The sequence below is a fragment of the Streptomyces sp. NPDC048424 genome (assembly GCF_040651555.1).
In the GTDB taxonomy this organism is placed as follows: domain Bacteria; phylum Actinomycetota; class Actinomycetes; order Streptomycetales; family Streptomycetaceae; genus Streptomyces.
Map to the genome: position 1 here is coordinate 115344 of NZ_JBEZKE010000005.1, position 55600 is coordinate 170943.

At 70.4% G+C, this 55600-nt stretch carries 56 protein-coding genes and 5 pseudogenes (1 of these 61 running past the window's edge); 30 read left to right on the top strand and 31 right to left on the bottom strand.

Annotated elements, in window-relative coordinates; all coding sequences use genetic code 11:
* Nucleotides 1–202: the 3' end of a cation:proton antiporter gene (locus AB0D29_RS09205; RefSeq protein ID WP_362852907.1), read on the top strand. It extends 1565 nt beyond the left edge of the window; the window shows 202 of its 1767 coding nt (coding positions 1566–1767); the start codon falls outside the window, past its left edge; its stop codon occupies nt 200–202.
* Here AB0D29_RS09205 and AB0D29_RS09210 read toward each other — a convergent pair.
* Nucleotides 199–2046: a glycoside hydrolase family 15 protein gene (locus AB0D29_RS09210; RefSeq protein WP_362852908.1), complete on the bottom strand. Its 1848-nt coding sequence runs from the start codon at nt 2044–2046 to the stop codon at nt 199–201. The genes AB0D29_RS09205 and AB0D29_RS09210 overlap by 4 nt on opposite strands.
* A gap of 177 nt (nt 2047–2223) precedes the next feature.
* Between AB0D29_RS09210 and AB0D29_RS09215 the strand changes: the two genes are divergently transcribed.
* On the top strand, nt 2224–3528 hold the full coding sequence (locus AB0D29_RS09215; RefSeq protein ID WP_362852909.1) for a DUF2254 domain-containing protein: 1305 nt from the start codon (nt 2224–2226) through the stop codon (nt 3526–3528).
* 670 nt (nt 3529–4198) lie between these two features.
* On the opposite strand, the gene AB0D29_RS09220 is transcribed toward AB0D29_RS09215, so the two are convergent.
* From AB0D29_RS09220 to AB0D29_RS09230, 3 genes are all read right to left on the bottom strand, one after another.
* Nucleotides 4199–5077 carry a hypothetical protein gene (locus AB0D29_RS09220; protein ID WP_362852910.1) on the bottom strand — a complete coding sequence of 293 codons (879 nt, stop codon included), beginning with the start codon at nt 5075–5077 and terminating at the stop codon, nt 4199–4201.
* 42 nt (nt 5078–5119) lie between these two features.
* Nucleotides 5120–5467: a hypothetical protein gene (locus AB0D29_RS09225; protein WP_362852911.1), complete on the bottom strand. Its 348-nt coding sequence runs from the start codon at nt 5465–5467 to the stop codon at nt 5120–5122.
* Between the two features lie 84 nt (nt 5468–5551).
* Nucleotides 5552–5887 (bottom strand): SWIM zinc finger family protein, encoded by a 336-nt coding sequence (locus AB0D29_RS09230; protein WP_362852912.1) that lies wholly within the window; start codon nt 5885–5887, stop codon nt 5552–5554.
* A 77-nt stretch (nt 5888–5964) separates the two neighbouring features.
* Here AB0D29_RS09230 and AB0D29_RS09235 point away from each other — a divergent pair.
* Nucleotides 5965–6228 (top strand): annotated as a pseudogene (locus tag AB0D29_RS09235) (aminotransferase class V-fold PLP-dependent enzyme); the annotation flags it as partial.
* 124 nt (nt 6229–6352) lie between these two features.
* Nucleotides 6353–6583 (top strand): aminotransferase class V-fold PLP-dependent enzyme, encoded by a 231-nt coding sequence (locus AB0D29_RS09240; RefSeq protein WP_362852913.1) that lies wholly within the window; start codon nt 6353–6355, stop codon nt 6581–6583.
* 645 nt (nt 6584–7228) lie between these two features.
* On the opposite strand, the gene AB0D29_RS09245 is transcribed toward AB0D29_RS09240, so the two are convergent.
* The gene (locus AB0D29_RS09245; protein WP_362852914.1) at nt 7229–8932 is read right to left on the bottom strand and encodes a SpoIIE family protein phosphatase; all 1704 of its coding nucleotides are present in this window, start codon (nt 8930–8932) and stop codon (nt 7229–7231) included.
* Nucleotides 8933–9210: 278 nt separating this feature from the next.
* Here AB0D29_RS09245 and AB0D29_RS09250 point away from each other — a divergent pair.
* Together AB0D29_RS09250 and AB0D29_RS09255 are read left to right on the top strand one after the other, a co-directional pair.
* A pseudogene (locus AB0D29_RS09250) lies at nt 9211–9414 on the top strand (hypothetical protein); the annotation flags it as partial.
* Nucleotides 9393–9584 carry a DUF5133 domain-containing protein gene (locus tag AB0D29_RS09255; protein WP_362853121.1) on the top strand — a complete coding sequence of 64 codons (192 nt, stop codon included), beginning with the start codon at nt 9393–9395 and terminating at the stop codon, nt 9582–9584. The pseudogene AB0D29_RS09250 and the gene AB0D29_RS09255, both read left to right, overlap by 22 nt.
* Before the next feature lie 686 nt (nt 9585–10270).
* On the opposite strand, the gene AB0D29_RS09260 is transcribed toward AB0D29_RS09255, so the two are convergent.
* Nucleotides 10271–10639 carry a PRC-barrel domain-containing protein gene (locus tag AB0D29_RS09260; protein WP_362852915.1) on the bottom strand — a complete coding sequence of 123 codons (369 nt, stop codon included), beginning with the start codon at nt 10637–10639 and terminating at the stop codon, nt 10271–10273.
* Nucleotides 10640–10884: 245 nt separating this feature from the next.
* Nucleotides 10885–11046 (bottom strand): hypothetical protein, encoded by a 162-nt coding sequence (locus AB0D29_RS09265; RefSeq protein WP_037789996.1) that lies wholly within the window; start codon nt 11044–11046, stop codon nt 10885–10887.
* Nucleotides 11047–11262: 216 nt separating this feature from the next.
* On the opposite strand from AB0D29_RS09265, the gene AB0D29_RS09270 reads away from it, so the two are divergent.
* Entirely contained in the window at nt 11263–11703 is a 441-nt protein-coding gene (locus tag AB0D29_RS09270; RefSeq protein ID WP_362852916.1) for a hypothetical protein, read from the top strand.
* Nucleotides 11704–11796: 93 nt separating this feature from the next.
* On the opposite strand, the gene AB0D29_RS09275 is transcribed toward AB0D29_RS09270, so the two are convergent.
* Together AB0D29_RS09275 and AB0D29_RS09280 are read right to left on the bottom strand one after the other, a co-directional pair.
* A complete protein-coding gene (locus AB0D29_RS09275) occupies nt 11797–12378 on the bottom strand; it encodes a DUF2231 domain-containing protein (RefSeq protein ID WP_362852917.1) in 582 nt (193 codons plus the stop codon).
* 669 nt (nt 12379–13047) lie between these two features.
* Entirely contained in the window at nt 13048–13281 is a 234-nt protein-coding gene (locus AB0D29_RS09280) for a DUF6479 family protein (RefSeq protein WP_362852918.1), read from the bottom strand.
* A gap of 213 nt (nt 13282–13494) precedes the next feature.
* Here AB0D29_RS09280 and AB0D29_RS09285 point away from each other — a divergent pair, with 213 nt between their 5' ends.
* On the top strand, nt 13495–13968 hold the full coding sequence (locus AB0D29_RS09285; protein ID WP_362852919.1) for a hemerythrin domain-containing protein: 474 nt from the start codon (nt 13495–13497) through the stop codon (nt 13966–13968).
* 255 nt (nt 13969–14223) lie between these two features.
* Here the strand turns inward: AB0D29_RS09285 and AB0D29_RS09290 are convergent, their stop codons facing one another.
* From AB0D29_RS09290 to AB0D29_RS09300, 3 genes are all read right to left on the bottom strand, one after another.
* Complete coding sequence (locus tag AB0D29_RS09290; RefSeq protein WP_362852920.1) at nt 14224–15504, bottom strand: alcohol dehydrogenase catalytic domain-containing protein; 1281 nt, start codon at nt 15502–15504, stop codon at nt 14224–14226.
* 198 nt (nt 15505–15702) lie between these two features.
* On the bottom strand, nt 15703–16836 hold the full coding sequence (locus AB0D29_RS09295) for an aromatic acid exporter family protein (RefSeq protein ID WP_362852921.1): 1134 nt from the start codon (nt 16834–16836) through the stop codon (nt 15703–15705).
* 92 nt (nt 16837–16928) lie between these two features.
* Nucleotides 16929–17333 (bottom strand): DUF1622 domain-containing protein, encoded by a 405-nt coding sequence (locus AB0D29_RS09300; RefSeq protein WP_362852922.1) that lies wholly within the window; start codon nt 17331–17333, stop codon nt 16929–16931.
* A 177-nt stretch (nt 17334–17510) separates the two neighbouring features.
* Here AB0D29_RS09300 and AB0D29_RS09305 point away from each other — a divergent pair, with 177 nt between their 5' ends.
* Together AB0D29_RS09305 and AB0D29_RS09310 are read left to right on the top strand one after the other, a co-directional pair.
* Nucleotides 17511–18626, top strand: a complete 1116-nt coding sequence (locus AB0D29_RS09305) for a glutamate--cysteine ligase (protein WP_362852923.1) — start codon at nt 17511–17513, stop codon at nt 18624–18626.
* Nucleotides 18627–18745: 119 nt separating this feature from the next.
* A complete protein-coding gene (locus AB0D29_RS09310; protein ID WP_362852924.1) occupies nt 18746–18961 on the top strand; it encodes a hypothetical protein in 216 nt (71 codons plus the stop codon).
* A gap of 67 nt (nt 18962–19028) precedes the next feature.
* Here the strand turns inward: AB0D29_RS09310 and AB0D29_RS09315 are convergent, their stop codons facing one another.
* The 5 genes and pseudogenes from AB0D29_RS09315 to AB0D29_RS09335 all read right to left on the bottom strand — a co-directional run bounded on the left by AB0D29_RS09315 (nt 19029) and on the right by AB0D29_RS09335 (nt 23480).
* Nucleotides 19029–19421, bottom strand: a complete 393-nt coding sequence (locus tag AB0D29_RS09315; RefSeq protein WP_362852925.1) for a hypothetical protein — start codon at nt 19419–19421, stop codon at nt 19029–19031.
* A gap of 250 nt (nt 19422–19671) precedes the next feature.
* On the bottom strand, nt 19672–20928 hold the full coding sequence (locus AB0D29_RS09320) for a cytochrome P450 (protein ID WP_362852926.1): 1257 nt from the start codon (nt 20926–20928) through the stop codon (nt 19672–19674).
* Nucleotides 20929–21013: 85 nt separating this feature from the next.
* A pseudogene (locus AB0D29_RS09325) lies at nt 21014–22602 on the bottom strand (NAD(P)/FAD-dependent oxidoreductase).
* Nucleotides 22595–23047, bottom strand: coding sequence for an SRPBCC family protein (locus AB0D29_RS09330; RefSeq protein ID WP_362852927.1), 453 nt, complete (start codon nt 23045–23047; stop codon nt 22595–22597). The pseudogene AB0D29_RS09325 and the gene AB0D29_RS09330 overlap by 8 nt, the downstream one beginning before the upstream one ends.
* Before the next feature lie 103 nt (nt 23048–23150).
* Complete coding sequence (locus AB0D29_RS09335) at nt 23151–23480, bottom strand: plasmid stabilization protein (protein WP_362852928.1); 330 nt, start codon at nt 23478–23480, stop codon at nt 23151–23153.
* A 270-nt stretch (nt 23481–23750) separates the two neighbouring features.
* Here AB0D29_RS09335 and AB0D29_RS09340 point away from each other — a divergent pair, with 270 nt between their 5' ends.
* Nucleotides 23751–24230, top strand: coding sequence for an MSMEG_6728 family protein (locus tag AB0D29_RS09340; RefSeq protein WP_362852929.1), 480 nt, complete (start codon nt 23751–23753; stop codon nt 24228–24230).
* Nucleotides 24231–24326: 96 nt separating this feature from the next.
* Here the strand turns inward: AB0D29_RS09340 and AB0D29_RS09345 are convergent, their stop codons facing one another.
* The gene (locus AB0D29_RS09345) at nt 24327–25532 is read right to left on the bottom strand and encodes an amidohydrolase (protein WP_362852930.1); all 1206 of its coding nucleotides are present in this window, start codon (nt 25530–25532) and stop codon (nt 24327–24329) included.
* A 285-nt stretch (nt 25533–25817) separates the two neighbouring features.
* On the opposite strand from AB0D29_RS09345, the gene AB0D29_RS09350 reads away from it, so the two are divergent.
* From AB0D29_RS09350 to AB0D29_RS09365, 4 genes and pseudogenes are all read left to right on the top strand, one after another.
* Entirely contained in the window at nt 25818–26840 is a 1023-nt protein-coding gene (locus tag AB0D29_RS09350; protein ID WP_362852931.1) for a DNA topoisomerase IB, read from the top strand.
* A 296-nt stretch (nt 26841–27136) separates the two neighbouring features.
* Nucleotides 27137–27403, top strand: a complete 267-nt coding sequence (locus AB0D29_RS09355) for a DUF5133 domain-containing protein (protein ID WP_362852932.1) — start codon at nt 27137–27139, stop codon at nt 27401–27403.
* Between the two features lie 354 nt (nt 27404–27757).
* Nucleotides 27758–28950, top strand: a pseudogene (locus tag AB0D29_RS09360) (PP2C family protein-serine/threonine phosphatase).
* Between the two features lie 99 nt (nt 28951–29049).
* The gene (locus tag AB0D29_RS09365) at nt 29050–29445 is read left to right on the top strand and encodes an ATP-binding protein (protein WP_362852933.1); all 396 of its coding nucleotides are present in this window, start codon (nt 29050–29052) and stop codon (nt 29443–29445) included.
* A 54-nt stretch (nt 29446–29499) separates the two neighbouring features.
* On the opposite strand, the gene AB0D29_RS09370 is transcribed toward AB0D29_RS09365, so the two are convergent.
* From AB0D29_RS09370 to AB0D29_RS09380, 3 genes are all read right to left on the bottom strand, one after another.
* Nucleotides 29500–29901 carry a cofilin family protein gene (locus AB0D29_RS09370; protein WP_362852934.1) on the bottom strand — a complete coding sequence of 134 codons (402 nt, stop codon included), beginning with the start codon at nt 29899–29901 and terminating at the stop codon, nt 29500–29502.
* Between the two features lie 118 nt (nt 29902–30019).
* Entirely contained in the window at nt 30020–30295 is a 276-nt protein-coding gene (locus AB0D29_RS09375) for an isoamylase early set domain-containing protein (protein WP_362852935.1), read from the bottom strand.
* Nucleotides 30296–30539: 244 nt separating this feature from the next.
* Nucleotides 30540–30890 carry a PRC-barrel domain-containing protein gene (locus AB0D29_RS09380; RefSeq protein ID WP_362852936.1) on the bottom strand — a complete coding sequence of 117 codons (351 nt, stop codon included), beginning with the start codon at nt 30888–30890 and terminating at the stop codon, nt 30540–30542.
* A 268-nt stretch (nt 30891–31158) separates the two neighbouring features.
* On the opposite strand from AB0D29_RS09380, the gene AB0D29_RS09385 reads away from it, so the two are divergent.
* The 15 genes from AB0D29_RS09385 to AB0D29_RS09455 all read left to right on the top strand — a co-directional run bounded on the left by AB0D29_RS09385 (nt 31159) and on the right by AB0D29_RS09455 (nt 46909).
* Complete coding sequence (locus tag AB0D29_RS09385; protein ID WP_362852937.1) at nt 31159–31569, top strand: hypothetical protein; 411 nt, start codon at nt 31159–31161, stop codon at nt 31567–31569.
* 82 nt (nt 31570–31651) lie between these two features.
* Nucleotides 31652–32356, top strand: coding sequence for a DUF6766 family protein (locus AB0D29_RS09390; protein WP_362852938.1), 705 nt, complete (start codon nt 31652–31654; stop codon nt 32354–32356).
* Between the two features lie 249 nt (nt 32357–32605).
* Nucleotides 32606–34387 (top strand): N-acetylglutaminylglutamine amidotransferase, encoded by a 1782-nt coding sequence (locus tag AB0D29_RS09395; RefSeq protein WP_362852939.1) that lies wholly within the window; start codon nt 32606–32608, stop codon nt 34385–34387.
* Nucleotides 34388–34547: 160 nt separating this feature from the next.
* Complete coding sequence (locus AB0D29_RS09400) at nt 34548–36533, top strand: prolyl oligopeptidase family serine peptidase (RefSeq protein ID WP_362852940.1); 1986 nt, start codon at nt 34548–34550, stop codon at nt 36531–36533.
* A 39-nt stretch (nt 36534–36572) separates the two neighbouring features.
* Nucleotides 36573–38039, top strand: a complete 1467-nt coding sequence (locus AB0D29_RS09405) for an ornithine decarboxylase (RefSeq protein WP_362852941.1) — start codon at nt 36573–36575, stop codon at nt 38037–38039.
* A gap of 166 nt (nt 38040–38205) precedes the next feature.
* Nucleotides 38206–40443 carry a catalase gene (locus AB0D29_RS09410; protein ID WP_362852942.1) on the top strand — a complete coding sequence of 746 codons (2238 nt, stop codon included), beginning with the start codon at nt 38206–38208 and terminating at the stop codon, nt 40441–40443.
* Between the two features lie 269 nt (nt 40444–40712).
* Nucleotides 40713–41399, top strand: coding sequence for a HemK2/MTQ2 family protein methyltransferase (locus AB0D29_RS09415; RefSeq protein WP_362852943.1), 687 nt, complete (start codon nt 40713–40715; stop codon nt 41397–41399).
* Complete coding sequence (locus AB0D29_RS09420) at nt 41383–41637, top strand: CDGSH iron-sulfur domain-containing protein (protein ID WP_362852944.1); 255 nt, start codon at nt 41383–41385, stop codon at nt 41635–41637. The genes AB0D29_RS09415 and AB0D29_RS09420 overlap by 17 nt, the downstream gene beginning before the upstream one ends.
* Nucleotides 41638–41667: 30 nt before the next feature.
* Nucleotides 41668–42675, top strand: coding sequence for an iron-containing redox enzyme family protein (locus AB0D29_RS09425; RefSeq protein WP_362852945.1), 1008 nt, complete (start codon nt 41668–41670; stop codon nt 42673–42675).
* A 112-nt stretch (nt 42676–42787) separates the two neighbouring features.
* Nucleotides 42788–43813, top strand: coding sequence for a magnesium and cobalt transport protein CorA (locus AB0D29_RS09430; RefSeq protein ID WP_362852946.1), 1026 nt, complete (start codon nt 42788–42790; stop codon nt 43811–43813).
* 179 nt (nt 43814–43992) lie between these two features.
* On the top strand, nt 43993–45039 hold the full coding sequence (locus tag AB0D29_RS09435; protein WP_362852947.1) for a YihY/virulence factor BrkB family protein: 1047 nt from the start codon (nt 43993–43995) through the stop codon (nt 45037–45039).
* A 295-nt stretch (nt 45040–45334) separates the two neighbouring features.
* Complete coding sequence (locus AB0D29_RS09440; RefSeq protein ID WP_362852948.1) at nt 45335–45748, top strand: phage holin family protein; 414 nt, start codon at nt 45335–45337, stop codon at nt 45746–45748.
* Nucleotides 45745–46233 carry a DUF3618 domain-containing protein gene (locus AB0D29_RS09445; protein WP_362852949.1) on the top strand — a complete coding sequence of 163 codons (489 nt, stop codon included), beginning with the start codon at nt 45745–45747 and terminating at the stop codon, nt 46231–46233. The genes AB0D29_RS09440 and AB0D29_RS09445 overlap by 4 nt, the downstream gene beginning before the upstream one ends.
* On the top strand, nt 46230–46496 hold the full coding sequence (locus AB0D29_RS09450; RefSeq protein ID WP_362852950.1) for a DUF4235 domain-containing protein: 267 nt from the start codon (nt 46230–46232) through the stop codon (nt 46494–46496). Before AB0D29_RS09445 ends, AB0D29_RS09450 begins: the two co-directional genes overlap by 4 nt.
* Nucleotides 46497–46591: 95 nt before the next feature.
* Nucleotides 46592–46909, top strand: a complete 318-nt coding sequence (locus AB0D29_RS09455) for a hypothetical protein (RefSeq protein ID WP_362852951.1) — start codon at nt 46592–46594, stop codon at nt 46907–46909.
* A 302-nt stretch (nt 46910–47211) separates the two neighbouring features.
* Here the strand turns inward: AB0D29_RS09455 and AB0D29_RS09460 are convergent, their stop codons facing one another.
* The 10 genes and pseudogenes from AB0D29_RS09460 to AB0D29_RS09505 all read right to left on the bottom strand — a co-directional run bounded on the left by AB0D29_RS09460 (nt 47212) and on the right by AB0D29_RS09505 (nt 55240).
* The gene (locus AB0D29_RS09460) at nt 47212–48477 is read right to left on the bottom strand and encodes a cation:proton antiporter (protein ID WP_362852952.1); all 1266 of its coding nucleotides are present in this window, start codon (nt 48475–48477) and stop codon (nt 47212–47214) included.
* 421 nt (nt 48478–48898) lie between these two features.
* Nucleotides 48899–49546, bottom strand: coding sequence for an endonuclease (locus AB0D29_RS09465; protein ID WP_362852953.1), 648 nt, complete (start codon nt 49544–49546; stop codon nt 48899–48901).
* Between the two features lie 100 nt (nt 49547–49646).
* Nucleotides 49647–50063, bottom strand: a pseudogene (locus AB0D29_RS09470) (hypothetical protein); the annotation flags it as partial.
* A gap of 314 nt (nt 50064–50377) precedes the next feature.
* Nucleotides 50378–50884 (bottom strand): hypothetical protein, encoded by a 507-nt coding sequence (locus tag AB0D29_RS09475; RefSeq protein WP_362852954.1) that lies wholly within the window; start codon nt 50882–50884, stop codon nt 50378–50380.
* A 196-nt stretch (nt 50885–51080) separates the two neighbouring features.
* Nucleotides 51081–51641 carry a hemerythrin domain-containing protein gene (locus AB0D29_RS09480; RefSeq protein WP_362852955.1) on the bottom strand — a complete coding sequence of 187 codons (561 nt, stop codon included), beginning with the start codon at nt 51639–51641 and terminating at the stop codon, nt 51081–51083.
* A gap of 162 nt (nt 51642–51803) precedes the next feature.
* Entirely contained in the window at nt 51804–52805 is a 1002-nt protein-coding gene (locus AB0D29_RS09485) for a PHP domain-containing protein (protein WP_362852956.1), read from the bottom strand.
* Nucleotides 52802–53695: an SDR family oxidoreductase gene (locus tag AB0D29_RS09490; protein WP_362852957.1), complete on the bottom strand. Its 894-nt coding sequence runs from the start codon at nt 53693–53695 to the stop codon at nt 52802–52804. The genes AB0D29_RS09485 and AB0D29_RS09490 overlap by 4 nt, the downstream gene beginning before the upstream one ends.
* A gap of 36 nt (nt 53696–53731) precedes the next feature.
* The gene (locus tag AB0D29_RS09495; RefSeq protein ID WP_362852958.1) at nt 53732–54361 is read right to left on the bottom strand and encodes an NAD(P)H-dependent oxidoreductase; all 630 of its coding nucleotides are present in this window, start codon (nt 54359–54361) and stop codon (nt 53732–53734) included.
* Nucleotides 54358–54711, bottom strand: coding sequence for a hypothetical protein (locus tag AB0D29_RS09500; protein ID WP_362852959.1), 354 nt, complete (start codon nt 54709–54711; stop codon nt 54358–54360). Before AB0D29_RS09500 ends, AB0D29_RS09495 begins: the two co-directional genes overlap by 4 nt.
* A gap of 130 nt (nt 54712–54841) precedes the next feature.
* Nucleotides 54842–55240 carry an SDR family NAD(P)-dependent oxidoreductase gene (locus AB0D29_RS09505; RefSeq protein WP_362852960.1) on the bottom strand — a complete coding sequence of 133 codons (399 nt, stop codon included), beginning with the start codon at nt 55238–55240 and terminating at the stop codon, nt 54842–54844.
* Between the last annotated feature and the right edge of the window lie 360 nt (nt 55241–55600).

Here is a 55600-nt window from a genome sequence, read left to right on the forward strand (position 1 = left end):
CGTCCGGCACGTCCTGGCCACACGGTACGAAGAGGGCGCCCGGTTCCTGGTACAGCCCGCCTCCGACCCGGTCCCGCCGGGACACGAAAGGCTGTTCGTGGTCAGCGCCGACGGCCGGCTGGACCCGGTCGACGAGACCCGGGACGTCGCCCCGCACGAGGGCGACGTCCTCGTCCTGCTCGGCCCGGTGCCAACGGTCTAGCCGCCGCCCCGCGCCGCACGGTTCAGGGTCTCGTCCAGGGTGATGGCCGCGTCGATGAGTGCCAGGTGGGTGAACGCCTGGGGGAAGTTGCCCAGCTGGCGGCCCGTCAGGGCGATCTCCTCCGAGTACAGGCCCAGGTGGTTGGCGTACGTCATCATCTTCTCGAGCACGAGCCTGGCCTGATCCGCCCGCCCGGCGCGCGCCAGGGCGTCGACGTACATGAAGGTGCACAGGGAGAAGGTTCCCTCGTTGCCGCGCAGGCCGTCGGGCGATGCCTCGGGGTTGTAGCGGTAGACCAGGCTGTCGGTGACCAGCTCCCGGTCCATCGCCTCCAAAGTGGACTTCCACATCGGGTCGTCGGGCGTGATGAACCCCACGGTCGGCATCCGCAGCAGCGCGGAGTCGAGCACGTCGCTGCCGTAGTGCTGGACGAAGGCCTTGCGGTCGGCGTCCCAGCCCTTCGCCAGGATCTGCTCGTAGATGTTGTCGCGCTCCGCGGCCCAGCGGGCGCTTTCGGCGGGCCGGCCGTGGGCGACCGCCAGCCGCAGCGCGCGGTCGAACGCGACCCACGACATCACCCGGCCGTACGTGAAGTGCTTGCGCCCGCCGCGGGTCTCCCACAGCCCCTCGCCGGCCTGGTCCCAGTGGTCCACGAGCCAGTCCAGCAGGGTGCGCAGCGAGGTCCAGCCGTGGATGTCCAGGTGGATGCCGTGCTGGTGGGCGAAGGAGATGCTGTCGAGCGCCTCGCCGTAGATGTCCAGCTGCAACTGGGTCGCCGCGCCGTTGCCTATGCGCACCGGAGCCGACCGCTGGTACCCCTCCCAGTGGTCCAGGGTCTCCTCGTAGAGATCGGAGGAACCGTCCACCCGGTACATGATGTTCAGCGGGCCCGTCTCGGTGTCGCCGCCGGCCTTCTCCTTCACCCGGTCGCTCAGCCAGGCGATGAACGCCCGCGCCTCCTCCGTGAACCCCAGTCCCAGCAGGGCGTACACCGAGAAGGACGCGTCCCGGATCCAGGTGAACCGGTAGTCCCAGTTGCGCTCGCCGCCCAACTGCTCCGGCAGACCCGCCGTGGGGGCCGCCACCAGGGCCCCACTGGGCGCGTACGTCATCAGCTTCAGAGTGATGGCGGAGCGCTCCACCATCTCGCGCCAGCGGCCCGCGTACCGGGACTGGTGGAGCCACGAGCGCCAGTACTGCCGGGTGTCGGCGAAGAGTTCCTGGAACTCGGCGACGCGGATCTCGTGCGGCGGCCCCGCTGCCGCCGACTCCATGACCAGTCCCCGCTGTTGGCCGGCCTCCAGCGGGAGCGTGACGCGGAGGTCGTGATCGCCGGTGAGGGTGTGCACGACGCGTTCGTCCTCGGGCTCGCGCACCACGCTGAGCGTGAGCTCCAGATCGTCCGAGGCGAACACCGCCCCGTTCTCGGTGACGCGCAGGGTGTGGGGCTTGCGCCCGTAGTCGAACCGCGGGGCGATGTCGATCCGGAACGTCATGCTGCCGCGGACGCACCGGAGCATGCGGACCAGGCGGTGGCGGTCCGTGGCCGTCGTTCCGGTCACCGGCATGAAGTCGACCACCTCGCCGGCACCGGCCTCGGTCATGAACCGCGTCACGAGAATCGCGGTGTCCGGCAGGTACAGCTGCTTCGTGGTGTACGTCTCGTCCGTCGGTCTGACGGTGAAATGGCCGCCCTTCTCCCAGTCGAGAAGAGCCCCGAACACACTGGGCGAATCGAAGCGGGGGCAGCAGAACCAGTCGATGGTTCCTTCGGTGGTCACCAGCGCCGCGGTCTGCAGATCACCGATCAGGCCGTGGTTTTCGATCAGCGGGTAGTCAGCCATGGGAGGACCCTTCCGACGCCACTCCCTCAGCTTAGGCGCGGCGTTCCCGACGGGCCTGCCGAGCGGATCGCCCGTTCCCGGCCCGTCCCTGGCCCGTCCCCGGCCCGTTCCTGCACCCGCCGGGAAACGGCCCTAGCATGAAAAACACGAGCCGGATGTTTCAGGTGGGAGCGGACGATGATGTCCTGGGCGGCACGCTTCCGGTTGCTGCAGTACGTCAAGGCAAGCCTGTGGATCATCCCGCTCTTCGGACTCCTGGTGGGGGTTCTGCTCGCCGAGTGGGCAGCCGGCGTGGACGGCGCGGGCTGGTGGCCGGACAGCTGGCGCTATTCCGCGACGACGGCGAGCAGTGTGCTGAGTTCCGTCGTCGGAGCCATGGTCGCGCTGCTCGGGTTCGTCGTGACGATCGGCGTGCTCGTCGTCCAGCAGGCCACCGGAACGCTGTCCCCGCGCTACATGCGCCTGTGGTACCGCGACCGCCTCCAGAAGGCGGTACTGGCCACGTTCGCGGGGACGTTCGCGTACGCCTTCTCCCTGTTGCGCCGGATCGAGTCGGACACCGTCCCCGACTTGGGCGTGACCCTGTCCGGTGTGGCCGTCTCCGCCAGCCTCGTCCTGCTGCTGATCTACCTCAACCGCTTCACGCACAACCTCCGGCCCGTGGCCATCGCCGACCTGGTGGGGCGCATGGGGGAGAAGGTGCTCATCCGCGCGACGGAACGCATCCGGCACTCCTCGGCGGGCGACGGGACCTCCCCGCCGTCCGCCGGTCCGGTGACCCTCATCCGGTCCGAACAGGGCGGGGTCATCCAGGCGTTCGACGCGGTGGGGCTGATCGCCACCGCCGTCCGCCACGACTGCGTCCTCGTACTGGCCCACCAGGTCGGCGACTTCGTACCGCCCGGCACCACCCTCGTCGAGGTCCACGGCTCCGCGCCGGGGCCCGACCCACGGCGGGTGACCGGGCTCGTCGCCCTCGGGACCGAGCGCACCATCGAGCAGGACCCCGCCTTCGCGGTCCGCGTCCTCGTCGACATCGCCATCCGCGCCCTCTCGCCCGCCGTGAACGACCCCACGACCGCCGTGCAGGTGCTCAACCACATCGACACGTTCCTGCACACGGTCGGCCGGGCCCCGCTCCGCGGCCGCTACGTGCTCGCCGACGGCGAGGGCCGGCCCCGGCTGATGGTGGAGGGCCGCGACTGGGAGAACTACCTGGAGCTCGGAGTCACCGAGATCCGTGAGTACGGGGCCACGTCGCTCCAGGTGTGCCGGCGGCTCCGCGCACTGCTGGACGACCTCCTCGAAACCCTGCCGGCCGAGCGGCTGCCGGCGGTCCGCGCGGAACTCGCCCTCCTCGACGAATCCGTCCACCGGGCGTTCACCGACCCCGCCCGCCGCGCCACCGCGCGAACGCCCGACCGCCAGGGCCTCGGTGGCGGGGCGCGTGCCGGGGAGGAGCCTTCCCGACGGTGGCGGTGAGAAAGAAGGGGTGGCGGTGAGCGTGGGCGACGTCCTGCGCCGGCGCGGGGCGGACGTCGTCCGTCGACGACGCCTCCACCGCGGGCGCACGGTGTGCGGGTCCGGCCGGAGAAAGCCCGTCGTGCGTTCGCTGGGGGAGAGCTGACGGGAGATGTGAATCGTTGTAGGCTCCGATGACCGCCCTTGACCTGCGGAAAGCAGGCAGGGAGCTGACATTCCGGGAGTTTCCACATGCTTCGCACCATGTTCAAGTCCGACATCTAGTGTTCGAGCGTTTCCGCAGGTCAGTGCCGTGCAGGCCGAGGTGAGGTCAGCAAACGGTCAGCATCAGCCCTGACTGAATGCGGCCGACGCCCGGCGTGCGGTGCGGCTCGCGGTTCGCCTCGGCTTCCGGTTCGGCAGCATCCCCTGCACCGGGCGGTCGGGACCGTCGTCGGTGCGCTGATCGTCGCCGCCGTGGCCGGAGCGGCGAAGACCCCGTCCGACTCGTGGAGGCGGAAGGCGACGCCAGAGACGGGCGAGGCCGCAGATACAGCGGATGTTGTACGTCCGCTTCGCCACGAGCCAGCGCGAAGGCCGGACCCAGCCTGCCTTCGGCGAGACGTACGAGGACCTGGCGGAGGTCCAAGCCAAGCATCGGAGCACGGTGGGCGAGACGGCGCGCTACCGCTCAGAGTCCGTGCAGGTCGAGAGTCGCCATCAGCTTCCGCTTGCGTTTCTGGTCGGCGCGCAGGGAGGTCAGGTAGGTGGCGAACTCGGCCTCGGTACCGAGAATGCGGTGGCAGGCACGGGCGCTGAGCAGCAGCTCCGCCATGCGTTGGTATGTGCGGTCACCGGTGCGCTTGCGCAGCGGCTCGATCCAGCGCAGGTAGACGGTCAGCGCGTCGGCCGGCTTCTTGTCGCGGATCCGGTCGGCCAGGGCTAGCCACTGCCTCTGATCGGCGTACCCTTCGGCGGCGGCTTGCCAGGCGGCTTCGAGGTCGGCGTCGTCCATGAGCGCGTCGACCAGCAGGGAGCCGTCGTACCAGCGGCCGTCTTTGGGCTGGGCGGCCGCCTTCAGTACCTCCAGGGCTCCCGCGCGCTCGGAGCCCTCCCAGGCGTCGGCCGCCCGAGCCGCTGTACGCAGATGTTGGTAGACGGCCAGCGAGGGGCGGGCTTGCAGCAGGTCCCGGCGGATCGGGACCACGTCGGCCAGACGGTCGGCCCGCGCGTACCGTTCGCAGACGAAGGTGACCAGCTCATCGTCCGGCCCCCAGTCGGACTCGGCCTCCCGCAGGCCGCGCTCGGCCCACTCCAGGGCCTCGGCCGCACGGCCCACCGCTTCCAACTCCTTGGCGATCACCAGGTGGGTGTGGCCGTTCGGGGCGAGGTCTGCCGCGTGGACGGGGACCAGCGCGTCCACGCTGCCCCCGTCCGGTTTCAGGAGGCGCTCCATGAGGAACTTCTCCGCCCACCCCTTGGGGTTGGCCCGCCAGGCGGCCACCACCAGTTCGCGTGCGCGGACCATTCCCGGCTCACCCAGTACCTCCGCGTAGTCGAAGAGGTCCATGTCTGTTGCGTCGTTACCGTCGTCCAGCAGGTGGCTCACCAGCTACTCGGCGGTCTCCACCGGGTCGGGCCCGGCAGTTCGGCAGGCCTCCAGCTGGGCCTCGGCCAGCCCGGTGGCGACATCCCCGAGCAGCCCGTCCGAGTCGTCGATCTGCCCGTACGTACGGCCCAAGGCCACGAGCGCCTCGCGGGCCACCTCCACAGCGTCCGCCGACCGGCCGCTCGCGGTCAGGGCCCGCAGGGCGGTGACCGCCTCCGCAGCCTGCTGCCCGTAGGCGCGGGCATCGGCGTACTCGACGTAGCCGTAGCGGGCGAAGGGACGGGTGTCGAGGAGGCTCAGGATGCGCTCGCGGGCGATGCCGGTGTCCTCTCCGGCGGCGGCCGCGCGCAATTCAAGGCGGCCGCTCAGGTCGCGGTCGTCGGCGAGCTGTTCCCGTACCAGGGTGAGCAGTTCCTCGCGAGTGCGGGACTCCAGTTAGGCGTCCAGCAGTCGGGTGCGCGAGGCGGCGGCCGACCGCTGCCGTGGCACGGATTCGGCCTGCTGTAGTACGGTCAGGCCCACCGCCACGCAGTGCTTGCAGAAGTGGCCCTCCCGTCCGTACGGGCAGTCGCACCAGCCGGTGAGCCCACCGTCCTCGCGCTCGGCCAGCTCGACCTCGTAGGCATCGGTGCCGTCCACGGTCGCGGTGATCGCTTCGTCCCAGATCTCCAGCCGGGACACCGCAGACAGGTAGCCGACCCCCCGCTCGAAGGAGCGCGCCCCCGCCAGCCGGCGCAGGTCTTTCTCGGCGAAACCCAGAGCATGTGTCACGCCATCCATTCAACCGGACGGGCACGCCTGTCCGCTGGGCTCTGAGGATGACGCCGACCCAGGCCAAGCGCGGCCGGATGTGGTGCCGTCGGCCAGGGCAGCCGCATCGGCAACATGCCCGAGGCTGCGGGCCTGCGCCAGTCGGGAACTATCGAACATGCTCACGCCAAAGCGATGCTGCCGTAACGATCTTCCCGGGGAGCACGGAAGACCGGGCCGTGAGCCGCTTTCCCGTGGACGTTACCGCCCTGGACGCCGATTTCTACGCCTTCTCGGGGCACAAGATCTCCGCCCCCACCGGTATCGGGGTGCTCTTCGGCAAGCGTGAAGTGCTGGAATCCATGCTCCCATGGCAGGGCGGAGGCAACATGATCGACGCGGTGAGCTTCGAGGAAACACGTACGCCCGCATCCCGCACCGGCTCGAAGCGGGCACCGGTCACATCGCCGAGTCGCCGGCCTACAGGTGGCCCTGCACTACCCCGCCGGCCTGGACCGGGAGACCGCCACCGCATACGAGGAGCAGCTCACCGCGTACGCGACGGGCGCACTGGCAGCCGTCCCCGGCCTGCGCCTGATCGGCAATGCGCCGGGAAAGATCGGGGTGCTGACCTTCCTGCTCAAGGGGACCGACCCGGCCGCGCCGGCCGCGGCGCTCGACGACATCCAGGCCCAATCAACTTCCGCCACTGGGTAGTCGAACCGGAACCCTACGATCTACGGACACCATCCGGACCGGACGGGCCAGGTGGGCGGGGCCCCCGGACGCCGGCCGCGCAGGATCGACGTGCGGTCGCTGGCCCGTGCGCTGCTTCAAGACCAGGGGTAGTCGGAAGTCCCCTGCGCCGACTCCGACCCCGATGAAGCGGGCTGCGTATCTTCCGCGGCATTGTGGTGATCTTCCGCCGTCGGCCCTGGGCCCGTAGCTCCAACGGCGGGGGGCGTGCGCAGTGGCAGCTGAGGCTGAGGCGGCGTCCGGAGCGGAAATTGCGGGCGCGGTCGTAGCGCTCCCTTTCCTCGTCGTGCCCAGTCTCGTCGTCATCCTCTTCCACGTCGCTGACGTCATTCGTGGGCGGGTAGTCGCCAGCGGAGACGGCGATGGCGGGGTCACGCTCAGCCGCGATATCCTCCTCGCCTTCCGGATCCCTGTCGAGCCAGATGGTGAGATCGTCCACCTCGCTCACCGCTGCACCGAGCGGCAGGACGGGGCTGTCCGTGGGCAGAGGCCACCAGCAGTTCGCACAGAGCCGTTCCAGAGAGCCCCGTGGCAGGCCTCGCTCAGCACGGCGGACGTTCACGCCCGCAGTGGCCCTGTCAGTGCCAAGAGCAGGCACCGTGTCGTTCAGGGGTTGGGGAGGCGTACGGCGAGCAGGACGGTGTCGTCTTCGGCCTGCGGGGTCGCGATGGTGTCGTGGAGGGTGCGCAGCATTGTGTCCAGCGGGGTGGTGGGGGGAGTCTCCGCGAGGTGGTGGGCGAGTCGTTCGATGTTCTGTTCGATGTCTTCGTGTCGTGTTTCGATGAGGCCGTCGGTGTAGAGGAGGAGGGTGCTGCCCGGCGGCAGTCGCAGGCTGTGGCTGGTGCGGGGGCCGGCCGGCAGGGCGGGGTGCAGGAGTACGTCGTGCGCGGTGAGGCGCTGCACGGTTGCGTTGGGTGTGGCCAGGAGCGGGGGAGGGTGTCCGGCGGTGGTCCAGTTCAGGTGCCAGTGGCCGTGCTGGGCGGGGCGCAGGTGGGCGTGGACGAGGGTGCCGCCGGCGGGGATGTCCAGGGCGCGGCAGGCGTGTTCGAGGGCGCTGAGGATCAGGGCGGGGTCCTTGCCCGGGTGGTCGCGGTCGGCTTGGCGCAGCATGCTGCGGACCTGGCCCATGAGGGCGGCGGCCTTCATGTCGTGTCCGGTGATGTCGCCGACGGTGACGGCCAGACTTCCCGTGGAGTCGTCGCCCGGCGCCGGGGGCAGGGGGTAGGCGTCGTACCAGTCGCCGCCGACCATGTCGTGCCGCGCGGCGGGCCGGTACAGAGCGGCCAGTTCCAGGCCGGGCACGGCGGGCAGGTCGGTGAGCATGGCCTGCTGGAGTTCGTGCGCCGCGGTGACGCGTTCGTCGAGGTGGACGGCGCGCTCGACGGCCTGGGCGGCATAGCCGGCGATCGTGGTCAGGACGGCCCGCTCCGCCACATTGATGCGGTAGGGGCTGCTCCAGCCGAAGACGAGCGCGCCGAGAGTACCGTGCGCTCCGCGCAGGGGAAGGCAGACGGCGGCCCGCAGGCCCAAGGCGTCGAATCCGGCGGCGGCCTCGGGACCGTAGGCGCCGAGTCCGACGCGGTCGCCGATGATGATCAGGCGGTTGTCCCGTACGGCGGCGGCGGTGGGTGCGAGGGCGTCGAGGGGGTAGGGCGAGGGGAGGTCCTCGAGGGGGATGTCTCCGTCAAGGGGGTCGGTGACACGGTGCAGCATGCCCTGCTGGAGGAGGACCAGGCCGATGTAGGACGGTTTGAGGTCGCCGCTGACCAGGTCGCCGACCCGTCGGCGGACCTCGTCCAGGCCGCTGGTGTCGGCCAGGTCTTCCGACGCGCGCAACAGCAGCTGGGAGCGGTCCAGGAGCGCCTGCACGCGTGTGGCTTCGCCTTCGGCCTCGTCGGCGGCTTCCTGCGCGTCCGCGCGTTCCTGCCGAGCGGCGCTGGTACGCAGACGGGCGCGGATCTGGGCGCTGCAGGCACCGGCGAGATCGGTGAGATCGCGCGCTTCGCCCTCGCTCCAGGGGCGGGCCGCCACGTCCATGACGGCGAGGACGCCCACGAGTTCACCGGCGCCGCCCACCAGGGGGACACCGGCGAAGGCGAAGACGAGCCCTTCGTCCCCGGCCACCGGCAGGAACAAGGGTTGCCCCAACTCGGCGACGCGCCGGCAGCATTCCAGTACGGAGGGCGCGATCGGCAGCTCGGCCGGCCAGGACTCGGAAGCCGTACCCGTCGCCTGACCGGAGGGGTTCAGCCACACCATCCCCTGGGGTGCCGACAGCAGCCTCGCTGCGAGCCGGGCGAACCGGTTCAACCTGTTCCCTCTCCACAGCCCGGATGCACCGGACCGCAATCTCGTGGGTCATCGACGCAAGCTGATCAATATTAGACCTGCCGACGTCGACGCGGAAAACCCCGCCTGCCCCCGGGCACGGACCTTGCCGTTCGTGCCGGATCGGTCCATGGCGAAAGCAGTCCCGGCCGACATACGTTCGTGCCACCCGGCACCCATGTGACGGTCCGGGTGGGGCGCGGTTCGGGTGCACCACGACGGGCAGGTGCGCGGGGACGGGGATACCGGTCGTCGGCGACGGCGACGGCGAGGCCGGGACCGGACCGACAGCCGCCGCCTGGCACTGCCCCGAGCACCTCGACCCCGCGACCAGCGGCGCCGTCCTGCCCGTCCTCCACCTCAACGGCTACAAGATTTCCTCACCCACCCTCTTCGCAGCCATGTCCGACGCTGAGCTGACCGCCTTGTTCACCGGCTACGGCTGGGACCCGCGGATCGTCGACGTCACCAAGACCACGACGGCCCCCACCTCGCCGAGGCCGTCGCGGAGGACGTCGAGCGAGCGCTCTGCGTGTCCACCGGCACGACAGATGTGCACGCCGCCCTCATTGCCGCCCGCCATCACCTGCCCGGCACGGGTTGCCTCGATGACTCCGTGCTTGTCGCTGGCTGATCGCATCAGCCGTCAGTGGGCACCACCGGCCCTGACGCAGGCAGAGGCGAGGCTCGAGGCGGGATGCGTGTGGTTGGTGGGACGCTCCAGACCGACGGCGGACAGTTCGGCATGCACCGGCCGCGGCCGGCGCCCATGGCGACAGCTGCCTGTGGAGGCCACCCGATCGGATGCGAAGAGTGCCGATCCGGCTGGTACGGAAGAGGCTGGGCCCATGGCCGCCAAGCTGCTCATCTACCCGCCGGACCAGCAGGGCTGGCGCCGTGTCCGCTATGACGGCGTCGCCATCGGAGTGGCACACCGCCCATCAGATGTTCGGGCCTTCCTCGCCGCTGCCGGGATGGAGAACGCCGAGGACGTCTACCTCACCGACCCCGACTTCGTAAAGTGGAGGGGGCCGGCCCCGAGGCGTGGGAACCGTTTCCCTACGGCCGGGCGGTGTGCTCGCTCGGCGACGGGTGAAAACTGACCGCTGAACGGCGGTCAACGGTGACCCACCTCGCGATCGTCTGATCATCCTGATCTTCATTGAGGGGCAGCGCCGCACCCCGGTCACGCCGGGGATGTTGAGGAGCAGGAAACCGTCCTGGCCGAAGTCCTCGAATTCGGGGGTGGCTGACCCCGTCACGAGGCCGGGTCCAGCACCCAGGGGGTGCTGGACCCGGCCTCGTCGTACGGAAATGCGATCAGGCGGGGCGGCCGCCGAAGGGAGCGCCGGTGCCGTAGTACGTGCCCAGCTCCTCCCGGTACCCGGCGTCGCCGAGGTGCTTGTCCCGGTGGAACTCGGGGGCGTTCTTGATCTGTTCCTTGGTGCGGTCGACGAAGACCTTCTGGTCCTCCGTGTCGATCCTGACGACGGTGCTGGCCGGCAGCAGGACCTCCTTGCCGAAGATCCATACGCCGGTGTCCACGACCAGATAGGCGTCATCCACCTCGTCGGAGTGCTTGTCGACCTTGCCGATGCTGCCGTCGGTCGCCTCGACCTTGTATCCGGTCAGATCGGTACCGGCCTGGCGGCCTGCGGTCGGCTGGTAGCTCCACACATGCTCAGTCACGCGAAAAACAACTCCTCCGGTCAACGGGAGACGGCGGAATAGCGGACTCTCCACCGGTCCTCCCTGTTCCGTACGTCGTGTTCGGCGGTTGTGCTGTGTTCCGCCTGGACTTCGCCTTCCCCGCCATTACGGCTTCACGCACCCGGATCGAAAGAGAGGACGGGGACATGGCGGTGGCCGGGCACCCTCAGGAAGGGGTGCCCGGCCACCGCCAGGCACTGTCAGTACTGCGCTTCGTCTTACGGTTACCAGCGATACCAGCGGCCGCTACCTCCCTTGGGTCGGGCGACGAAGCCGATCAGCCACAGGATCAGGACGGCGATGGCCACCCACCAAAGAATCTTCACCGCGAAACCCGCGCCGAAGAGGAGAAGGACCAGAAGAAGAACGAGAAGCAGGGGAACCATATTTATCAACCTCCGAAGCACCGTGTGCCCGACCGCACTCCGGCCATGTATTCGATTCCTGCTTGTTTCTCATCCTGATGGCTGGGCAGGAGATGCTGCTTGCATTCTGCGGCGGTGTGACGGTGCCGTGTGGATTCGATGCGTCCGGGGAGACGCTGTTACGCCGCTTGGCCCCACCCCCGACCGGTGGGGCGTCCTGCGGGCAGAACATCCTCCATGAACAGCAATCACGAGATGGATCCGGCACACCAGGTTCCCGACGGTATCGACGAGAAGACGGTGCGGGCCCTGGGCGCCCTGTCGAAGGCGCTGGAAACCACGGAGCGGGCTCGCGGTCACCTCTACGGCTTCCACCAGCTGACCGGGACCGCGGACTTCGAGCTCGGCGACGCCGCCCGGCTCTTGCGCGAGGCGGGGCACGGGGAGCTGGCTGACCGGGTGGAGCGTGAAATCGTGGGCCGCAATGTCATCCCGGGCCACTGGACGTTCCAGATCGCCGAGGCCTACAACTCCACCTACTACCAGCCCTTCGCCGCAGTGGAACGTGACATCGTCGACGAGGTCGCCGGTGGGCGGGACCATCTCCTGGAGGCCCGTCTCAAAACCATTCGCCGGACTCACCGCCATCCTGACCACACCGCAACGCGCGCCTCCTGAACGAAGGCCCCCCGCGGCGTGCGCGGGTGCCCCCGGAAGTCAGCTGACGGCCGGGGCTCCTCGGAGGGATGGCGCGGGAGCGCAGAAGGTCCCTCATGCTGCGGCGTGCGCTCCGACGGCCTGTCGGTACGCCACGTGCCCGCCCAGCGCGCCGCTGACGGCTACGGCAGCCATCCCGCTCAGGGCCCACAGTCGGCCCCGCGCCGAGCGGCCGCGGAGCCGCTCGGCCAGTGAGGCGATGTAGCAGGCCACCGCAGCGGCGTTGGAGGCCGCGTGGACCAGGCCGACCCGGGCTTGCTCGGGCGGCAGGTCCGCCCAGTCCACCCAGCCGGCGACCGCGGACGGAGCGACACCGGCCAGTCCGACGGCGGTCAGGGTGGCCGCCGCGTGGTGTGTCCGGGGCGCGAAGTCGAGTACCGAGGCCGACAGCCAGCATCCGATGGGCACCTGCACGAGCACGGGGTGCACGGGGTGGCCCAGCAGTCTGCCGCGCAGCAGATCGCGCATGCCGCCCAGGGGGAGTGAGCGGATTCCCCGCTGTAGCGCCCTGATGCCCGGATCGGCCGCCGTTGTCCGTTCGAGCCGGTCCAGGGTCTTCAGCCAGCATGCCGAGGCCGTGTCGAGAGCCGTGGTCGGCCCGTCCGTGGGCGAGGTGTGGGGGGTGCGTGAGTTCATACACGAGGCCTACCCGCTGCCCTGTAGCCGTCCCGCCCTGGCCCCGACTGCACTCGAACGACAGGCCCGCCAAATGGGGCCGAGGAGGCCTCTCTGGACGCCGACCGGTTCCGCGGAAGTGTCGGGGGTTTCGTCCACCGCGTACTGGCTGGCACGGGTCGTGCCGGCCCACCCCTGCGCGGCACGCGCGGTATGAGTGGCGAGCGGCATGGTCGCGGGCGGCCGGGCTGACCACCGGCCGTGCCGGCCCTCTTGCCCGATCCGGCCGGCACCGCGCTGACTGGGCCGGCGCGCTCTCCGCCGGACACGCAGAACGGGATGTCTGCAGTGCGGACTTTCAGGCACTTGTGGCGCCGGTGATGCCTCTGCCCTTGGGAGCGCCGCCCGTTGGAGCAGAAGTTCAGTCGATCTGTCCCTGAATGATGACCTGAATTTCGTTGGTCTCCTCGTTACGCACCCGGTATACGGCATGCGGGCCCTCGTCGCGGACTTCCTCTATCCGCCCCTTTTGCGGCTTCGGTCGCCCGTCGTGATAAGTGATGTGATTTTTCTCTTTCGGTATGTTTCCTCCGGCGGAGTCATTGGGCAGCGGAATAAGCGGGGATTCGGGGCCCAAAATTCCTTGTGGTCGATCGAGACGTCGGATCAGTCGGGCTGGCCCCCCCCGGTTCACGAGTGGGGGTACTCCTGGTCCTTCTGGTCGCGAGCATGCTCGTCCGGGGTCTGCCAGGAGTCCTCGCGGCGCTGTGCGACAGGGTTCTGTGCGACCGGAGGTGCCTCGCGGCGGCGGCGTTTGCTCCCGTACCAAAATGCACCGATCAGGAGGACGACGAGGACCACTCCGGCGAACATGAGGAAGAGTGAGGCCTGGCCTTCGGCCGCGAGTGTTTCGATTGCAGTCATGCGCGGCCCCTACCCGCGATTCACGGACATACCGGGCGCCGAACGGGTTTATATCGAAGGCGTGCCTCCCCTGCGTCCCCGAGCGGACGGCGTAGACGCGTCGCCCGTTCTGGCCAATCCCTTGTTTCGGACGAGCGATCCTAGGGCGAGCCGGGTACACGGGCCTGGGGCGGCCGGCCGCGCCGCCCGGTGCTGCGAAGTCTGGAGGCGTTGGTGGACGGGATCGTGCTGCTCAAGGAAGACCACAAGACGGTCGAGAAGCTGTTCAAGCAGTTCGAGAAGGCCGGTGACGATGCCCACGCGGAGAAGCGGAAGATTGCCGACCAGGTGATCGACGAGCTGACCACGCATACCTGGATCGAGGAGAAGATCTTCTACCCGGCCGCGCGCGAGGCCGCCCCCGACACCAAGGACCACGTCCTGGAGAGCATCGAGGAGCACCACGTCGTGCTGTGGATGCTGTCCGAGCTGAAGGATCTCGACGCGGCCGACGAGCGGTTCGACGCCAAGATGAGCGTGCTGATGGAGAACGTCCGCCATCACGTCGAGGAAGAGGAGAAGGAGTGGTTTCCCGACGTCCGCAAGGCCATGGGCCGTAACCGCCTCACGGAACTCGGCGAACAGATGGAGAAGGCGAAGAAGAAGGCTCCGGGCGAGCCCCTTGCCGTCCCGAGCGCCAAGCACTGACTGCGTTCTGCCTCTTTCTGATAGGGGCTGCCTTGAGGCGCCTGGCCGCCAAGGTGGCCGTGGTGGGCCAGTAGTTGGGAGCTGGGCGGGCCGGGGCGGGGGAGGCCGAGAGGGTGCAGACGAGCGCGACAGCCCGGAGCGGAGTGTGAGTGTTGAGGTCCATGATGTCCGGCCACCCCGCACCCCGCTTCGATGTCCCGGGAGGCCCCCTTCATCCGTTCTGGTTGGTTCAGCTCACCACCGCGGTGTGCGAGCTCAACGCCTGAGCGCCCGTTCCAGCTGCTGCTTGGTCATGTGGGAGCGGCCTTCGATGTTTTGCGCCTTCGCTTCCTGGCGCAGTTCCTGCAGGGTGTGCCGGGAGGATCCGCCCGCGCTGCGCCTGCTGCCGTCGGGGTGGAGGACGACCTTGGTCCATCCGTCGTCGCGGTTGTCGAAGTGCTCGTACGCCGATGAGGCCTCGTCCAGGCTGAGCTCGTGGGAGACGAGGAAGCTCGGTTCGGCCCTGCCGCCGGCGATCAGGTCGCGCAGGGCCCGGTTGTAGCGCTTGACCGGCGCCTGGCCGGTGCCGATCCGCTGGCCCTTGAACCAGAGCATGCCGAAGTCCAGCGGTACCTTCCCCTGGGCTTCCGGCTCGCCCTGGGCCTCGGCGCCGCCCGGGTCCTCGGGCAGGAACACACCGACCACGCCGATGCCGCCGGTGAACCGGACCGAGTCGATGAGCCCGTTCATCGTCAAGGTCGCGTCTTCTTGCCCCTGCGGGTCGTGGGCCTGGTATCCGACGCATTCGCAGCCGTTGTCCGCGCCCAGGCCGAGGGTGGCTTCCTTGACCACATGAGCCGGATCCTGCTCGGCGGTGTTGATGGGGATGGCGCCGATCTCCTCGGCGAGGCGGAGCCGATCGGGCTGGTGGTCGGCGACCCAGACGCGGCCGGCGCCCTTGAGGATCGCGGAGTAGGCGGCCATGAGGCCGACAGGGCCTGCGCCGTAGACGATCGTCTGGTCGCCGGGCTTGACGCCCGCCATTTCGGTGGCGTGGTAGCCGGTGGGGAAGATGTCGGCCAGCATCACGTAGTCGAGCTGCCGCTCGGCGGCGTCCTCACCCAAGCGCAGGGCGTTGAAGTCGCCGTACGGGACACGCAGGAGTTCCGCCTGGCCGCCCTGGTACGGGCCCATCTCGGCGAAGCCGTACGCGGCGCCTGCCATGTCCGGCTTGGGCTGCATGGTCAGGCAGTAGTTGGTCAGGCCCTGCTCGCACTGCTTGCAGAAGCCGCAGGCGATGTTGAAGGGCAGGACCACCCAGTCGCCGACCTCGACCTTGCTGACGGCCTTGCCGACCTCGACGACCTGGCCGAGGTTCTCGTGGCCGAGGGTCCGGCCCGTTTCGAAGGAGGTCCGGCCCTCGTACATGTGCAGGTCGGAGCCGCAGATATTGGTTGTGGTGATCTTCACCAGGATGTCGCAGGGGTGCTCGATCTTCGCGTCGGGGACGTCTTTGACCGTCACCGTTCGCGGTCCTTCGTACACTGCCGCTTTCATGGTTCATCCTTGCCGACGCCACACGTCACCGGGTTGTCCACGGCGGGGGGTGGCCTCTTGGGGGGTGTTGGCGCGGTCAGCCGTGTGGACGACTCGACCGTGGGACGACGCCCGGCTGCCGAAGGCTGACGTCTCTCCTGCCGCGTCTACCCCGCCCCGGCTCACCCACCACGCGGGGCCGTGCTGAATCAGGGGTCCTCACGTACTGGCGACGCTCTGCCGGCCCGACCGGAGATCGGCCAGGAGGCGACCGGCATCCGTGAGGAGCGTGCCCTGCAAGGCGTGCACGGCCGGGGAAGCTCCCGGGGCGGTCCGTTCCCGCTGCTGCACCCGCCCGAGTTCTGTGGCTGCTTCGTCGATCCGCGCGTCGAGCAGGTCCGGATCGGTCGGGGACACCTGGCCGATCTCCTCCATCGCGGTGGCCGCGGAGCGCAAAACAGCGCTGAAGCGGGTCCGGAAGGCGGCTGGCAGCCCCCCGAGCTCCCCGCTGTCGAGGGCGTAGTCCAGGGTTCGGGTCATGGAACGCAGGTGGTCCATGCCGCGTTCGGCGACGGCGATCGCTTCCCGGGCGCGGGGGAGAGCCTCATCGGCGCCGCCGCCGATGGTCCGGCGGGGATTCATGCGGCCGTTTTCGATCTCGGTATCGATGGCGTGGCCGATGCGCTCGCATTCGGCGGACAGCCCGTGCCAGTCGCGTCGCCAGCGGCGCAGGTGGTCCCGGTCGGGATCGCTTGCTTCGAGCGTGTCGGCGAGGTCGTCGATGCGCTGGGCCAAGGTTCGGTAGAGGTCGGTTACGGCCTGCTGCCGATGGCGGGTGTGGCGGGCGGGAGCGAGCACGAGATGGACGGCGAGGCCGCAGAGCGCGCCGATGCCCACGGCCGCGACCAGGTGGCCGATGTAGCCGATCTGGCCCTGCCCGGAGGAGAACGCGAAGAAGCCGACGATGGCGACCTGGGTGCCGTGCTGCCCCAGGCGCCGGATTTTGCCCACGCAGAGGGCGGCCAGGGTGAGGAGGCCGAACGTCCACCCGTGGACGCCCGCCAACGCCGCCAGGGATGCGGCGAGCGTGGCTCCCGCCGCCATGGCCAGGACGTACTGGATGCAGTCGCGCACCGAGCGGTACACGGTGGCCTGCAGTGCCACCAGCGCGGTGAACGGCGCGAACGTCGAAACTGACGGCGGAAGCAGGTAGCGAGCCAACACCCACGCCGCCATCGCCGCGATCACGGTCTTGGCGCCGAGCAGGACCTCGTCCCGCTCGGCCCCGGCTCCTCGCGCCGCGCGACGCAGATACGAGGCTCGCTCCGTGACCGCCGTCCAGATCCTGCGCACCGTAACCACCCTTCTGGGCAAGATCGACCACCTCGATCCGCGCCTGCCCCGCCGATTGCGCTCGACGCTCGGAGCAACGTGACAACGCACCTTCAGGGCGCCGCGAAGCGAGGCTCGGGCTCTTTGCGGTCCTGTTCGATCTCGGCCCGCTCCTGTGCGATCTCCCGGGTGAGGGAGAAGTTCAGGAGGGTTCGGATCGCGGCGATGGCCGCCAGCTGCCCGATCTCCGTGAAGCCGGGGGCGACCGCCGTGCGCAGCACATCTCCCGCGAGCTGGAACTCCAGTCCCAGAACGAGGAAGCGCCCCAGGCTCAACCGGATCTTGTTGAACTCACCGATGAGCGATCGGCCGCGGAGCCCGGTCGAGGCGAACCGGGCGAACGCCCATACCGCACCGGCGAAGATGATCGATGCCCCGGCGGCCTCGATCGCATGGACGAGCCACCCGATCACCTCCTGGACTCCGGACTCGGACAGTAGTTCCTTTGACGGCGTCATTCGGCGCTTCTACCCCGCGCACAGCCGTTGCGCGGGACATCGGGACCCGGGTCACGGCTCTACCCGGCACCTTCTGGCCGGAGGACTCCACCGGGGAGAACGCGCAGGGCGACGGCATGGTCGAGGGGAGGCAGGGCAGGTGCGGGGCATCTGACGGTTCGATCCACAGGCGGCGACATGCGAAGCGTAGGCGTGGAAGAAGAGCTGCTGCTCGTGGACGCGCACAATGGCGCCCCGCTCGCTGTGTCGGGGGCCGTGCTGGCGGCCGCGGAGCGCTCGGCCTGGCAGCACCCCGGCACGAGCGGTCGACGGGACCACGAGTTCGAGAAGGAGCTGCAGAAGGAGCAGTTGGAGTTCGCCACGAGGCCCCTTACCGAGATGGGGGAGCTCCAAGAGGAGATCGTCCGCATCCGCCGCGAGGCAGCCCACCACGCGGCGAGTGCCGGCGCCGTGGTGGCGGCGGTCGCGACATCTCCGCTGCCCGTCAAGCCGTCGTTGAACGTGGGGCGCCGCTACCGGTGGATGGGCGAGCAGTTCGGACTGACGGCGCAGGAGCAGCTGACCTGCGGGTGCCACGTCCACGTGTCGGTCGCGTCGGACGATGAGGGCGTCGCCGTGCTGGACCGCATCAGGCCCTGGCTGGCCGTCCTGACGGCGATGAGCGCGAACTCGCCGTTCTGGCAGGGTGAGGACAGCGGGTACGGAAGCTACCGCAGCCGGGTATGGAACCGGTGGCCGTCCGCCGGCCCGGTGGAGATCTTCGGCTCCGCCGACCACTACCACGAGCAGGTCCGCGCGATGATCGACACCGGGGTGCTGCGCGACGACGGCATGATCTATTTCGACGCCCGCCTGTCGGCCACCTACCCCACGGTGGAGGTCCGGGTCGCCGACGTCTGCCTGGACGCCTCCACGCCGGTCCTGCTCGCCGCCCTCATCCGCGGTCTGGTCGAGACGGCGGCCCGCACTTGGCAGGAGGGGCGGCCTCCGGCCAGGATCGGTACGAGTCTCCTGCGACTGGCCTCCTGGCGGGCCGGCCGGTCAGGACTGGACGGGCCCCTGCTGCACCCTGAAACCATGCGGGAGACGTCTGCCGAAGACGCAGTCGATGCCTTGTACCAGCACGTGCGCGAAGTGTTGAAGGAGCAGGGCGATGACGAGCGGGTCCGGGAAGGCATCGCGCACCTGCACGAACGGGGGAACGGCGCCCGCACGCAGCGCCGGCTGCACGCCGACGGGCAGGATCTCGCATCCGTCGTCACTCGGTGCGCCGAGGTGACGATCAAGCCGTGAGACGCTGCGGCGGCTCGGGCAGGCCCCCCTGTGTCCGTGGCCGATGTGATGTGGGGGCCGAACCGGGCAGACGCGAGGCACACCGATGTGAATGTGACGAGCGATGAACGGAGTGCGCGATGACAAAGTCCAGGAAGCACGACCCGGCGCCCACCCCTCCCTCGCAGGCTCCCGGCGAGAGCGGCGACCCGGAGGCCCGTGAGGAAGCGGAGGAAGCGGTGGAAGCGGTGCTTCCCGCCACGCATGAAGGCGAGGCCGGCGACGCCTTGACTCCGAGCGGCGATGCGCAGCGTCGGGCCGCCGAGGACGCGAAGACTGCCGGCCGGGACACCTGACCGGCCTTGGCTGACCGAGGGCCCTGGTACGGGCGGGCCGGCTCGGGATGCGCGCACGGCCCGGGAGTCACCCGGCGCTGCGCGTCCCGGGCGGCTCCTGCGGGTCGACGCCGGTGGAAGCGGATGCGTCCTTGGTGCCGCTGGGGCGTTGCGAGCGGCCCTTGGGGCCCGTGTCGTGCATGCCGTCGTCGTCGCTGCCCGCCTTGCTCCGGTCCTCGCCACGCCCGCTCATGCTCTTTGTGGGCCTGCCGTGCGGGTTTCCGGCTTCCTCCTTGGAGACCTTGCGGCCGGGGCCCTTGCCGGGGGCGTACTTCTCCGGGTGGAAGGAGCGATGGGCGCTCGGATTGTCCTGCTGTCGGGTCTCGTCGACGTCGGGAGACCAACCGTGCTGCTCGGTTCCCTTGTACGGGCCCGGGCCTTCGCCGTGCCGGGGTTGGGATGGCTTTGGCTGCTTAGCCATGATGTGGCCTGCCTGCCTTTCGGATGGGGAAATTTCCTCCCTCCGCGCTGTGCGGAGCACCCCCGAGTCGATCGATGCGTTCCAGCCACGGGGCGTCGGCCACTTGTGCCTGCGTCCTGTGCTACCTCATCAAGCGTAGGCGCATCCGGCCGCCGGCGTATGTGGGCCCACGGGCCGGTGGCCCGCCCGATCACCGGCCAGACCGCCCCGGCGCCCGCCGGAGTGAGCGACCGGTGCCGGCCCTGGCCGATCACCTCAGGAGGAGTTCGAAGCCGCTTCGGGGGAGCGTGGGCATGCGGGACAGCGGAATCCCGAGGTCCTGGTCGGGGACTTCGTAGTCGAGCCGCGCCAGTTCCGTTGCGATGGCCGCGAGTGCGGTGACGGTGATGTCCTCTCCGGGGCAGCGGTGGCCGCGCGCTGCGTCCCCGCCGCCCTGGGGGACGAGAATCTCCAGCGGGTCCTGCGGCCCCTCGGGACTGGCGAAGCGGCGCGGATCGAATCGGTACGGATCCTCCCACAGGGCCGGATCGTGGTTCTGGCCGTACAGGTCGAGCAGCACCAGGGCGTCCTTGGGAACGTGCTCCCCGTGCCAGGTGAGGTCCTGCGCGGCGAGGCCCGCCACGAAGGGGGCGAAGGGGTAGAAGCGCCGTACCTCGTGGGCGAAAGCCTCGGCGTACGAGCCTTCGGTGTCGGCCCGCAAGAGGTCGCGGTGCTGGGGCCACCGGTGCAGTGCGTGGGCGGCGAAGGTGGCGAACCAGGCGATGGCGACCGTGGGGCGGATGATGTTCAGCAGCTCGACCGCGGCGGTACGGGGGCCCAGCAGGTTTCCGTCCAGGTCGCGGTGCCGGGCCACCGCCTCCAGTGCCGAATCCGTGGAATCCGCCTCCGGAGTCGCGCGCACATCGGTGATCAGGACGGCGAGGGAGTCCTCCTGGCGGCGCCGTGCCTGGCGGGCGTGCATGTGGCGCGGGCCGAGGGTGGCGAAACCGTCGACCATGGACGTGCAGTCGCGGGCCAGGTCGGCGGCCGCCGCATCGGAGAGTGGGACACCCGCCCAGTCGCCGACGGCACGTGCGAGGACCGCAGCGGCCTCGTCGAAGAGCACCACGCGGTCCTGCTGCCGATCGGCCGTTCCTTCGCGCCACCGCCGCGTGACGTGCTCGCCCAGCGCGGCGACTCCGGCGCCGTCCTTGAGGAGGGCGATGAACAACGCCTTGCGCACCCGGTGCACGTCTCCGTCGAGGGTGTGGACGGCGCCCTGACCGAAAAGAGTGTCCAGGACGGGGTCGGGCAGGGCCCCGGTGCGTACGACATGCTTCTCGTCGTAGAAGAAGGCGACCGCGTCGGGGCCGCGCAAGGCGATCGCGGGCCGACCCATCAGGCGGGTCCGGACGGTGCCGTCACGGCTGCGACGCATCCGGTTGGGCAGCCACGCGTAACCGTGCACCAGGAGTGCGAGCGTGCTGTCGTTCCACGGGGCGGCGTTGGCTTTCTTGGAGGAGGGCATGGAGCGCGCGTACCCGGCGTGGCCCGGGGCACACGCGTGCGCCAGTCCGGTGTCACTCGCGCGTGGTCGAACGGGGCCGTATGCGTCAAACGCGTTGGGCGCGGTGGAGGAGGGCGTGGAGGCCGTGGGCGCGCAGGGCGGCCCGGGCTGCGTTTGCTCCGGGTGCGCCGTGGACGCCGCCGCCGGGGTGGGCGGCCGCGGAGGCGAGGTAGAGGCCCTTGACGGGGGTTTCGGGGCGGCCGGTGCCAGGGGTGGGGCGGAAGATCGCCTGCTGGTGGAGGGCGGTGGTGCCGTTGTTGATGGCGCCGTTGTGGAGGTTCTCGTTCATGGTTTGCAGCGTGGTGGGGGCCAGGATCCGTCGGGCGCCGATGAGCCCGCGGAAACCGGGCGCGAAGCGTTCCACCTGCGCTTCGATCCGGTCGGCCATGGCTTCCTGTTCGCGGGCGTCCCAGCGGCCGGTGATGCGGTCCGGGCCGGCGTCGGAGGTGATGTGCTGCGGGAGGTGGGTGTAGGCCCACGCCGATTCCGTCCCGACAGGCGAACGGGTGGTGTCCGCGGTGGTCATCTGGCCGAACAGGGCGAACGGCTCGTCGGGGACCCTTCCCATGGCGATCTGTGCGGCGAACCGGGTCAGGCCGTCGATGCCGTCGGCGACGTGGACGGTCCCCGCCCCGGCGGCCCGCGGCGCCGTCCACGGCACCGGGCCGGTCAGGGCCCAGTCGACCTTGAACGTCGCGAAGTCCCACTGGAAGCGTTCCAGGTCCCGCAGGAGACGGGACGGGAGGTGCTCCTCGCCCACGAGGTCCCGGTACAGGGACGGCGCCGACGTGTCGGCCAGTACGGCCCGCCGCGCACCGACGGCTTCCCCGCCCGCGGTCCTCACCCCGACCGCCGTGCCGCCGCGTACGACGACGGACGTGACGCGCTCTCCGCAGCGCAGGACGCCCCCGCGGCGGCGGAGCCGGCTCACGAGCGCCGCGGTCAGGGCGCCGGCGCCGCCGACGGGGACCGGGAAGCCGTGGCTCTGGCCGAGCATCGACATCAGCCAGCCGAAGCCGCCGCTGCCCGCCGCCTCGGGGGCCAGGTCGGCGTGCAGGGCATTGCCGGCCAGCAGGAGCCGGCCCCCGTCCCCGGCGAACTCCTCCTCGCCCAGGCGGCGCACCGGCAGGGCCAGCTTCCGCGCCATCCGCAGGCCACCGGAGGTGCGGAGTTTCGCAGCCAGCCGGATTCCGGAGCGGACCGGGGGAAGGGCGTGAACAGGGCTTGCACGAGGTCCGGCCCCACCCGGGCCCACGTCCGGTACAAGTTCTCCCAGGCGGTGGCGTCGGCAGCGGCGAAGCCGGCCAGGCCGGCGCATGTGTCCTCCATTCGGCGCTCCAGCACCGCGCACCGGCCGTCCAGCAGCGGGTGGGCCAGTACGGACGGGGCGTGGCTCCACCGCAGGCCCTCCGCGGCCAGGTCGAGGCCCGCGAGGACCGGGGAGGCGGCGGCGAGCGGATAGAAGGCGCTGAAGACGTCCGAGACGTAGTCCGGGTGCACCCCGCGGTCACTGCGCACGGCTCCGCCGGGCTCCTCCTGCGCCTCCAGGACCTCCACGCTCCATCCCGCGTCGACCAGCAGGTTCGCAGCCACCAACCCGTTGGGGCCTGCGCCGATCACCACCGCGTCAGGCACGGAGCACCTCGCCGGGCTGCCGCTCCACGACTCTGGCCAGGCGGGCCAGCATGCCCCGGTGCCGGAGCTGGAGGGCCGTTTCGATCACGGAGTTGTGCAGGGAGCCACCCAAGCCGCGCAGGGGGTGCTCGTCGCAGACGACCAGGGTCTCCTCGCCCCACGGCCGGAGCTGGAGGAAGATCCGCGCCGTACCGAGGGCCTTGAACGACGCCTCCAACTCCAGCTCCTTGCCGGGTTCCCTGTGACGTACCGTCGTCACCCCTTCGGTCGACCAGGGGCCCAGCCGCACGGTGTAGCGGAGCCGGGATCCGATCTCCGGCCAGAGCTGATCGAGGGGTGTGGACTCAGACGGGCCCACCACCCACTCCCCGTACAGGGTCGGGTCGGCGAGTACGGCCCACACACTTCCAGGAGGGCGCCGGATGAGCTGATGACGGACGGCCACGGGAACTCCTCCTGCTACTTGAACGGATGGACGGGGCGCGTCGCGCGAGAAGGACCCGGCCGGGGGAGGGTGGAGCGGCCCGCCCCGAGGGCGCGCCCGGCGGTCAGTGGCCGAGGGCTTTCTTGAGCTGCTGCTTGGTCATCGTGGAGCGGCCCTCGACGCCGCGCTTCTTGGCCTCCTGATAGAGGTCGTCCTTGGTGCGTTCGGAGGAACCGCCGCCTCCACGGGAGTTCTCGCCGCCGCGTTGCGAGGCGGACTTGCCCTGGGTGGAACTGCGGCTCGCGGTCTTGCTCTCCCCGGAACGGGCGCGTTCCTTGTTCACCGTGCGGGAGGCCATCTCCTTCGCGCGGCCCTCCGACATCCCGCGCTTCTCGCCCGACTCCTTGATGTGTTCGTACTGACGCTCGCGCTTGGGGCTGGAACCTCGGGGCATGACGCAACCCTTCATCGACGGTGTGATGTCACGGTCATGGTGCGCGTCCCCCGGGCGCGCCGCATCTCACGCAATCCGGACCGGCAGCTCTCGTCGCGAGGTCGTGCCATGCCCTTCGTTGCGGCACAGGGGGCGACCGGGATCCGATCGTCCGATGGACGTGTGCGGGCGCGTTACTCCGTGGCTTCTGCCAGGCTCGCACTGTGCCCGCAGGGCAGTGGGCCGCGCTCCACGCGTTCCGGTCGCACCGCCGTTTCGGAGGGAGACCTTGTGCAGACGTTCCTTCCCTTTGCGTCGTTCGACGCCTCGGCGGCCGTGCTGGACGTACGGAGGCTCGGTAAGCAGCGCGTAGAAGCCGTGCAGGTACTGCGTGGCCTGGTCGTTCCGGGTTACGGATGGCGCAGGCACCCGGCGGTGCGGATGTGGGCGGGGTACGAGGAGGCCCTCGTCCGGTACGGTCTGGAGATCTGCGGGGTGTGGACCGCGGAGGGGCGCGCCGATACCTGTGCCGTCACCCTGGTCCAGGACTTCGGGGCGTGGCAGCCGGGCGGCGCCCCACGGACACAGGAGCAGTTGGCCGCCGCCGGGGATCTGCCGCCGTGGCTGGGCGCACCGGACTTCCACCGCAGCCATCAGTCCGCGCTGGTGCGCAAGGACCCGGCCTTCTACCGGGAGCACTTCCCGGGGGTGCCGGACGACCTGCCGTACGTATGGCCCCGGTCCGACCGGGAGACGGACGGGGTGCCCTGAGTGCCGGCCTCTGCGGGGAGTGAGCGGCCCCGCCCGTACGCACTCACGCCCTCGTACGGGTAGCTGGGGACGGCAGCAAGCGCCGCGGCCCGGGCGTCAGAGGCCCGCCGCCGCCTTCTCCTGCTGGCGGGCCCAGGCCCGGGCGGTGAAGCCGGCGTCGCTGAGGACGTCGGCGGCCGTGCAGGCCAGGGCTTCGGCGGCCGCCAGCATCACCACACGCCCCCGGTCCGAGGCCGCGGCCCGCGCGAAGGCGGGGGTGTGGTCCGAGGCTTCCTCGCCCAGGATCGCGACGAACGGATGGATGGCGGGGACGCGGCTGCTGACGTCGCCGATGTCGGACGATCCAAGGAACACCCCGCCCACGGGTTGGGTGAGTCGGATGCCCGAGCGTGCGAGGTGCAGGCCGAACCGGTTCGAGAGGACGTCGTTGTCCCGGAAGTGGGCGTAGCCCTTGCCCAGGCGGGTCACCTCCACCGTGGTGCCGGTCGCGGCCGCCACCCCTTCCGCCCAGGCGCCGATTTCGGCCGCCAGCGCATCGAGGGCGGCGCTCGTGGCCGCGCGCAGGCCGAACAGGCCTTCGGCGAAGGCCGGCACGATGTTGGTCGCACTGCCTCCGTCGGTGACGATCCCCTGGACGTGTGAGCCGGACGGCAACCGCCTGACCATCACGGCGGCCGTGTTGAACAGCTGGATGAGGGCGGCCAGGGCATCGATCCCCCGGGTGGGATCGCCCGTCGGATGCGCTGCCCGGCCGTGAAAGCCCACGCGCACCTGCGTCTGCGCGGTCAGCGGCGCCCATGACCAGTCGTGCACGCCGGGATGGAACATCAGCGCAGCGTCCACACCGTCGAACACGCCCGCTTCGGCCAGAGCGACCTTGCCCCCGCCCCGCTCTTCCGCCGGCGTCCCCACGGCGAGCACGGTGCCCTCGAACTCCTCCTCCAATACGCTGCGCAACGCCAGCGCGGCCCCCAGTCCGGCCGCCGCGATCAGGTTGTGTCCGCATGCGTGTCCCAGGCCAGGCAGCGCGTCGTACTCCAACAGCAGTGCCGTGCACCGCCCCCGCCCGCTTCCCGCGCGGGCCACGAACGCCGTGTCGAGGCCGGCCGTCCCCGGCTCGACGGCGAACCCCGCCCGCCGGAGTTCACCGGTCAGCAGCCGGGCCGCGCGGTGCTCCTCGTAGGCGAGCTCGGGATCCGCGTGCAGGGCGCGGCTGACAGCCCACAGATCGTCCGCCCGGCGGCCGCACTCCCGCCGCAGTCGCCGGTACAGCTCGTCGGATGGATGGCCCGCGTCGCCCATGTCGTCTCCTCGTAGCCTCGTCCCGCTTCTGTCCGGAGGCCGGCCGATTACGCGCGCTCGCGCCGGGCCCTCGGCCTGCGGGTGACTGCTCAGCAGGCGCATCCGGGAAGCAGGAGGACCGGTGGGAAGGGTTGTGGACGGGCGGAGGCGCTTCGTGGGCATGCGGAAAGACAGTCGGCCCCTGCGGGGCCGCACGGAGCGGGGGAGTGCGGGCGGACCCGGCGGGTAGACGTGCGGTATGTCCCCCATCAGGGCAAATGAACCTTCCGGTGTGCGGGGCCGGTCGTGAGACTCCGTACGAGCCGTCCAGACCGACCGGGCTGTACCCGCCGGCGCGCCGGCAGCGGATTCCGCTTCGTCGACTCGGAGGGCCACCGCATCACCGATGAGCCGGAACGTGTCCGACTACGAGCACTGGCGATCCCACCGGCCTGGAAGGACGTCTGGATCTGCCCTTGGGGGAACGGGCACATCCAGGCCATGGGGACGGACGCGGCCGGCAGGCGCCAGTACCTGTACCACGAACGGTTCCGTGAGCTGCGGGAGGCGTCCAAGCACGATCACGTCCTGGAAGTGTCCGCGCGTCTGCCGCATCTGCGAGTGGCGGTGGAGGAGGACCTGCGGGAGCGGGGGCTGGTGCGGGAGCGCGTGCTCGCCTGCCTGGCGCGGCTGCTGGACCTCGGCTTCTTCCGGGTCGGGGGCACCGCTTACCGCCGTGACCACGAGGCCTACGGCCTGACCACCCTGTTGCGTGAACACGCATGGTGCTCCGGGGGGCAGGTCCGCTTCGACTTCCCGGGAAAGGCGGCGCAGCGGCAGATCCGGTCTCTCGAAGACCCGGCTTCCTTCGCGGTGATCCGGGCGCTTCTGCGGCGTGACGACGGGCCCCAGCTGTTCGTCTACCGGGAGGCGGGCTCGTGGCACGAGGTACGTGCAGATGACGTGAACGACTATCTGAGGGACAGGGCCGCCGCCGATCTCACTGCGAAGGACTTCCGGACGTGGCACGCAACGGTCCTCGCCGCCGTCGCCCTGGCCGTTTCCGAGGGCATGGCCGATGCCTCCTCCACCCGCCGCCGGAGCGCGGAGGCACGCGCGGTCCGCGAGGTGAGTCGGTACCTCGGCAACACCCCGGCCGTGTGCCGTGCGTCCTACATCAACCCGCGCGTGATCGAACTCTTCGAGGACGGCGTCACGATCCGGCCCGCACTCGACGTGCTCGGCGCGAGCACCGCGGACGGGGACCCCGCGACGCACGGCGCAGTGGAAGAGGCAGTGCGCCGCCTCCTCATCCGGGGCGGCCCGTGAACAGCCCGGAACGGCATGCCGCTCACCCTCCGGCCACCGAATCCGGTTCCGCCACGCCGCGGTGTCTCAGGAGGGATCCGCGGAGCGGCGCCGCACGCGGTCGTTCCCGGGCCGTGGCCCGCCGTCGACACGCCGACATCTGACGCCGACCCGTCCGGGACCCGGGGCACCCCGGCTGATCCTTCGTCGCGCGGGCACCTGTGGCGCATGGGATGCCCGTGCCGGGGCAGGCGACGCGTCGGGGGCCGCCAGCCGCCGGCCGCCTGTGACTGCGACGTATGTGAAGGAGCGAGATCGTGCTGATGACTCACCCCGCGGTGCTGGCACGTCTGGTGGAGGAGTACGAGAGGGAGTCGGGGCTCCGGGCCGCAGGACCCCACGGGCCTGTACGCCAGCAGATGGAGGACGTGATCTACACCCTGTGCGTGTCGACCGGGACGCGGGACATAGACGCAGCGCTGGCCGCTGCGCGGGCGCGGCTGCACACGGCATTGCTCGGTGACGCGTACGACCCGGGGGTGGTGACACAAGACGGTCGGACCTTGAGCGGTGCGGCGGGATAGTCCGCCCGCGCCGTGCCGGCGGCGGGGCGGTCAGACGGCAGTGGCCGGAACGGCGTCGATCAGTTCCCGCTGGTCGCCTGTGAGAGAACACACCGCCTGGCCGTGCGGGCGTTCCGGACCCCGACGCCCGGAGGCGGTGCGTGGTCGTGGTCAACGTTCGCCTGCCCGCAAAAGCCGCATACGCTCGGCCCGGCGTGCATCGAGCGCAGAGTGTCCGAAAGAAGCCCTGCCGCACCCGCCCTCCCACGGCCACCCGCCCGTCGGCGCGCCTGCCATGCGGCTCCGCCCCGCCTGAGGTGGACTTGGAGGAGCGAAGGGCGCGGCTTGTCCCGCGGCAGAGATGCGGAGGCTGATGTGGCGCGTGATCGGATCGGCCTGGCCGAGGTGCTGGCAGCGGCGGAGGATGCCGCGCCGGTGGACTCCCTCGATGTCGTCGCGCGCAACCTGCGTGACCGGTTCGACTGCCAATACGTTTCGTTCCTGTTCGTCGATGTCGTCGGCCGACGGCTCCTGCGCGCCCACGACACGGCGGCCATCCACCAGGAGGAGCGCGCCACACAGGTCCCCCTCGCCGACAGCAGCGTCTACGACGATGTCCTGCGCAGCCAGAAACCGGTGCTGGCACAGGAGGGCGAGCAAGGGCATCGGGTACTCGCCCCCGTCACCAACCGAGGCGACACCATCGGCGTCCTGGAACTGTTCCTCACTCAGGTCACGCCGGATGTGCTGCAACAGGTCGAAGAGGCCGCGCACGCGCTGGGGTACATCATCGTCACCGACCGCCGCTTCACCGACCTCTACCACTGGGGCAACCGCACCGCCTCGGTCAGCCTGGCCGCGGAGATCCAGCGCCAGCTCCTGCCTTCGGCCCCCTCCTGTGAAGCTGCCGAGTTCGCCCTTGCCGCAGCCCTGGTCCCGGCCTCCGACATCGCCGGCGACACGTACGACTACAGCCTCGACACCGGCACCCTGCACCTGTCGATCACCGATGCAATGGGCCACGACGTCAACGCCTCGCTCATGGCCACCCTGCTGGTCAACGCCTCCCGCGGCGCGCGCCGCGCGGGAGCGGACCTGGCCGAACAGGCACGCCAGACGCACCGGGCCCTCCTCGACCATGGTCGCCGGACCTTCGCCACCGGCCAGCTGCTGCGCATTGCCCTGGACGGCAGCAACGCCCAGCTCGTCAATGCCGGCCATCCCTGGCCCTTGCGGCTGCGCAACGGCGCAGTCGATGAACTGCGCCTGGCCGTGGACATGCCGTTCGGAGTCACCCATCAAGGCTCCTACCAGGTACAAGACCTCGACCTGCGCCCGTGTGACCGCCTCGTGCTCTACACCGATGGCGTACAGGAACGCGAAGCCGAAGCAGTCGACCTGCCGGGCTCATCCGCAAGACGGCAACCGAGCATCCGCGCGAGGTTGTGCGCACCCTGGTCGCGGCGGTCACCGACGCCTACGAGGGCCGGCCGCCGAGAGACGATGCAACCGTCCTCTGTCTGGACTGGTACGGCCCGTCAACCGGAAGCCGCCGCGCGAATACCTGAGCCGATGCCTGGCCCGGGAGCACCCTCTTGGGCTGTTTGCCGGGTTCGTCCTCCCCGGATCGGGCAGGTGCGTCGTAGAGCCCGGCGGAGGGAGGACGCATGGATGCACCCGCTCTTGATCGGTCCCTGCCCCGCGGTGGGCAGCCCACGACATCGGCGCGCGACGCCACCCGAGCCTTCCTCCGCCGTGCCGGGCGCATACGGCCGCCTGCCCAACCGGGAAGCGACGACGCCGTGCTCCTGGTCGTGGGCGAGCTGGTGACCAACGCCATGCGCCACACCCGTGGGCCCGCCTCGCTCCACCTCGAACTGAACGGTGACCACATCGACATCCGCGTCACCGACACCAGCCCCGACCCGCCCGAGCCGCGCCCGCCCCACCTCGACGGAACCGGCGGATGGGGATGGCAACTGATCAATCACCTCACCACCGACGTGCACATCGAACCCACCCCCGACGGCGGCAAGACCATCTGCGCCCGCGCCCCCTGGTAGGCCCGGTGGCGTAGGCGCTCCGCCGCCGCTGCCGCCGGCACAGAAGTGAGGTTCTCAGCCGGCCAGGGCAACGAGTCTTCGGTGCTCGAGCTGGCTCGCACGTCTGGCCGTGAGGTGGACGTGAACGTCGGGGAGGAACTCCTTCACGGCCGTGAACCCGTCCGAATAGGCCTGTTCCTGCGCGCCGGCGTCCGGCGGCATCCAGAAGATCAGGAGCTGTGCGTGCCGTCGCGTGCCCTCCGGGCTGGCGAAGGCCAGCTCGTGGACGACCAGCCGCGGCTCGTCCGCGGGCAGGGACTCCACCAGCTCGTCGTGCGTCAGGTTTCCCTCGGTCTCCGGAACCAGGACACCCTGGGCGCCCGCGTAGCGAAGGACCACCGTGTTGATCTCACGCTGCTCCCTCATGTGCTGCAGGGCGGCAAGGGAACCTTCGGAAAGGCCGGTCGGGCTACTCACGGGGGACTCACCTCGGTGCTGGTCGGGATCCGGCGATCAGCGCGGCAAGTGCGGGCGCCGTGATCCTGACGATCGCGAGGAATGCCCCCGGTCCGGCCGGCATCCGGCAGGCCGCAGATCAGGTATGCAGGCGGCTGTTGACGCCATCGTGGCTGTCGGCCTGTTCGTCGTCGAACCAGTAGTCGCCGACGGCGAGGTAGCGGAAGGAATGCGCGCTGTTGGCGGGGAGAGCGACGGTTGCGGCGCGGGTTCCGTCTCCGCGCGAAGCCATCGGGTGGGCGGCAGGGTTCCACTGGTTGAAGTCTCCGACGACGCTGACAGGCCCGTCCGGAGCGTTGTCGGGGAGGATGAAGGTCACCTGGGTACGGCCCTTGAGCTGCTTGCGTTCGAGCACGGAAAGACTCCAGCCACGGGGGAGGGGAACCGGTCCGTACATCTTCGCGCTGCCGTGCACGTGCACGGCAGCGCAGGGCCGTAACCCGAGCGGAGGTCACTCGGGTGGCCGTCCGACGCCCGCGCCCAGGCCTACGGTCGGCGTACCCGGGCCGCAGGTCCGGCTTCCTCAGCCCGGCCCGGGCCGACCCGGGGTACTGCGGCTCTCCTGAGTGGGGAGCCGCAGCGGCAACCGGCGGCCGGGGTCAGCTGTGGTCGCTGCCGTAGTACTGGCCGAGCCGGCTGCGGTAATCGGCGTCGCCTCGGTGCTTGTCCTTGTCGTATTCGGGCGACTCCTTGATCTGGTCTTTGGTGAGGTTGAGGTGGACCTTCTCGTCGTTCGCGTCGACGCGGACAATGGTGCCGGCAGGGATCAGGACGTGCTTGCCGAAGATCCACGGGCCGGTGTCCACGACGATGTACGAGGCGCCCACGTCCTCGGTGTGCTCGTCGACCTTGCCGATATGGCCGTCACTGGCTTCGACCTTGAAGCCGATCAGGCGGGTCCCCGGCGTGTAGCTCGATCCGGGGTTGTAGCTCCACATGTCTGCACTCACAGGATGCTCCGCTTCTCAGTTGGGACCGGACGGGAATGCGCACGTCACCCTGCCCCCGCGGGCAGCCGTGCGACTGCTGCTCCGCCGGGCGCCACACGATGCTCACCCCAACGGCCCTGCACGTGCCGTGCGCCGGCCGGGGCCGCTCGGGTGGTGTGTGGGGAACGGGACGGATGCGCGGGCATACGTGGGGGGCCGTGGTTCTTCTGTGAGGAGACGTGTGAAACCGATCCTTGTGCCCCGAGCGGGTGCGCTGCTGGGACCGGCGATGGCAGGGGCCGCTCGCGCCGTCCTCTGCGCCGCTGGTGTGGCGGCGCTCCTCAGCGGATGCGGGGCGTCAGCAGCCAAGGTGGACGGGGCGCGGGCCGCCGGTGAACGGTTCGAGCGAGCTCTGGCCTCCGGGGACCACGGGGCCGCCTGCCGCCTGCTGGCGCCCGAAACGCGGGGGCAGCTGGAACAGGACCAAAAGAGGACGTGCGGGGAGGCATTGGGCGAGGAGGAGCTGCCACACGCCGGGGCGGTCCGTACGACCGAGGTGTTCGGGCGGCAGGCCATGCTGAGCCTCGTCGGCGACACGCTGTTCCTGTCGCAGTTCAGCGGGGGATGGAAGGTCGTTGCGGCCGGTTGCACCCCGCAGGGGGAACAGCGGCCCTACCAGTGCGTGCTGAAGGGCGGCTGAGGATGCGCTTCCTCTTCGTGACCTGTCTCGTGGTGGTGGTGGGCGGGCTCGGCTACTTCATCGCGATCGGGGCGATGCAGCGATGAGTGACGACACGGAAGGGACACCGCGACGGCGCGGGTTCTGGCGGGACAACAGCCTCACCCTGGCGTTCGGGATCGCGTTCCTGCTGGTCCTGATCGGGCAGGCCGTCGCCGGGCACGCCGAGTTCAACGATCAGCTCACGGTTGACGGCCTCCAGCGGATCGGCCTGGGGGAATACGTGACGACCTCCGACTTCGCCGTGGACGTCACCGAGAACTGGCAGTCGGAGTTCCTTCAGTTCTTCCTCTACATCTTCGGCACCGTGTGGCTGGTCCAGCGGGGCTCACCCGAGTCGAAGGAACTCCACAAGATCGGTACCGAGTCGGACGAGGAACAGCACCTGGGCGACCACGCCAAGAAGGACTCGCCCCGTTGGGCGGCCACGAAGGACTGGCGGCAGCGGCTGTACTCGCGCTCGCTGGGAGTCGTGATGGGGTGCTTGTTCCTCGCATCCTGGTCCGCGCAGTCGATCGCGGGCACGTCGGCGTTCGACGAGCAGCGGCTGCGGCAGCTCCAGGCCCCCGTGGGCTGGGGCACGTACCTGACCCTGCCGGACTTCTGGAGCCGCACCCTGCAGAACTGGCAGTCCGAGCTCCTGGCGGTTGCCGCCATGGTCATCCTCTCCGTCTACCTCCGCCAGCGCGGCTCACCCGAGTCCAAGCCGGTGGGCGCCGCCCACACGTCGACGGGCGTCGAGGGCTGACGCCTCCGGCCCGCATCGGCCCCGGCATCGGCTGCGCGGTCATAGGGCCGGCGAGGGACAGCGACCGCTTAAGGGGCGCTCGGGTGGGCAGGCGCCTCGTATGTCGATCGCCCGTTCGGGACGACCTGCCCATCGTCGGCCGAAGTGGCACGGGAGTGTAGTGATGGCGTACGTGACCAGGTGCTCCACGATGAGCGAGGCCCTGCGGGGGTGGCGCCCCCGAGGCGCCGTGCACGTGGGGGGTACCCCGTGTGCGGCTTGAGCGGGGAGGTGCGCTTCGACGGCCGGCGACCGGACCTCGCCGCCGTCGAACGCATGACCGACATCTTGGAGCCGCGGGGACCGGACGGCAGAGGGGCGTGGTCGCAGGGCGCGGTGGCGCTCGGACATCGGCGCCTGAAAATCATCGATCTTTCCGAGTGGGGCTCCCAGCCCATGACCGATGCGCAGCTGGGACTCACCGCGGTCTTCAACGGCTGCGTCTACAACTACCGCGAGCTGCGCGACCGCCTGGAAGGGCTCGGGCATCGATTCTTCTCCCGCTCCGACACCGAGGTGGTCGTCAAGGCGTACGCAGAGTGGGGCCGGGAGTGCGTCGAGTCCCTCATCGGCATGTTCGCCTTCGCCGTCGTCGAGCACCGCACCGGCCGTGTCGTACTGGGCCGCGACCGGTTGGGGATCAAGCCCCTGTACATCACGCAGGACGGCGACAGGCTGCGCTTCGCTTCCTCCCTGCCCGCGCTGCTGGCGGGCGGGGGAGTCGACACGTCCCTCGACCCGGTGGCACTGCACCAGTACCTGAGCTGGCACGGTACGGTCCCGGCGCCCCGCACGGTCCTGAACGGCGTACGGAAGCTTCCGCCGGCCACCGTCCGCGTCGTCGAGCGGGACGGTACGCACCGTGACCACTGCTACTGGCAGCCGGCGTACACCCGGCACTCCGAGCTCGGCGAGGACCCGGAGCTCTGGCAGGAAGCGGTGCACGACGCGCTGCGTACGGCGGTGCGGCGGCGCACGGTCGCGGACGTCCCCGTGGGCGTGCTCCTGTCGGGCGGGCTGGACTCCAGCCTGATCGTGGCGCTGCTCGCCGAGGCGGGGCAGGAGGACCTCGCGACCTTCGCCATGGGCTTCGAGGCGGAGAACGGGGAGGACGGAGACGAGTTCCGGTATTCGGACCTGATCGCGCGACGGTACTCGACCGACCACCACCAGCTCATGATCCCGTCCGACCGGCTGCCGTCCGCGCTGGAAGCCGCGATCGGCGCCATGAGCGAGCCGATGGTCAGCCACGACGCCGTGGCGTTCCACATGCTGTCGGAACAGGTTTCCAAGGAGGTCAAGGTCGTCCTCTGCGGCCAGGGCGCGGACGAGGTGTTCGCCGGCTACCACTGGTACCCGCAGATCGCCGCAGCCGCCCGGCATGATGCCGACGGGGCCTACGCGGACGCGTACTTCGACCGGACGCACGCCGAACTCACCGCCATGCTGCACCCCGGCTTCACCGCCGACCACGACGCCTCGATGGAGTTCGTCCGGGCGCACATGGCCGCGCCGGGGGCCACGACCGCCCTCGACGCGGCCCTCCGCATGGACGTCCACGCGCTCATGCCCGACGACCCCGTCAAACGGGTCGACAACATGACGATGGCCTGGGGCCTGGAGGCCAGGGTGCCGTTCCTTGACCACGAACTGGTCGAACTGGCCGCGGCCTGCCCTCCGCAGCTCAAACTCGCACAGGGCGGCAAAGCCGTGCTCAAGGACATCGGACGCACGATCCTGCCCCTGGAAGTCGTCGACCGGCCGAAGGGCTACTTCCCAGTGCCGGCGGTACGGCACATGGCCGCGCCCGTACTCGCCCGCGTACACCACGCCCTCACGGCCCCGGAAGCACGCCGGCGCGGCATCTTCGACCAGCGCCTGGTCCACGACCTGCTTGAGGCACCCAACCGCCATCGCACCAAACGCGGGGCCAACACCCTTTGGCAGGTAGCGTCGTTGGAAATCTGGCTGCAGACGCACGGAATCAAATGAACGGTCGACACGCGAAGCGGAAGCCTGGGAGAGGCGGCCCATGCCCCTGGAGCCCACGAAACCCCTGAGGCACGAGCACGGTTCGCCCCGCGGGGCAGCCGGTTCCGCCGTTGCCGGAGGGCCCCCGCCGGACCCGGTACCGGCCCCGGCGCCGGTCGCGATGCCCGTCCACCGCGGCGTCGACCCGCCGACCCTCCTCGCTGCCCACGGCTGTTGGTACCCGACGGCCGACCCGACGGGCCAGCACGTCGCGTTCATCTGCGACAGGGCCGGGGTCCCCCAGCTGTGGAGCGGGCCCGCCCGGGGGGTGGAGGCGCACGTGCTGGACGGCGACCCCGACCCGGTGACGGAGGTGTCCTGGTCGCCGGACGGCCGCTGGATCGCCTACACCTCGGCGCCGGGGGGCGGTGAGCACACCCGTGTTCTCGTCGTGCGCCCGGACGGCACCGGACGCCAGGTGCTCGCGGGCGCGGAGCCGGGGCGTTCGGCTCACCTCGGGTGCTGGACGCGCGACGGCACCGCCCTCGCCGTCACGGCGGCCCATCCGTCGCCGGTGCAATCGGAGCACGCCGGACCGGGACACCTGCCGTCGGAAGCGGATGGTACGTCGCCGGCCGGCGGAAAGACACGGGGAGCGGCGCCGCCCGAACACGACGGACCCGCCCTCGGCCCGGCCCGCAGAGGCGGCCTGGCGGCCTATCTGATCGCCCCGGACGCAGCCAGCGCACCGATTCTGCTGTTCAGCGAGGAGGGAGCTGCCTCCCTCCGGGTGTGCGACGTGAGTGCGGACGGCCGTTTCGCGCTCCTCCGCCGCGGTCCGCGTGGCCGTCGGGAGGCCCTCGTACTCGACATCGCTGCGGGCCGCACCACCTTCGACGTGCACGTCGCCGACGGCGATTTCTGGATCGGCCGGTTCTCCGCCGACGCGCGGACGCTCTGGCTGCGCAGCGACGCGGAACGGGAGTTCGCGGCTCTGCTGAGGGTACGGCTGGACGAGGAGGGCAGGTCCCGGGGACTGTCCGTCGCCGCCGAGCGGCAGGGTTCCGCCCTCGATCTGCTGAGCGTGCCCGACCACGGCCGGTGGGCCGTGCTCGCCTGGAACGTGCACGGCGCGACCGAGCTGGAAAGCGTGGGGCTCACCCCCGACCGCACGGACGACGACATCGGACCGCGCCACCATCCCGTCCTGCCCCACGAGGTGGTGACCCGGATCGCGCCCGTGGAGCGCGGCGGACTCTTCGCCGCCCTCTCGGGATCCAGGCGCAGGCCCGGGATCTGGGAGCTGGACGAGGCACTCGTCCCCGCGCGCACCGGCTGGTCGGCTCGGGACGAGGACGCGGTCCCGCCGGGGCGGCCTCCCGTACGCCCGGTGCCCCTGCGGTGTGAGGCCCGCGACGGGCTCGTACTCGGTGGCTGGTACTACCGGGCGCCGGAGCAGGACCCGGGCCGTCCGGCCCCGTGCGTCATCCACCTCCACGGCGGACCGGAGGAACAGGAACGACCCGTGTTCAATCCGCTCTACCACGAACTCCTCGGCAGGGGCCTGGACGTGTTCGCCCCCGACGTCCGCGGCTCGTCCGGCTGGGGCCGCTCCTTCGTGGACGCCGACCTTGGCGCCGGCCGGTTCGCGGCGATCGACGACGTCGCAGACTGCGCCGCACACGTGGTCTCGCTCGGCTACGCCGACCCCCTGAGGCTGGGGGTGATGGGCCGCTCGTACGGCGGCTACCTCACCATGGCCTCCCTCGTGTGGCATCCGGACCTCTTCCGCACCGGGGTCGCGGTCTGCGGGATGTCGGACTTCGCCACCTTCTTCGCCGGAACCGAGCCGTGGATCGCGCAGTCCGCAGCCGCCAAGTACGGGCACCCCGAACACGACCGGGAACTGCTGCGCTCCCTTTCCCCGATGAGCCGCATCGATCAACTCCGCGCCCCCGTGCTGGCCGTCCACGGGGAGCACGACACCAACGTGCCGCCGACGGAATCGGCGCAGTTCGTCCGCGCGGCACGCGACCGCGGAGTGCCGGCACGACAGCTGACGCTGCGCAACGAGGGCCACGAATTCCTTCGGGCGGACAACCGTCGGCTCTACCGGCGCGCTGCCGCGGACTGGCTGGAGCGGCATCTCCGTCCCGCCCCGTCATGATGCCCGTTTTCGCCGACGGTCTCGGGGCAGGCGCGAGGCATGGACCAGTCGAAAGCGCCGGTACTCGATGCGTTGGCCGCCTACCACGAAAGCGGGCAGACCCCGTTCACTCCCCCGGGACACAAGCAGGGGCGGGGGGCCGACCCGAGGGTGCGGGCCGTGCTCGGCGAAGCGGTGTTCCGGTCCGATGTCCTCGCCACCAGCGGCCTGGACGACCGTACGTCGTCCCACGGCGTCCTGGAAGAAGCACAGGCGCTGATGGCGGACGCCGTCGGGGCGGACCATGCGTTCTTCTCCACCTGCGGCAGCTCACTGTCGGTGAAGTCGGCCATGCTGTCGGTCGCCGGACCGCACGAGAAGCTGCTGGTCGGCCGGGACGCGCACAAATCAGTGGTGTCGGGTCTGATCCTCTCGGGCATCCGGCCCGTCTGGGTGGATCCGCAGTGGGACGCGGAGCGTCACCTCGCACATCCGCCGACGGCCGAGGCTTTCGAGGCGGCTTTCGCCGAGCATCCCGACGCCCGCGGCGCGCTGGTGACCACACCGACCCCCTACGGCACCTGCTCGGACCTGGCCGCCATCGCCGAGGTCTGCCACCGCAGGGGTCGGCCCCTCATCGTCGACGAGGCATGGGGCGCCCACCTGCCCTTCCACCCCGACCTTCCCACGTGGGCCATGGACGCCGGCGCCGACGTGTGCGTCACCTCCGTGCACAAGATGGGCTCCGGCCTCGAACAGAGCTCCGTCTTCCACCTCCAGGGTGACCTGGTCAAACCGGAGGTGCTCAAGAGCCGTGAGGACCTGCTGGGGACCACCAGCCCCTCGTCGCTCGTCTATGCGGCGCTGGACGGCTGGCGCCGGCAGATGGTCGAGCAGGGCGAGGCCCTCTACGACCACGCACTCGCCCTCGCTCACAAGACCCGCGAGCGGATTTCCCGTATCGACGGCATGCACGTGCACGGTCGCGACGACTTCTGCGGGCCGGGCCGGGCGGCGGACATGGACCCCCTCCAGATCATCATCGACATCAGCGCGTGGGAGGTCACCGGCTACCGGGCCGCCGACTGGCTGCGGGACAAGCACCGCATCAACCTCCACATCGCCGACCACCGCCGCATCAGCGCACAGCTCACCCACGCCGACGACAGCGACACGGCGGAGGTGCTGCTGACGGCCCTGACCGACCTGGCCGCGCATGCCGCGGAACTCCGGACCGGGCAGCCCGTGGAGGTCCCGCCGCCGTCGCGGCTGAGGCTGGAGCAGGCGGCGCTGCCCCGCGACGCCTTCTTCGGCCGGACGGAGCAGGTGCCCTGGCAGGAGGCGGACGGCCGGATCGCCGCCGAAATGCTGACCCCGTACCCGCCCGGCATCCCGGCGGCCCTGCCCGGCGAGCGCCTCACCAGGGACGTTCTGCGCTACCTGCGGACCGGGGTGGAGGCGGGCATGGTCGTGCCGGACGCGGTCGACACGGAGGTCACGAGCGTCCGCGTGCTCATCGAAGAGTGACCTCAGTGCGGAACGGATAGCCGCCCTGCCGTCTCGCCGCTCTGCTGTCGGGGCAGATGCCCGAAACGCCGCTGAGGCGGGTGAGAAGCACATGGCCGCCGTTTGGGAGCGGGTGCCTCCCGGTCATGGCTCAAGCGTTCCACAGCCCACTCCTTGGAGACATACGATGACGACGAAGCACAGCCCTGCCGCCTCGGAGCCGGACGAGGACGGCGTGCCGGGCAAGCCGGGACCGGTGTCCCCAGGCGTGGCCGAGCCGACGCAGCCCGCGGAGCCTCTCCCGCCCAAAGCGGACCAGGAAGGGCCGGAGACCGTGAGCCCCACTGGACAGGCCACCGGCGCGGAGCAGGCACGTGTGGCGCAGAGCGGTGCTTACCTCACCACCGCCCAAGGGGCACGGCTCCACGACACCGATCACTCGCTGAAGGCCGGACCGCGGGGGCCGGTCCTTCTCCAGGACCACCATTTGCGCGAGAAGATCACGCATTTCGACCACGAGCGAATCCCGGAACGAGTGGTGCATGCGCGCGGAGCCGCCGCGCACGGGGTCTTCCAGGGCTATGGAACCGCAGGCGAGGTGACGCGTGCCGCCTTCCTCGCGAAGGACGTGGAGACACCCGTGTTCGTGAGGTTCTCCACCGTCCTCGGCTCGCGCGGCTCGGCGGACACGGTGCGTGACACCCGCGGGTTCGCCACGAAGTTCTACACCGAGGAAGGCACCTTCGACCTGGTCGGCAACAACATCCCGGTCTTCTTCATCCAGGACGCTGTCAAGTTCCCCGACATCATCCACGCCGGCAAGCCGCATCCCGACCGGGAGATCCCGCAGGCGCAGAGCGCGCACGATACGTTCTGGGACTTCGTCTCGCTCCACACCGAAGCCACGCACCACACCCTGTGGAACATGTCCGACCGCGGGATCCCGAGGTCCTACCGGATGATGGAAGGCTTTGGCGTCCACACGTTCCGCCTGGTCAACGCGGTCGGCGAAAGCGTGCTGGTGAAGTTCCACTGGAAGCCGAAGCTGGGCGTGCACTCGCTGGTCTGGGAGGAAGCGCAGCTGATCAACGGTATGGATCCCGACTTCCATCGCCGGGACCTCTTCGACGCCATCGAATCCGGTGCGTACCCGCAGTGGGAGCTCGGCATCCAGGTCTTCCCCGACACCCCGGTCCAGACCTTCGAAGGCATCGACCTCCTCGATCCGACGAAGATCGTCCCGGAGGAGCTCGCGCCGGTCCAGCCCATCGGGCTGATGACCCTGAACGCGAATACCAAGAACTACTTCGCCGAGACCGAGCAAGTCGCCTTCCACCCGGGGCACTTGGTTCCAGGCATCGACGTCACCGACGACCCGCTGCTCGCCGGACGGCTCTTCTCGTACCTCGACACACAGATCAGCCGCCTCGGCGGCCCCAACTTCGGTCAGATCCCGGTCAACCGGCCGCACGCCCCCGTCAACGACATGCTCCGCGACGGCATGCACCAGAGTGCCGTCCACACCGGGGTCGCCCCCTACCACCCCAACAGCCTCGACGGCGGCTGCCCCTTCTTCGCCGGAGCCGACAAGGGAGCCTTCATCGAAACACCGGTGAAGGTTCCGGCGGCGAGCAAGGTCCGTGAGGCGCCCGCCTCGTTCTCGGACCACTTCACCCAGCCGCGGCTGTTCTGGCTCAGCATGACCCCGCCCGAACGCGAGCACATCATCGCCGCGTACACCTTCGAACTGAACAAGTGCTATGAGCAGGCCGTCAAGGAGCGCACCCTCCAGGTCCTGGCGAACATCGACCCGCAGCTGTGCGAACAGGTCGCAACGGGCCTCGGACTGCCGGCCCCGGCGGCCACCGAGCCGCTCGCCGCGCCCGACCCCAGCCCGGCCCTATCCCAGATGGGCGGTACCTGGCCGACCGACGGCCGCGTCATCGGCATCATCGCGGACGCCGCGGCCGACCTGGACGGCGTACGGGCCGCCCGGCAAGCCGTCCTCGACACGGGCATGGTGCCCCTCGTCATCGCCCCGACCGGCGGCACCCTCGGTCCCGGCGATCCGATCGGGGTCCAGCGGACTTACGCTACGGCCCGCTCCACCGAATTCGACGCCGTCCTGCTCGCCGGTGTGCCCCAGGCCGGAGCGGACGCGTACGGCGCCCGCGACGCCAAGGCCGGCACCGTCCGGCCCCCGCAAGCCATCGACCCGCGCGTGCTCCTGCTCGTCACCGAGGCGTACCGGCACGGCAAGGCCATCGGCAGCTGGAACGGCGCCGACCAGCTCCTCGAGACCGCCGGCATCACAGCCGACGACCCGGGTATCGCGCTGGGGGAGGACGGTACGGCCGTCGTAGAGACCGTTGCCGCAGCCTTGGCCGAGCACCGGGCCTGGGACAGGTTCCCGCCGGCTGTCTGAGGGGTCAGAGGCGGGAAACGACGAGAACGGGCCCACCGTGACCTCAGCCGTGAGCCCGTTCTCACCCGCCGCTACCCCTTCGCCCCGGCGGGGTACCGCCTCCTCATCGGCCCGATCTCGACGGCTCGGCCTTCGTCCGTGTTCCCCTCTCCGATTCCGTCCGATGCTCCGAAGATCGCCGGCACCTGCATGAGGTCGCCCACCCTGGGCAGCCGCCGGATGACGTCCAGAAGCGGCCTTACGGGCGCCGCGATCCCCGGAGGTACGCGATGTCCAGTACGGCTCTCACCTCGAGAACTCTCACCGGGGGCCTGGTCGCCCTGCCGAGTGTCTACCGGCCGCAGGCGGACACGCACCTGCTTGCCGAGGCACTTGCCCGCGAGGAGCTGGGCCCCCGCACCAGCGTCCTCGAAATCGGCACCGGAACCGGCGCGCTCGCTCTGCACGCCGCTCGCAGAGGGGCCACGGTCACGGCGGTCGACGTCTCCTGGGCGGCCGTCGCATCAGCGCGTATGAACGCCCTGATCCACCGGCTTCCCCTGCGCGTCCTGCACGGCGATTTCAGGGCCCGTACCGTCGGCCGACGCTTCGACCTGATCGTGGCGAATCCGCCGTACGTGCCCGCTCCGGGCGTGACATTGCCCTCGCGGGGGCCGCAGCGCGCCTGGGACGCCGGCCCGGACGGCCGCCTCGTGATCGACCGGATCTGCGCGACCGCTTCCGCTCTGCTGCGCCCCGGCGGCGCTCTGCTGATGGTGCACTCCGGCATGTGCGGGGCCGAGGAGACCGTGGACCGGCTGGCCGGGGCAGGGCTGTCCGCGCAGGTCACAGCGTCGGCGTCCGTTCCCTGGGGCCCGGTCCTGCGCTCGCGGCGGATCTGGCTGGAGCGGCGCGGGCTGGCGAGCGAGGCCGAGGAGTGCGAAGAGCTGGTGGTCATCCGTGCCCAGAACCTCTGACTCCAGTCCGTGCCCGGCCGAGGTGAAGCCCGCGCGCCGCGTGTCCGTGGACCCGCAGGGGCCCGTCCTCATCGAGGGCCCCGTCGAAACCGTCCTGGACGACGGGACGATCGCACGCTCCGACCGCTTCGCGGTCGCCATCTGCACATGCCGTCGCAGCCGTACGTACCCCTGGTGCGACACCAGCCACCGCCCCCGCGAACGAACCTCGCCGCAGCCTGAGGACAGGAACCCGTGATGCCCGCTCCCGGCCCGGACACGGTCACCGTTGCAGACCAGAGCCCCCATCTCGTGCAGGGGCGGGGCGAGTTGTCCTGCGCCGTGTCGGACGCCCTGCGGTCCGGGGGTCCGCCGCGATGCGCCCCCGGGGGCGGAGCTGGAGGCCGACCCGTGGGGCGAGGACCTCCAGCTCGCCCTCTACCTCCTCTACGAGCTCCACTACCGCGGGTTCGACGGCGTGGACGACGCACGCGAGTGGGACCCGGACCTGCTGCGACTGCGCCAGGCGATGGAAGCGCGCTTCCTGGACGCCCTGCGCACCGAGCTGTCCGATGCACCCCGGACGGTCGGGGACGCCTTCGCCCCGCTCCTCGTCGAGCCCGTCGACCTCTCCGGCAGCCTGAGTCACCACCTCGAAACGGAGGGGGAGCTCTGGCAGTTGCGCGAGTACGCGGCCCTGCGTTCTCTCTACCATCTCAAGGAGGCCGATCCGCACGCCTGGGTCATCCCCCGGCTGACCGGGCGGGCCAAGGCCGCCATGGTCGCCATCGAGTACGACGAGTTCGGCGCCGGCCGCGCCGAACGCATCCACGCCCAGCTCTTCGCCGACCTCATGTCCGACCTCCGGCTGGACCCCACGTACGGCCGGTACCTGGACCGGGCGCCGGCCCCGCTGCTCGCGACCGTGAACCTCATGTCCCTGTTCGGCCTGCACCGGGCGCTGCGCGGCGCGCTCGTCGGTCACTTCGCGTGCGTCGAGGTCACCTCCTCGCCCGGCTCCCGCCGCCTGGCCAAGGCCATGCGACGCTGCGGCGCGGGTCCGGCCGCCGAGCACTTCTACGCCGAACACGTCGAGGCCGACGCCGTACACGAGCAGGTCGTCCGCCACGAAGTGATCGGCGGCCTCCTCGTCGACGAACCGGACCTCGAAGAGGACATCGCGCTCGGCTGTGCGGCGACCGTCCTCCTCGAAGACCGTCTCGCGAGCCACATCCGCGAAGCCTGGGATCACGAACGCAGCGCACTGCGCACGCCCCTGCACGAGCATGAGGGGTGAGATCCGGGTCCGGTGGCGGCTCCTTATCGCATCTGCACGCCTGCACGAGCTTGCTCCGGTGTCTCCCGCCACACGGCGAACGCAGGACGATGGCCGGCTGCGGGCGCATGAAATGGGGCTGGTGAAGCATGCGCGGGAGATGGAATGTGTCATATACGACCAGGGCTCAGGCCGGTCGGAGCATGTGGAGTGCGAGCTGCCGGACGACACCTGCCGGGTCGCCCTCAAGCGGCTGCGGGACATGGGCGAAGGCGAGTTCGCCTGGGTCCGGCTGGCAGGCCCCTCGGAAGGTGAACTGGTGGAGCTGTCCGAGGAACTGGGCCTTCACCCGCTGGCTGTCGAGGACGCGCTCCACGGGCGACAGCGTCCGAAGCGCGAGCGCTTCGGCGACGTCCTGGCCGTCGCGCTGAAGACACTGCGGTATGTGGAAGAGGAAACGGCGGTGGAGACCGGCGACGTCATGATCTTCGTTGGGCCTCGCAGCGTCCTCACCGTGAGCCACGGAACGATCGATCCCTGCACCGAGGTTGCCCGCCGGCTGGACACCGATCCGGACATGCTGTGCCATGGCCCCACGGCTGTGCTGCACGCCGTGCTGGACGTCGCCGTCGATGCGTACGGCGACGCCGCCCGAAGGGTGCGCGCCACGCTCGACCGGCTCGAGGACGAGGTGTTCTCGACGTCCCGCATCGACCACACCGAGAACATCTACTCCCTCAAGCGCGAGGTCCGCGAGTTCCGTGATGCCGTGCAGCCGCTCGTTCCGGTGGTCCAAGGCCTCCTGTCCGGCGAACCGGGCGAGAAGGTCCACCAGCCGAAGATCGCCCCGTACATCCGTGACGTCGCCGATCACCTGCACCGAACCGACACCGAGGTGCGCACCCTGGACGCACTGCTGGACTCCGTCCTCGGCGCGCAGCAGGCCCGCGTGGGCACCTGGCAGAACGACGACATGCGACGCATCTCCGCGTGGGCAGCCATCTTCGCGATCCCCACGATGGTCGCCGGCGTGTACGGCATGAACTTCGAACACATGCCGGAACTCGGCTGGACCTACGGCTACCCGTGGGCGGTCGCTCTCATGGCGATCGCGGCAGGCGCCCTATACCGCGCCTTCCGCCGCAACGGCTGGCTGTAGAAACCTGCACCGGGAGCCGCCCTGGCCCCGCCGGCTCCTTGTCCTGGTGTCGCGCCGCGGGCAGTGCGGCAGCCGGCCCCCACCGAGACGTGGGCAATCCAGGCGCCCCTACGGGCAAGGCCCGGGTTCTCGAGTGCCCTCGCGGACATGACTGGCGCCGCGGCGGAAAGGCGCAGGGTATGACACGCACACCGAACCCAGGACCAGGCGGGGACGACGATCGCGGGGGCACCGGCCACGAGAGCTCGGCGGGCCCGGACCCGCAGGTGGAGGAGCGGGCACCCGACCGGCCCACCGAGCTGCCCAAGCGGTCGTGGAAGGCCGTGCTGCGCGGCACCGTGAAGGAGTTCAAGGACGACGAGCTCGCCGACCGGGCCGCAGCGCTGACCTACTACGGAGTCCTCGCCCTCTTCCCCGCCCTGCTCGTGCTGGTGTCCCTGCTGGGCATCGCGGGTGAGTCCGCGACGAAGCAGGTCCTGGACAACCTGCAGAAACTGGCACCCGGCCCGGCGCGGGACGTGATCACCGACGCCGTGCAGCAGCTCCAGGGCCACTCCGGCGTCGGATCGCTCCTGGCGGTCGTCGGCCTCGTCGTCGCCGTGTGGTCGGCGTCCGGCTACATTGCCGCGTTCATCCGCGCCTCGAACGCCGTCTATGACGTGCCCGAGGGCCGCCCCGCATGGAAGGTTCTCCCGCTGCGCCTGGTTCTCACCGTCACGCTGATGGTCCTGGCCTGCGCCAGCGCGCTCATCGTCGTCGTCTCCGGCTCTCTCGCCCGGCAGGCGGGCACCGCTCTGGGGATCGGGGACACCGCCCTGACCGTGTGGTCGATCGCGAAGTGGCCGGTGCTGGTCCTCCTCGTCACGATCATGATCGCGATTCTCTACTGGGCCGCCCCGAACGCGAAGGGCCGTGGCTTCAAGTGGGTGACGCCGGGCAGCCTCCTGGCGCTGGCGATCTGGATGGCCGCCTCCGCAGGCTTCGCGTTCTACGTCGCGAACTTCGCTTCTTACAACAAGACCTACGGCACCCTCGCCGGCGTGATCATCTTCCTGGTGTGGCTGTGGATCACCAACCTCGCGATCCTCCTCGGGCTGGAGTTCGACGCGGAAATGGCCCGGCAGCGCGCGATCGCCGGCGGACTGCCCGAGGACGAGGAGCCGTACGTCGAGCCCCGCGACACCCGTGCGTGGAGCGACGGCGACCGCCGCCGGACGGAGCACTGACTCACGCGTGAACACGGCTCGCCGTGAGATCAGCACACCATGGCCGTGTGAGATCGCCCCCCGGGCTGCTGTCGAGCCACCTTTCGTACAACGCTGGTTGCCGCGCGGGTGCCGTCGCGGTTGCGGGGTAGGCGCGCCGTGACGGCGACATGACCGTCCTCGAACGCAGAACGGCATCGCCTCGGTCGAGTGCAGCGCCGATGTCCCCATCCAGGACACCACCAGCGCTGAGCAGAGCACCTGGCTGACGTGTCGCCCGTTCCAGCAGATTGACGAAAGGCAAGGTGTCCCCATCATGAGCACGGTAGAGCGGCAGTCCCACGCGGCCGAGGACTCGGTGGGCGTCCTGGTTTCACGCGCCTCCCAGCAGATCTCCGAGCTGGTACGCGAGGAGATGCAGCTGGCCCGGGCGGAGATGACCGAGAAGGGCAGGCGCTACGGGAAGGGCGGCGGTCTCTTCGGGGCCACAGGAATCATCGGCCTTCTGGCACTCCAGGCTCTGACGGCAACCTGTATCGCCGCTCTCGCGCTGGTTCTGCCGGTGTGGGCGTCCGCCCTCATCATCACCGTGGTCTTGGGGATCGTGGCGGCCGGGGCCGGCCTGGCCGGAAAGAAGCAGATCGCTCGGGCCGGTACCCCGGCCCCCGAGCAGACCATCGACAGCGTCAGGGCCGACCTGGCCGAGATCAAGGAGAAGGCACACCGATGAACGACGAAGCCCGAACCAACATCGGCACCCCCGCCCCCACACCTGCCGGCACCGGCTCCGCCGAACTGCACGATCAGGTCGAACGCACCCGCGACGAGCTCGGCCGGACCGTCGAGGCCCTCGCCGCGAAGGCCGACATCAAGGCCCAGGCCAAGGAGAAGGCGGCCGCCGTCAAGGGCCAGGCCGCCGAGAAGGCAGCGCTGGTCTCCGACCAGATCCGCGAGACGGCGCAGCAGGCCGCCCAAGCGGTGAAGGACAAGACCCCCGACCCGCTCCTGGAGAAGACCGTGCAGGCCGCAGTGCATGTACGGCAGAGTGCGGCCAAGGCGGGCCAGTACGCGACGGACAAGGCCCCCGACCCGCTTCTGGAACGGGCCGGCCAGGCAGCGACGGCTGTACGCACCAACCGCACCCCGCTCCTGGTGGCCGGAGCCGCCGTAGCCGTCTTCCTACTGGTCCGCCGCAGCCGAGGACGTCGCCGATGAAGGCATCCAAGATCGCCTACAAGCCCGTCGGGCTGGCCCTGGGCGTCCTCAGCGGCGTGATCGCGGGCGCCGCCTTCAAGCAGGCGTGGAAGCTCATCGAGGGCGAGGGCGATGCTCCTGACGCCACCGACGAGGACCGGAGCTGGAAGCAGATCGTGCTCGCCGCAGCCATCCAGGGGGCGGTCTTCGCCGTGGTCAAGGCCTCGGTCGACCGGTCGGGGGCCGTAGTGATTCGGCGTGTGACGGGTACCTGGCCGAGCTGACCAGCCGCGGTGCCGGCCCCCCGCCCCGAGCCGGCCGGCACCGCCCGTCGCCCGACGCACCCCCTTACCGACAACGGTCCCTTCGTGGAGGAAGCATGGCCGTGCAACACGGTCTGCGCGTGCTGGCCGCCGCAGCCGTCACCGCAGGCGTCCTCACGGGGCGGTGGTGGTACAGCCGCGCCCGAGGCAACCACGGGCACGGTGCCAGCGCCGCCCGCGCCCCTTGGCGCCGGATGGCATCCGACCCGGCCGGGGCCGGCTCGGGTCACGAGCGTGTGGTCGGTCTGCACGCAGCCTTCCTCGACCTGGCCGACAATCAAACGCTGAAGACAGCCGACGCGCACCTCGACCGGTACTGGGCGAGCATCGTCCCGCTCTACCCGCGCTCCGACCCAGGCCGCACCCAGAGCTGACAACTGCGGCCGTGTGCGCCGGAGCTCTTGGACGTACGGCCCTTCCCGGCCCGACCCCGACCCGAGTCGGCTCGCCAGGAGCACGGCCACCATCGTCGGTCACATCAACAAGGCTCGGCCGTGAGCCCCCGATCGGCCATCGATGTCGAAGTCCTGGCACTCCGTGGAACGAACCCGAGGGAAGTTCCACGCACATGGCGCGCTCCTCGACCTCGACCGGCCCCGCGCTGTCCGCGTCCGGCCTGCCGGGCCCGGCCCAGCAGACCGATCACACGAGAAGAGCCATCGAGGTTCGGATTTTCTCATCCATCCGGGGGAGAGCGGTCGAGCCGGGCCGTAACGGGTGTCGCTGTGACGCCGTGCAGGAGTACCGAGAGCAACACGGTGAACGTCACCACGGCCCACAGCTCGCGCGCGGGCGCGGCGAAATCGGCCTCACCCAGAGCGTACGCAAGATAGAAGAACGAGCCGATGCCCCGGATGCCGAACACCGCAATGATGACTCGTTCCTTCCCTGTGGCATTGCCCCGCATCTGGACGGCCCAGCCGACGGCCGGGCGGATCAGCAGGAAGAGCACCAGCCCCAGAACGGCTCCGCGCCAGGTCAGTGCAGCAAGGCCACCGTCGGCGATGAAGCCGCCGACGAGGAAGAGGATGACAGCCGTGAGAAGCCTCTCGACCTGATCGGTAAAGGCATGCATGACGCGGTGGTACCGGTGGGCGCGTTCGGCGTTCCGGATCGTGCAGGCCGCGACGAACACGGCGAGGAAACCGTAGCCGTGGAGGAGCTCCGTCAGCCCGTAGGCCGTGAACGTCGCGGCGAGCGCGACGAAACCCTCACGGTGCTCGGACAGCCGCAGCGCCTTCCAGGAAGCCTGGAAGAACATCCGGCCGAGGAGCCGCCCGACGCCGAACCCCACGGCCAGTCCCACCGCGCTGCGCACCAGGATGTCGCTCCACACCCAGTGCCACAGCCCGTCCGTCGACCAGCCCGTCGCCGAGGCCGTGGTCAGCGCGATGGCCGCCAGGACGAACGGGAAGGCCAGACCGTCGTTCAACCCTGCCTCGCTGGTCAGCGCGAAGCGAACTTCGTCCTCGTCGTCCTCATCGTCTGTCGGCTCGCCCACGCGTACTTCTGCGGCCAGCACCGGGTCCGTAGGAGCGAGGGCAGCCGCGACCATGAGAGCGACGGCCGGCGGCCAGCCCACCAGCCACCCCGCCACTGCCGCGGTGAGCAGGATCGTCAGGGGCATGGCCAAGCCCAGCAGCCGCCACGTCGTCGACCAGGCACGCCGGCCCGGAGGTCTGTTGATGGCCAGTCCCGCGCCCATCAACGCGACCACGACGCAGACCTCCGTGAGGTGCTCCACCAGGCTGCGGTGCCGGACGGGATCCAGTGACGGGAGCGCGTCGAGCGGCAGCAGGAACACCAGGAAACCCGCCACCAGGAACACCATGGGCAACGACAGGGGCCGCTTCGCCAGGGCGGTCGGAAGTACCGCCGCACACAAAGCCCCCAGACCCGCGCAGGCGTACACCACGTCGATCCCCGTCAAACCGATCCCCATTCCCGTACGAAACCCTCCTGGGACCGCCTACCCGATCTTGCAACGGGCATCCTCGGTACACCTCTGCTGCTCGATGCGTGGTGTCCGCCGGCGCAGCACGGAGGACGCTTGCCGACTTTCGCCGTCGTACCCATCGACACTGGCAGGTCAGACCCGCCGGGGCACGTCGCCTCGCATGACGTGCTGCGTACGTCGTTGACTGGGGCAGCCTCGTACGGGCGGGCGGTTTCCATGAAGCGCGGTGGTATGGCCTCGGGCGGTGGGCTGAAGTCTTCGGAGCGGAGCGGAGCGGAGCGGAGCGGGCGGGAGCGGGCGGGAGCGGGCGGACTATCGGCCGGGCGCAACCGTGCCGCGCATAGACGACGTGGAGCCGTCGGATACGGCCCTCTGCGTCATCTTGCCGGGAACTTCGTCCGCGGTGTCAGCCGGCCTTCAGGAGATCGTCGACAGCGTCCACGGAAAGCTCGACTCGCACCAGGGCGGCTGCCAGCCTCGGCAGGGATTCGGTGTCCACCAGATGTGCAAGGCTCTGAGACGTGGTCGGGAGCCCGAGTTCGGAGGCGGCCTTGCGAGCACGGTCGTCGAACGACGGGCGCAGCTCGGGCCAAAGGGCTTGGGCCTCGCGGCAGAAGATGTCGGCGCCCACCGGCCCGATCCGCGGAAACTCCCTCAGCAGTTCGCGGATCCGGGCGGGATCCCCCTCGGCCTGGTCGCGGAGCCGGCGCAGGTCGCCGCGGTACCGGTCGAGGGCGAGTTCCGCCCCGGCGCCCAGCGCGGTGGACGTGCTCTCGTCGTAGCGGCGGTAGTGGGCCCGGCCGAGTGCGTCCACCCGGTCCTGCCAGGAGGCGTCCGCCATCGCCCGGGGCGTGCGCATCCCGGTGCCGAACAGCTCGCGGGCGGCGGCCACCGCGATGTCGGCCTTGATGCGTACGGAGAAGAGCACGCAGAGCGTGAGCAGTTGGTAGAGGGGCGCGGGTGTATTCCGCAGCCTGATGCCGGCTTCCTCGGAGTGGGTCTGCCCGTAGGCGTCCATCAGCCTTCGTACGGTCTTGTGTTGTCGCTGTGTCATGGTGTCGGGCTCGCTTCGTCACGGGTGAGTGCAGTGCGGTGAGGAGGTTGCGGGCCCGTCGGAGGGAGCGGGGCCGGGGAGGGGCTCGCCACGGGTCGTCTTTCAGCAGATCGTCGACGGTGGCGAGGGTCCAGCGGCGGGAGGTGAGGTCCGGGTCGTCGAGGTCGCTCCAGGTCAGTGGGGTCGCGACGGGGGCTCCACGGCGGGCGCCGACGGCGTAGGGGGCGACGGCGCTCTGGGCGTAGGCCTTGCGCCCGATGTCGAGGTAGAGCCGGCCTCGCCGCGCGCAGCGCCGGGACGCCGGGATGGCGCACTCCCATGTGGCGGTAGCTGGGGCGAGAGCCACCACGGTGACCCGCCGCCCGGCCGCCCACGCGTCGACCGCGGCCAGGCCGTCCACAGGGGCCGGGTACGGAGCGCAGTCGAGGTCCAGGAGCAATGAGCCGATACCGGCTCGGATCTCTGCCAGCTCCTGTACGAGACGTTCCAGGCATGCCGCACCTCCGGCGCGGAACACGACCCGCCACGCGGCTCATGTCCACATCCGGCGAGCAAAGCGCTACCAGGGCAGCACGCACGTGCCCGTTGTCCGCCCGCGAACGACTACGGAGACTCGAGCGACGGAACCACAAGCGACGGAACTGCAATGGTCCATCCCCTCCACCATCCCACACCCTTACCCGGGCGCGCCCCGTCCAGGCCGGCCCCGCGTGCCGTCGGCCTCGCTTTGGCGTGCCGCGGTGCCCGGCTGCTCGGGAATGGCCGCGGAGGGCGGGCATCGCGCGAACCGGTGCTGGATTCGCCGAGCCCCTGCTGTGGCAGAGCCCTGCCCTACCCCAGAGCGGCGCTCTCGTTGTCCAGCAGGTCATGCAGCAGCGCCCGGTGGAGGGAGGCGATCGGCTCGAGGAGGTCGGGGTGGCGCAGCAACGGCGCGGCATCGTGTTCGTGGTCGCCGGGGCGGGTGAGACGGGTGAGCTCACCAGCCTGGCCACGGTCGACGAGGTGGTGGTGGGCGTCGGCGGCGAGGGCGGGGGCGGCGAGGAGGCAGGCGGCCCAGCTGACGACGGTTTCGTCCACCCATGTCCGCCATCCCGCGTCGGCGTCGTGGCGGTGATCGGCGCCGGTCAGCCAGTCCAGCCGGGCGCTCCCGCCCGGGCCGAGGAGGTGCAGCAGCTCGGCGTCCATCAGGGTCGGGTACCGCAGGGCTGAGGCGAGGGTGACGGCCTGCCGGGCCTGGGCCTCGGCCAAGGCTTGGCTGAACGCGCCCGGGGCGGGCGGGAAGGCGGTCAGCAGCCAGCGGGTGCCAGCGGCTATGACGGGTGCGAGATCGGCGGACACGGCGGCTTCCTCGGGGGCGTGCTCGCCTGGGCCCGTGTCGGGCCCGCGAGCTGCGGCGCGAAGCTGCGCCGCTCCGCTCGTGGCCGACCAGGGTAGCCCGGAGCGGCAGGCGTGCGGCATGACGCACGTCACCGACCGCCCAGGGACGGCGGGCCCGGGCGCGCACATGCCGGCCCGTCGCCCCTGGGCGGGGGGTTCAGGACTTGCCGCGGCCGGTCACGAAGTCGCGTGCCCGGTCTACCAGGCCGGCGCCCGGTGCGAGGAGTTTGCTGGCCGTGGGGCTGCTCGGGGCGGCAGGGTGCGGGCGGGTGGGCGCCATGGTCTTGGCACGGCGGATCTTGTCGCCGAGATCTTCCAGCTGCTGAGCGGTACAGGCTTGCTTCAGCATCGGGAAGAGGTTGGTCTCCTCGTCCTGTACGTGGGCGGCGACCTCTTCCATGAGCTGCTGGAGGAGCGGGCTCATCTGCGCGTCGTCGGTGCTCATCTTCTCCAGGCGCTTGAGCATCTTCTCGACGCGGCCGTGGTCCTCGATCTCCTTGTCCGCCATCGGCCCGCCGCCCTCGACGTGCTCGCGTACCGCCGGGTAGAGGTACTGCTCCTCGGCGACCGAGTGCCGCACCAGCTCGATGGTGATCTCGTCGATGAGGTCGCGGAGCTCCTGCCCGCCGCCGGTCATGGCCTGGATCCGCGCGAACATCTCCTCCACCTCCCGGTGGTCGGCCATCAGCTCGTCGATCACATTTCCGCCGTGTCCCATGTCGCCTCCGTGTGTGTTCGGATTCGGGCCGGGCCTGTCCGGCCCGAACCCATCGGTTCCCCGCCGGACCTGGAGGCGCCCGGTCACACGGGTCAGCTCACCCGCTCGGAGGAGGCAGCTGCCGTGCGCCTTCTCCGCCGCGCGGCGGAGAAGGCGGGCGGTTCACTGCTTTCCGCTTCTGGCCGTCAGCAGCCGGTCGAGCGGCCAGGTCGTGATCAGCCGGTCCGCGCCCAGGCCGATCCGTGCCGCACGTGCGTAGCCCGTGCTCTGCCAGTGGAGCTGTTCGGGGGCGTGGGCGTCGGTGTCCACGGCGAAGAGGCAGCCCGCGGCGGCGGCCTGCGCGAGCAGGTCGTCCGGGGGGTCGCGGCGTTCGGGCCGGCAGTTGATCTCCACAGCGGTGCCGGCTTCCGCGCAGGCGGCGAACACGGCATCGGCGTCGAAGCGGGATTCCGGGCGCCCCCGGCCGGTGATGATTCGTCCCGTGCAGTGTCCCAGGACATCGGCATGCGGGTTGCGTACGGCGGCCAGGAGGCGGGCGGTCATCGGTTCGGGTTCCGAGCGGAGCTTGGAGTGCACGGATGCCACGACGATGTCGAGCCGGCCGAGCAGGTCTTCGTCCTGGTCGAGCGAGCCGTCGTCGAGGATGTCGCACTCGATGCCGGTGAGCAGCCGGAAGTCCGGGCCCATTCGTGAATTCACCGCGGCCACGGCCTCCAGTTGGCTCCTCAGCCGGTCCGGGCTCAGTCCGTGGGCGATCGTCAGCCGCGGTGAGTGGTCGGTCAGGACGGCCCACCGGTGGCCCAGGGCCCGGGCGGCGTCGGCCATGTCTTCGAGCGGGCTGCCGCCGTCCGACCAGTCGGAGTGCAGGTGGCAGTCGCCGGTGCTGGCGGCCGCGAGGTCCCAGCCGGCTTGGGCGGCCGGGTCGGCTTCGGCCTCCAGACGGCCGAGGTAGCTCGGCACGGCCCCGGTCGATGCCTGGGCGATCACCTCGGCGGTGACCGGGCCCACCCCGCGCAGCTGTTCGGCCTGTGCGGCGTCCACCGGGCCCGGAGGCAGGTCGCGGACGGCGTCGGCCGCCGTGTGGAAGGCCCGCACCCGGTAGGGGGACGCCCCGCGCCATTCGAGGAGGAAGGCGATCCGGCGCAGGGCTTCGTCCGGTGTCATGGCAGGGGGGTTCCGCCGGTGGCATTGACGATCTCGCCGGTGATGTAGGAGGCCTGGTCGGAGGCGAGGAAGACGTAGGCGGGTGCCATTTCCGCCGGCTGGGCGGGCCGGCCGAGCGGCGACTGCTCGCCGAACTTCGTCGGGTCGGGCATCGTCGCCGGAATCAGCGGGGTCCAGACCGGTCCGGGCGCCACGGCGTTGGCCCGGATACCGCGCTCGGCGAGCATCTGGGCCAAGCTGTGGGTGAAGGAGATGATCGCGGACTTGGTCATGGCGTAGTCGAGGAGGTGCGGGCTGGGCTGGTAGCCCTGTACGGAGGCGGTGTTGATCACCGAGGCGCCGCGCGGCATGTGGGCCAGCGCGGCCTTGGTGAGCCAGAACATTCCGTACAGGTTGGTCTTCATCACCCGGTCGAACTGCTCGGTGGTGATCGCCTCGATCCCGTCCGGCTGGGCCATCTGGTAGGCGGCGTTGTTGACGAGCAGGTCGATGCCGCCCAGCTCGCCCACTGTCTTGTCGACGAGGGCGGTGCATTCGCCTTCGTGTCGGATGTCGCAGGCGACGGCCACCGCTGTGCGCCCGGCTTCGCGGATCAGGCGGGCGGTTTCCTCGGCCTCGTCGGCTTCCTCGGGCAGGTGGGTGAAGACGACGTCGGCGCCTTCCCGTGCGAAGGCCACGCAGACGGCCCGGCCGATCCCGGAGTCCCCTCCGGTGACCAGCGCCTTGCGGCCGCGCAGCAGACCGTGGCCTTCGTAGGTGTCCTCGCCGTGGTCGGGGCGGGGATCCATCGCCTCGGTCGAGCCGGGATGGTCCTGGTCCTGCTCGGGGAACGGGGGGCGGGGGTGGAGTGACACGGGATCGGTGAGGCGGGGCTGGTTCTGGGAGGGCATCGCGGTCTCCTTCCGGCCGGTCAGGTGAGCGGGGGGTCAGGTAGAGGGCGGATAGGTGGCGCCCTTGAGGCGGCGTGCGAGGTGCGCGGTGTTCGCAGCGAGGGTCTTGGTCGTCGCGGCGGTCTTCTCGGGCGTCTCGTCGAGGTCCTGGTAGTCGGTGCCCTGCATGGCTTCGCCGACCCAGTAGGTGACGGCGTTCGGGGCGAGGGAGAAGCCGACGTCGTTGAGACCCTGGAAGAGTTCGGCACTGACGTGGTGGGCGCCGTCCTCGTTGCCGACCACACACACCGCGGCGGCCTTGCCGTAGGTGAGCATCCGGCCCTCGTCGTCGCTCTCGCCGAGCTCGGCATCGAGCCGCTCCAGAACACGCTGCGCGATGCTGGAGGGGTGTCCGAGCCAGATCGGCGTGGACAAGATCAGGATGTCGCAGCCCAGGATCGTGTCGCGGATCTCCGGCCAGGCGTCACCATCCCCCATGTCGACCTCGACGCCCGGCTTGACGTCGTGATCGGCAATGCGGATCACCTTGCCCGTGACACCGTGATCGGACAGGGCGGCCATGGTCTGCTCGGCCAGCAACTGCGAGCTGGACGGCTTTGGCGACGGCGAAAGCGTGCAGACCAGGGCGACAGCGCGCAGCGGCGTGGTTTCAATCGTGGTGTTCATGTGATCCGGCTACCCCGATGGCCAGGACGTATCCCGCCCTGCACGGTGACAACCGCCGATCGAGGGTGGACCTGCCCCAGGGGCGGCCACTGGTCGGCGGATCCGGGCTCCGCCATCCGGCGGTGGCCTTCTGCTTCGAGGCTGTCGGGCAGGATCTTGTCAGCCATGCCCTGTGCCCGGGTCTTCAACGATCCGGCGAAGACCTTGTCCTTGCCGGGAAAGAGAGCGTCGAGCCCTTGCTGCGCCACCTGGGCGGAATCGTCCTTATCGCCCTGGCCGACCTTGGTGTCCCCCATGTCGGCGCGCCGGAAGAAGCCGGTGTCCGTGGGACCGGACATGAGGGCGGTCACCGTCAGGGGGTGTCCTCGAGCTCGTTCTGCAGCGCCTGGGAGAAGGACTGCAGGACGACTCCGAGGCGTTGTACACGGCGTGGAACGAGCCCGGCATGGTGGAAGGGACGACGCGATCAGCATGCGTCCCTCACCCGCCGCGGCCATCGACCGCAGCAGCCGTTTGGCCAAGTGCACCGTGGAACGCACGTTCAGTCGACGATCTCGAACTCGTCCTCCAGGTCCGTATCGAGAAACACTCCTCTTCCCCGACGCCGGCGTGCAGCGCGGCCACGGCCACCGGACGTCCGGCGGAGGCCACCGCCCCGAGGGAACGCTCTGCCTCCTCGTAGTTGAGCAGGTCCGCCCGCACGGGCTGCACACGCGCTCCGGTCTGCCGCCCGATCTCCTCCGCCGCGGCACGGAGGCGCTCCTCATCGGCCGGGTTCCCGATCAGGTCGAAACCCCGCTCGGCGAGCTGCCGGGCGAGCTCGAACCCGATACCACTGGACGCGCCGGTCACTACCGCAGGTTCTCGGTTCTGGGTCATGTTCCGCATCTACCCGTGCTGGGCAACCATGCCCAGGCGTACGTGTCGACCCGAGCCGTACGCGGCGTGGCCGAGGCATCAGGCCTCGGCCGAGGCAGCAGACTGCCTGCACCGCCGTCTCGTCTTCTTCCCCGGATGAAGGACCCCGCCTTGCTGCTGACTCACACCTTCGACGAAGGCGTTCTCGTGGTGCGTCTCGCCCCTGCCCTGGCCGTACGCCACCGCGCAGCCGTGACGCCGGCCGTCGAGGAACTTCTGCGGGCTCACCGCCCGGCTCACCTTGTCGTGGCTGCCCAGGGAGGGTGGACACCGGCTGTTTTCAGTACGGTCCTGCGGGCCCACCGAGCAGCCCGGGAGCAT

Excerpts from the sequence above, each read along its gene's own strand:
- AB0D29_RS09210 (WP_362852908.1), bottom strand. The coding sequence starts at position 2,046 with ATGGCTGACTACCCGCTGATCGAAAACCACGGCCTGATCGGTGATCTG.
- AB0D29_RS09215 (WP_362852909.1), top strand. The coding sequence starts at position 2,224 with ATGATGTCCTGGGCGGCACGCTTCCGGTTGCTGCAGTACGTCAAGGCA.
- AB0D29_RS09220 (WP_362852910.1), bottom strand. The coding sequence starts at position 5,077 with ATGGACCTCTTCGACTACGCGGAGGTACTGGGTGAGCCGGGAATGGTC.
- AB0D29_RS09265 (WP_037789996.1), bottom strand. The coding sequence starts at position 11,046 with ATGGTTCCCCTGCTTCTCGTTCTTCTTCTGGTCCTTCTCCTCTTCGGC.
- AB0D29_RS09270 (WP_362852916.1), top strand. The coding sequence starts at position 11,263 with ATGAACAGCAATCACGAGATGGATCCGGCACACCAGGTTCCCGACGGT.
- AB0D29_RS09275 (WP_362852917.1), bottom strand. The coding sequence starts at position 12,378 with ATGAACTCACGCACCCCCCACACCTCGCCCACGGACGGGCCGACCACG.
- AB0D29_RS09280 (WP_362852918.1), bottom strand. The coding sequence starts at position 13,281 with ATGACTGCAATCGAAACACTCGCGGCCGAAGGCCAGGCCTCACTCTTC.
- AB0D29_RS09290 (WP_362852920.1), bottom strand. The coding sequence starts at position 15,504 with ATGAAAGCGGCAGTGTACGAAGGACCGCGAACGGTGACGGTCAAAGAC.
- AB0D29_RS09300 (WP_362852922.1), bottom strand. The coding sequence starts at position 17,333 with ATGACGCCGTCAAAGGAACTACTGTCCGAGTCCGGAGTCCAGGAGGTG.
- AB0D29_RS09305 (WP_362852923.1), top strand. The coding sequence starts at position 17,511 with ATGCGAAGCGTAGGCGTGGAAGAAGAGCTGCTGCTCGTGGACGCGCAC.
- AB0D29_RS09310 (WP_362852924.1), top strand. The coding sequence starts at position 18,746 with ATGACAAAGTCCAGGAAGCACGACCCGGCGCCCACCCCTCCCTCGCAG.
- AB0D29_RS09315 (WP_362852925.1), bottom strand. The coding sequence starts at position 19,421 with ATGGCTAAGCAGCCAAAGCCATCCCAACCCCGGCACGGCGAAGGCCCG.
- AB0D29_RS09320 (WP_362852926.1), bottom strand. The coding sequence starts at position 20,928 with ATGCCCTCCTCCAAGAAAGCCAACGCCGCCCCGTGGAACGACAGCACG.
- AB0D29_RS09335 (WP_362852928.1), bottom strand. The coding sequence starts at position 23,480 with ATGCCCCGAGGTTCCAGCCCCAAGCGCGAGCGTCAGTACGAACACATC.
- AB0D29_RS09345 (WP_362852930.1), bottom strand. The coding sequence starts at position 25,532 with ATGGGCGACGCGGGCCATCCATCCGACGAGCTGTACCGGCGACTGCGG.
- AB0D29_RS09365 (WP_362852933.1), top strand. The coding sequence starts at position 29,050 with ATGGATGCACCCGCTCTTGATCGGTCCCTGCCCCGCGGTGGGCAGCCC.
- AB0D29_RS09385 (WP_362852937.1), top strand. The coding sequence starts at position 31,159 with ATGGCAGGGGCCGCTCGCGCCGTCCTCTGCGCCGCTGGTGTGGCGGCG.
- AB0D29_RS09390 (WP_362852938.1), top strand. The coding sequence starts at position 31,652 with ATGAGTGACGACACGGAAGGGACACCGCGACGGCGCGGGTTCTGGCGG.
- AB0D29_RS09400 (WP_362852940.1), top strand. The coding sequence starts at position 34,548 with ATGCCCGTCCACCGCGGCGTCGACCCGCCGACCCTCCTCGCTGCCCAC.
- AB0D29_RS09405 (WP_362852941.1), top strand. The coding sequence starts at position 36,573 with ATGGACCAGTCGAAAGCGCCGGTACTCGATGCGTTGGCCGCCTACCAC.
- AB0D29_RS09410 (WP_362852942.1), top strand. The coding sequence starts at position 38,206 with ATGACGACGAAGCACAGCCCTGCCGCCTCGGAGCCGGACGAGGACGGC.
- AB0D29_RS09415 (WP_362852943.1), top strand. The coding sequence starts at position 40,713 with ATGTCCAGTACGGCTCTCACCTCGAGAACTCTCACCGGGGGCCTGGTC.
- AB0D29_RS09430 (WP_362852946.1), top strand. The coding sequence starts at position 42,788 with ATGGGGCTGGTGAAGCATGCGCGGGAGATGGAATGTGTCATATACGAC.
- AB0D29_RS09435 (WP_362852947.1), top strand. The coding sequence starts at position 43,993 with ATGACACGCACACCGAACCCAGGACCAGGCGGGGACGACGATCGCGGG.
- AB0D29_RS09440 (WP_362852948.1), top strand. The coding sequence starts at position 45,335 with ATGAGCACGGTAGAGCGGCAGTCCCACGCGGCCGAGGACTCGGTGGGC.
- AB0D29_RS09445 (WP_362852949.1), top strand. The coding sequence starts at position 45,745 with ATGAACGACGAAGCCCGAACCAACATCGGCACCCCCGCCCCCACACCT.
- AB0D29_RS09450 (WP_362852950.1), top strand. The coding sequence starts at position 46,230 with ATGAAGGCATCCAAGATCGCCTACAAGCCCGTCGGGCTGGCCCTGGGC.
- AB0D29_RS09455 (WP_362852951.1), top strand. The coding sequence starts at position 46,592 with ATGGCCGTGCAACACGGTCTGCGCGTGCTGGCCGCCGCAGCCGTCACC.
- AB0D29_RS09460 (WP_362852952.1), bottom strand. The coding sequence starts at position 48,477 with ATGGGGATCGGTTTGACGGGGATCGACGTGGTGTACGCCTGCGCGGGT.
- AB0D29_RS09465 (WP_362852953.1), bottom strand. The coding sequence starts at position 49,546 with ATGACACAGCGACAACACAAGACCGTACGAAGGCTGATGGACGCCTAC.
- AB0D29_RS09480 (WP_362852955.1), bottom strand. The coding sequence starts at position 51,641 with ATGGGACACGGCGGAAATGTGATCGACGAGCTGATGGCCGACCACCGG.
- AB0D29_RS09485 (WP_362852956.1), bottom strand. The coding sequence starts at position 52,805 with ATGACACCGGACGAAGCCCTGCGCCGGATCGCCTTCCTCCTCGAATGG.
- AB0D29_RS09490 (WP_362852957.1), bottom strand. The coding sequence starts at position 53,695 with ATGCCCTCCCAGAACCAGCCCCGCCTCACCGATCCCGTGTCACTCCAC.
- AB0D29_RS09495 (WP_362852958.1), bottom strand. The coding sequence starts at position 54,361 with ATGAACACCACGATTGAAACCACGCCGCTGCGCGCTGTCGCCCTGGTC.
- AB0D29_RS09505 (WP_362852960.1), bottom strand. The coding sequence starts at position 55,240 with ATGACCCAGAACCGAGAACCTGCGGTAGTGACCGGCGCGTCCAGTGGT.